The organism is uncultured Planococcus sp., assembly GCF_947501725.1.
Classification (GTDB): domain Bacteria; phylum Bacillota; class Bacilli; order Bacillales_A; family Planococcaceae; genus Planococcus; species Planococcus donghaensis_C.
In genome coordinates this window covers 115,344-173,014 of record NZ_CANMXD010000010.1, presented here as the reverse complement: position 1 = coordinate 173,014, position 57,671 = coordinate 115,344, and the positions used below count along the sequence as shown (strand labels likewise).

Annotated in this window: 53 protein-coding genes, 1 pseudogene and 1 riboswitch (2 of these 55 cut by a window edge); of the genes and pseudogenes, 43 read left to right on the top strand and 11 right to left on the bottom strand. The window is 45.2% G+C overall.

All coding sequences use genetic code 11. The features are described 5' to 3' along the window. The 6 genes from Q0785_RS15280 to Q0785_RS15255 all read left to right on the top strand — a co-directional run. Positions 1 to 594 carry the 3' portion of a ParB/RepB/Spo0J family partition protein gene (locus tag Q0785_RS15280; RefSeq protein ID WP_298831665.1) on the top strand. Its footprint begins 240 nt before the window's first position, so the window shows 594 of its 834 coding nt (coding positions 241–834); its start codon lies off the left edge, out of view; the stop codon is at positions 592 to 594. A gap of 161 nt (positions 595 to 755) precedes the next feature. Beyond that, positions 756 to 1,469: a DUF554 domain-containing protein gene (locus Q0785_RS15275; RefSeq protein WP_298831662.1), complete on the top strand. Its 714-nt coding sequence runs from the start codon at positions 756 to 758 to the stop codon at positions 1,467 to 1,469. A gap of 19 nt (positions 1,470 to 1,488) precedes the next feature. Next, positions 1,489 to 2,379, top strand: a complete 891-nt coding sequence (locus tag Q0785_RS15270) for a mechanosensitive ion channel family protein (RefSeq protein WP_298831659.1) — start codon at positions 1,489 to 1,491, stop codon at positions 2,377 to 2,379. Between the two features lie 21 nt (positions 2,380 to 2,400). After that, on the top strand, positions 2,401 to 2,601 hold the full coding sequence (locus tag Q0785_RS15265) for a DUF951 domain-containing protein (protein ID WP_146555360.1): 201 nt from the start codon (positions 2,401 to 2,403) through the stop codon (positions 2,599 to 2,601). Positions 2,602 to 2,689: 88 nt separating this feature from the next. Further along, complete coding sequence (gene ychF / locus Q0785_RS15260; protein WP_298831655.1) at positions 2,690 to 3,790, top strand: redox-regulated ATPase YchF; 1,101 nt, start codon at positions 2,690 to 2,692, stop codon at positions 3,788 to 3,790. A 399-nt stretch (positions 3,791 to 4,189) separates the two neighbouring features. Next, entirely contained in the window at positions 4,190 to 4,570 is a 381-nt protein-coding gene (locus tag Q0785_RS15255) for a gamma-glutamylcyclotransferase family protein (RefSeq protein WP_298831650.1), read from the top strand. Positions 4,571 to 4,582: 12 nt separating this feature from the next. On the opposite strand, the gene Q0785_RS15250 is transcribed toward Q0785_RS15255, so the two are convergent. Further along, positions 4,583 to 5,143 carry a DUF3267 domain-containing protein gene (locus Q0785_RS15250; RefSeq protein ID WP_298831647.1) on the bottom strand — a complete coding sequence of 187 codons (561 nt, stop codon included), beginning with the start codon at positions 5,141 to 5,143 and terminating at the stop codon, positions 4,583 to 4,585. A 178-nt stretch (positions 5,144 to 5,321) separates the two neighbouring features. Between Q0785_RS15250 and rpsF the strand changes: the two genes are divergently transcribed. From rpsF to deoD, 22 genes are all read left to right on the top strand, one after another. Beyond that, the gene (rpsF, locus tag Q0785_RS15245) at positions 5,322 to 5,609 is read left to right on the top strand and encodes a 30S ribosomal protein S6 (protein WP_106533339.1); all 288 of its coding nucleotides are present in this window, start codon (positions 5,322 to 5,324) and stop codon (positions 5,607 to 5,609) included. A gap of 50 nt (positions 5,610 to 5,659) precedes the next feature. Then, positions 5,660 to 6,133: a single-stranded DNA-binding protein gene (gene ssb / locus Q0785_RS15240; protein WP_008497641.1), complete on the top strand. Its 474-nt coding sequence runs from the start codon at positions 5,660 to 5,662 to the stop codon at positions 6,131 to 6,133. A gap of 49 nt (positions 6,134 to 6,182) precedes the next feature. After that, positions 6,183 to 6,419, top strand: coding sequence for a 30S ribosomal protein S18 (rpsR, locus tag Q0785_RS15235; protein ID WP_006830564.1), 237 nt, complete (start codon positions 6,183 to 6,185; stop codon positions 6,417 to 6,419). Positions 6,420 to 6,793: 374 nt separating this feature from the next. Beyond that, complete coding sequence (locus Q0785_RS15230) at positions 6,794 to 7,753, top strand: YybS family protein (RefSeq protein ID WP_298831597.1); 960 nt, start codon at positions 6,794 to 6,796, stop codon at positions 7,751 to 7,753. A gap of 14 nt (positions 7,754 to 7,767) precedes the next feature. Further along, on the top strand, positions 7,768 to 9,744 hold the full coding sequence (locus Q0785_RS15225) for a DHH family phosphoesterase (protein ID WP_298831594.1): 1,977 nt from the start codon (positions 7,768 to 7,770) through the stop codon (positions 9,742 to 9,744). After that, complete coding sequence (gene rplI, locus Q0785_RS15220; RefSeq protein ID WP_146555366.1) at positions 9,741 to 10,190, top strand: 50S ribosomal protein L9; 450 nt, start codon at positions 9,741 to 9,743, stop codon at positions 10,188 to 10,190. Before Q0785_RS15225 ends, rplI begins: the two co-directional genes overlap by 4 nt. A gap of 12 nt (positions 10,191 to 10,202) precedes the next feature. Continuing rightward, positions 10,203 to 11,558, top strand: coding sequence for a replicative DNA helicase (dnaB, locus tag Q0785_RS15215; RefSeq protein WP_223643353.1), 1,356 nt, complete (start codon positions 10,203 to 10,205; stop codon positions 11,556 to 11,558). Between the two features lie 131 nt (positions 11,559 to 11,689). After that, positions 11,690 to 12,976 carry an adenylosuccinate synthase gene (locus tag Q0785_RS15210; protein ID WP_298831588.1) on the top strand — a complete coding sequence of 429 codons (1,287 nt, stop codon included), beginning with the start codon at positions 11,690 to 11,692 and terminating at the stop codon, positions 12,974 to 12,976. 392 nt (positions 12,977 to 13,368) lie between these two features. Beyond that, complete coding sequence (locus Q0785_RS15205) at positions 13,369 to 14,646, top strand: M23 family metallopeptidase (RefSeq protein WP_298831585.1); 1,278 nt, start codon at positions 13,369 to 13,371, stop codon at positions 14,644 to 14,646. A gap of 178 nt (positions 14,647 to 14,824) precedes the next feature. Continuing rightward, on the top strand, positions 14,825 to 15,532 hold the full coding sequence (gene yycF, locus Q0785_RS15200; RefSeq protein ID WP_146555369.1) for a response regulator YycF: 708 nt from the start codon (positions 14,825 to 14,827) through the stop codon (positions 15,530 to 15,532). A gap of 4 nt (positions 15,533 to 15,536) precedes the next feature. Then, entirely contained in the window at positions 15,537 to 17,363 is a 1,827-nt protein-coding gene (gene walK / locus Q0785_RS15195) for a cell wall metabolism sensor histidine kinase WalK (RefSeq protein ID WP_298831579.1), read from the top strand. Then, positions 17,354 to 18,685, top strand: coding sequence for a two-component system activity regulator YycH (gene yycH, locus Q0785_RS15190; protein WP_298831575.1), 1,332 nt, complete (start codon positions 17,354 to 17,356; stop codon positions 18,683 to 18,685). The genes walK and yycH overlap by 10 nt, the downstream gene beginning before the upstream one ends. Next, positions 18,672 to 19,484 carry a two-component system regulatory protein YycI gene (gene yycI / locus Q0785_RS15185; RefSeq protein WP_298831572.1) on the top strand — a complete coding sequence of 271 codons (813 nt, stop codon included), beginning with the start codon at positions 18,672 to 18,674 and terminating at the stop codon, positions 19,482 to 19,484. The genes yycH and yycI overlap by 14 nt, the downstream gene beginning before the upstream one ends. Before the next feature lie 12 nt (positions 19,485 to 19,496). Next, a complete protein-coding gene (locus Q0785_RS15180) occupies positions 19,497 to 20,285 on the top strand; it encodes an MBL fold metallo-hydrolase (RefSeq protein ID WP_298831569.1) in 789 nt (262 codons plus the stop codon). Positions 20,286 to 20,539: 254 nt separating this feature from the next. Then, complete coding sequence (locus tag Q0785_RS15175) at positions 20,540 to 21,748, top strand: trypsin-like peptidase domain-containing protein (RefSeq protein ID WP_298831566.1); 1,209 nt, start codon at positions 20,540 to 20,542, stop codon at positions 21,746 to 21,748. A 380-nt stretch (positions 21,749 to 22,128) separates the two neighbouring features. Next, positions 22,129 to 22,293, top strand: a complete 165-nt coding sequence (locus tag Q0785_RS15170) for a CxxH/CxxC protein (protein ID WP_298831563.1) — start codon at positions 22,129 to 22,131, stop codon at positions 22,291 to 22,293. 89 nt (positions 22,294 to 22,382) lie between these two features. Continuing rightward, a complete protein-coding gene (rlmH, locus tag Q0785_RS15165; RefSeq protein WP_298831560.1) occupies positions 22,383 to 22,862 on the top strand; it encodes a 23S rRNA (pseudouridine(1915)-N(3))-methyltransferase RlmH in 480 nt (159 codons plus the stop codon). Between the two features lie 282 nt (positions 22,863 to 23,144). Further along, on the top strand, positions 23,145 to 24,653 hold the full coding sequence (locus Q0785_RS15160) for a DUF1846 domain-containing protein (protein WP_298831557.1): 1,509 nt from the start codon (positions 23,145 to 23,147) through the stop codon (positions 24,651 to 24,653). 675 nt (positions 24,654 to 25,328) lie between these two features. Beyond that, positions 25,329 to 25,757 carry a helix-turn-helix transcriptional regulator gene (locus tag Q0785_RS15155; protein WP_298831554.1) on the top strand — a complete coding sequence of 143 codons (429 nt, stop codon included), beginning with the start codon at positions 25,329 to 25,331 and terminating at the stop codon, positions 25,755 to 25,757. A 4-nt stretch (positions 25,758 to 25,761) separates the two neighbouring features. After that, positions 25,762 to 26,493, top strand: coding sequence for an ABC transporter A family member (locus tag Q0785_RS15150; protein ID WP_298831551.1), 732 nt, complete (start codon positions 25,762 to 25,764; stop codon positions 26,491 to 26,493). Next, a complete protein-coding gene (locus tag Q0785_RS15145) occupies positions 26,493 to 27,224 on the top strand; it encodes an ABC transporter permease (protein ID WP_298831548.1) in 732 nt (243 codons plus the stop codon). Before Q0785_RS15150 ends, Q0785_RS15145 begins: the two co-directional genes overlap by 1 nt. A gap of 257 nt (positions 27,225 to 27,481) precedes the next feature. Continuing rightward, positions 27,482 to 28,210 carry a purine-nucleoside phosphorylase gene (gene deoD, locus Q0785_RS15140; protein WP_036810933.1) on the top strand — a complete coding sequence of 243 codons (729 nt, stop codon included), beginning with the start codon at positions 27,482 to 27,484 and terminating at the stop codon, positions 28,208 to 28,210. A gap of 248 nt (positions 28,211 to 28,458) precedes the next feature. On the opposite strand, the gene Q0785_RS15135 is transcribed toward deoD, so the two are convergent. The 3 genes from Q0785_RS15135 to fdhA all read right to left on the bottom strand — a co-directional run bounded on the left by Q0785_RS15135 (position 28,459) and on the right by fdhA (position 31,139). Next, complete coding sequence (locus tag Q0785_RS15135) at positions 28,459 to 29,205, bottom strand: SDR family oxidoreductase (RefSeq protein WP_298831543.1); 747 nt, start codon at positions 29,203 to 29,205, stop codon at positions 28,459 to 28,461. A gap of 251 nt (positions 29,206 to 29,456) precedes the next feature. Beyond that, on the bottom strand, positions 29,457 to 29,876 hold the full coding sequence (locus Q0785_RS15130) for a heme-binding protein (protein ID WP_298831540.1): 420 nt from the start codon (positions 29,874 to 29,876) through the stop codon (positions 29,457 to 29,459). Positions 29,877 to 29,921: 45 nt separating this feature from the next. Beyond that, on the bottom strand, positions 29,922 to 31,139 hold the full coding sequence (gene fdhA, locus Q0785_RS15125; RefSeq protein ID WP_298831537.1) for a formaldehyde dehydrogenase, glutathione-independent: 1,218 nt from the start codon (positions 31,137 to 31,139) through the stop codon (positions 29,922 to 29,924). A 217-nt stretch (positions 31,140 to 31,356) separates the two neighbouring features. Between fdhA and Q0785_RS15120 the strand changes: the two genes are divergently transcribed. The 5 genes from Q0785_RS15120 to Q0785_RS15100 all read left to right on the top strand — a co-directional run bounded on the left by Q0785_RS15120 (position 31,357) and on the right by Q0785_RS15100 (position 35,538). After that, positions 31,357 to 31,728 carry a helix-turn-helix domain-containing protein gene (locus Q0785_RS15120; RefSeq protein ID WP_298831534.1) on the top strand — a complete coding sequence of 124 codons (372 nt, stop codon included), beginning with the start codon at positions 31,357 to 31,359 and terminating at the stop codon, positions 31,726 to 31,728. A gap of 178 nt (positions 31,729 to 31,906) precedes the next feature. Further along, positions 31,907 to 32,524 carry an NAD(P)-binding oxidoreductase gene (locus Q0785_RS15115; protein WP_298831531.1) on the top strand — a complete coding sequence of 206 codons (618 nt, stop codon included), beginning with the start codon at positions 31,907 to 31,909 and terminating at the stop codon, positions 32,522 to 32,524. 70 nt (positions 32,525 to 32,594) lie between these two features. Then, on the top strand, positions 32,595 to 33,077 hold the full coding sequence (locus tag Q0785_RS15110; RefSeq protein ID WP_298831528.1) for a nucleoside deaminase: 483 nt from the start codon (positions 32,595 to 32,597) through the stop codon (positions 33,075 to 33,077). Positions 33,078 to 33,230: 153 nt separating this feature from the next. Beyond that, positions 33,231 to 34,427: a DUF4317 domain-containing protein gene (locus Q0785_RS15105; protein ID WP_298831525.1), complete on the top strand. Its 1,197-nt coding sequence runs from the start codon at positions 33,231 to 33,233 to the stop codon at positions 34,425 to 34,427. Between the two features lie 343 nt (positions 34,428 to 34,770). Then, positions 34,771 to 35,538 (top strand): alpha/beta fold hydrolase, encoded by a 768-nt coding sequence (locus Q0785_RS15100; RefSeq protein ID WP_298831522.1) that lies wholly within the window; start codon positions 34,771 to 34,773, stop codon positions 35,536 to 35,538. 203 nt (positions 35,539 to 35,741) lie between these two features. Here the strand turns inward: Q0785_RS15100 and solA are convergent. After that, positions 35,742 to 36,917: pseudogene (gene solA / locus Q0785_RS15095) on the bottom strand (N-methyl-L-tryptophan oxidase). A 314-nt stretch (positions 36,918 to 37,231) separates the two neighbouring features. Beyond that, positions 37,232 to 37,336, top strand: a riboswitch (SAM riboswitch). Positions 37,337 to 37,604: 268 nt separating this feature from the next. Between solA and Q0785_RS15090 the strand changes: the two are divergent. From Q0785_RS15090 to mmuM, 4 genes are read left to right on the top strand one after another with little or no spacing between them, the layout of a single operon-like run. Continuing rightward, positions 37,605 to 38,420 (top strand): transporter substrate-binding domain-containing protein, encoded by an 816-nt coding sequence (locus Q0785_RS15090; protein ID WP_298831519.1) that lies wholly within the window; start codon positions 37,605 to 37,607, stop codon positions 38,418 to 38,420. Positions 38,421 to 38,441: 21 nt separating this feature from the next. Beyond that, positions 38,442 to 39,164: an amino acid ABC transporter permease gene (locus Q0785_RS15085; protein WP_298831516.1), complete on the top strand. Its 723-nt coding sequence runs from the start codon at positions 38,442 to 38,444 to the stop codon at positions 39,162 to 39,164. Continuing rightward, entirely contained in the window at positions 39,161 to 39,901 is a 741-nt protein-coding gene (locus tag Q0785_RS15080; RefSeq protein ID WP_298831513.1) for an amino acid ABC transporter ATP-binding protein, read from the top strand. The genes Q0785_RS15085 and Q0785_RS15080 overlap by 4 nt, the downstream gene beginning before the upstream one ends. A 42-nt stretch (positions 39,902 to 39,943) precedes the next feature. Continuing rightward, a complete protein-coding gene (gene mmuM / locus Q0785_RS15075; RefSeq protein WP_298831509.1) occupies positions 39,944 to 40,879 on the top strand; it encodes a homocysteine S-methyltransferase in 936 nt (311 codons plus the stop codon). A 340-nt stretch (positions 40,880 to 41,219) separates the two neighbouring features. Here the strand turns inward: mmuM and Q0785_RS15070 are convergent, their stop codons facing one another. Together Q0785_RS15070 and codA are read right to left on the bottom strand one after the other, a co-directional pair. Beyond that, positions 41,220 to 41,789: a YdeI/OmpD-associated family protein gene (locus Q0785_RS15070; protein ID WP_298831507.1), complete on the bottom strand. Its 570-nt coding sequence runs from the start codon at positions 41,787 to 41,789 to the stop codon at positions 41,220 to 41,222. Between the two features lie 219 nt (positions 41,790 to 42,008). Continuing rightward, a complete protein-coding gene (gene codA / locus Q0785_RS15065; RefSeq protein WP_298831504.1) occupies positions 42,009 to 43,268 on the bottom strand; it encodes a cytosine deaminase in 1,260 nt (419 codons plus the stop codon). A 296-nt stretch (positions 43,269 to 43,564) separates the two neighbouring features. Between codA and Q0785_RS15060 the strand changes: the two genes are divergently transcribed. The 6 genes from Q0785_RS15060 (at position 43,565) to Q0785_RS15035 (ending at position 52,944) form a co-directional block, all read left to right on the top strand. Then, positions 43,565 to 44,059 carry an LURP-one-related family protein gene (locus Q0785_RS15060; protein WP_298831501.1) on the top strand — a complete coding sequence of 165 codons (495 nt, stop codon included), beginning with the start codon at positions 43,565 to 43,567 and terminating at the stop codon, positions 44,057 to 44,059. 331 nt (positions 44,060 to 44,390) lie between these two features. Beyond that, positions 44,391 to 46,304: a PTS mannitol transporter subunit IICBA gene (locus tag Q0785_RS15055; protein ID WP_298831497.1), complete on the top strand. Its 1,914-nt coding sequence runs from the start codon at positions 44,391 to 44,393 to the stop codon at positions 46,302 to 46,304. A 397-nt stretch (positions 46,305 to 46,701) separates the two neighbouring features. Continuing rightward, positions 46,702 to 48,789: a PRD domain-containing protein gene (locus Q0785_RS15050; protein WP_298831495.1), complete on the top strand. Its 2,088-nt coding sequence runs from the start codon at positions 46,702 to 46,704 to the stop codon at positions 48,787 to 48,789. Positions 48,790 to 48,795: 6 nt separating this feature from the next. Further along, positions 48,796 to 49,938, top strand: a complete 1,143-nt coding sequence (locus Q0785_RS15045) for a mannitol-1-phosphate 5-dehydrogenase (RefSeq protein WP_298831492.1) — start codon at positions 48,796 to 48,798, stop codon at positions 49,936 to 49,938. Between the two features lie 293 nt (positions 49,939 to 50,231). After that, a complete protein-coding gene (locus Q0785_RS15040) occupies positions 50,232 to 51,731 on the top strand; it encodes a malate:quinone oxidoreductase (RefSeq protein WP_298831489.1) in 1,500 nt (499 codons plus the stop codon). 571 nt (positions 51,732 to 52,302) lie between these two features. Next, positions 52,303 to 52,944: an O-methyltransferase gene (locus tag Q0785_RS15035; RefSeq protein WP_298831486.1), complete on the top strand. Its 642-nt coding sequence runs from the start codon at positions 52,303 to 52,305 to the stop codon at positions 52,942 to 52,944. 57 nt (positions 52,945 to 53,001) lie between these two features. Here Q0785_RS15035 and Q0785_RS15030 read toward each other — a convergent pair whose 3' ends face one another. From Q0785_RS15030 to Q0785_RS15015, 4 genes are all read right to left on the bottom strand, one after another. Beyond that, positions 53,002 to 53,544 carry an ECF transporter S component gene (locus Q0785_RS15030; protein WP_298831483.1) on the bottom strand — a complete coding sequence of 181 codons (543 nt, stop codon included), beginning with the start codon at positions 53,542 to 53,544 and terminating at the stop codon, positions 53,002 to 53,004. A gap of 189 nt (positions 53,545 to 53,733) precedes the next feature. Next, a complete protein-coding gene (locus tag Q0785_RS15025) occupies positions 53,734 to 54,534 on the bottom strand; it encodes an endonuclease/exonuclease/phosphatase family protein (RefSeq protein WP_298831480.1) in 801 nt (266 codons plus the stop codon). Between the two features lie 97 nt (positions 54,535 to 54,631). Further along, positions 54,632 to 56,674, bottom strand: coding sequence for a glucose-specific PTS transporter subunit IIBC (gene ptsG / locus Q0785_RS15020; protein WP_298831477.1), 2,043 nt, complete (start codon positions 56,672 to 56,674; stop codon positions 54,632 to 54,634). Positions 56,675 to 56,837: 163 nt separating this feature from the next. Beyond that, on the bottom strand, positions 56,838 to 57,671 hold the 3' portion of the coding sequence (locus tag Q0785_RS15015) for a PRD domain-containing protein (RefSeq protein ID WP_298831474.1). It continues 9 nt past the right edge of the window; 834 of the gene's 843 nt are visible here — the last part of the coding sequence; its start codon lies beyond the right edge, outside the window; its stop codon occupies positions 56,838 to 56,840.

Sequence of the window (57,671 nt, the reverse complement as noted above, 5' to 3'; positions counted from 1 at the left end):
CGTTTCCGTGCTGCAAAATTGATTAAATTAAAAGAAGTTCCGGCCATCATTAAAGAACTGACAGACCAACAGATGATGGAACTTGCTATATTAGAAAACCTTCAACGGGAAGATTTAACCCCGATTGAAGAAGCGGAAGCTTACCAGAAACTAATGGAAGCCCTGAATTTGACGCAAGAGCAACTTGCTTTCCGTTTAGGGAAAAGCCGGCCTCATATCGCCAACCATGTACGTTTGTTGGCTTTGCCTGAAAATGTGCGCACACTCATTTCCGATAAACAGTTGTCTATGGGGCATGGGCGGACGCTATTAGGCTTAAGAAGCAAAAAACTTATTCCTGAAACAGCAGAAAAAGTAGTTAAAGAAAATTTGAATGTTCGCCAGCTGGAGAATTTGGTGCAGCGTTTAAATGAAGATGTTCCACGTGAAACAATCGAGAAAAAGAAAGATCTTTTTATAGAAGAAAAACAATCGGAACTTCGAGATCGTTTTGGCACGAAAGTTCAAATCAAGAAAAACAAGAACAAAGGGAAGATAGAAATCGAGTTTTTCTCAGAAGACGATTTGGAACGGATTTTAGAGTTGCTAAGCTGACGAGTGCCTATTTCCCGGAAAAGGGAAATAGGTTCTGTTTTTGAGAAGTGAAATGCCAAAGGATATAAAAAGCGCTCGAAGAAAACGTTGAACTCTCCTTCAAAAGAGGGAGAAGAGGGATTTTCCGTAAACGAAGTGCAATGTGAGAGAGGAGAAATGCAATGGTTCTCTTAGGGACATTGATAAATGCTATTTTGATTGTAGTGGGAACCATTCTTGGAAGAGCTCTCCGCAATATTCCTGAAAAAATGAAGGAGACCGTCATGTATGTGATTGGCCTGGCGGTGGTTGTGCTTGGTTTGCAGATGGGATTTGAAAGCCAGAACTTCGTAATTGTCATCATCAGTTTAGTGCTGGGAACAGTCATTGGAGAATGGATGGATCTAGAAGGCAAACTGAATGGAGTTGGCCACTCCATTGAACGTATGTTGGGAGCGAAAGAAAGTAAAGGCAGCCTTGCCCAAGGGTTTGTAACAGCCACTTTAATATTTGTCATTGGTGCGATGGGAATCATTGGTGCGATGGAAAGTGGACTGAGCAATGAGCATGGTGTCCTGATTTCCAAAGGGATCATTGATGGATTCACCTCTATTGTATTGGCTTCCACGCTTGGCATCGGTGTTTTGCTATCGGCAATTCCTGTATTTGTATACCAAGGATTGATTGCCTTGTTTGCAACTCAAATCAGTTTGGTGATTCCAGATGCGGCACTGGATATGTTCATTATGGAAATGAGCGCAACTGGCGGAGTCATGATTGTTGCCATTGGATTGAATATGATGGGCGTGACGAAAATCAGAGTCGCAAATCTATTGCCGGGAATATTGGTTGTTGGAATAGTGGTTACGATTATCTATAAATTTAATTTGATGTAAGTGCAGGGAAGGTGAAAGAGTGAACATTGAAAAAATGACACAACGAATTATGGGCGTACTCTCGGATGAGGCAATGTGGATGGACCTGATCATCATCTTTTTGAAAGTCGTCTTGATTACCATAGCCGCGGTGGTCCTAGTGAAAGTCTTGCGTGTTTTGATACGGAAAACTTTTTCCGTACGCATCAAAGGTCCGCTCCTTTATAACGAACGGAGACAGCAAACCTTATCAAAGTTATTGTCCAATGTAGTAGCGTATGTTGTTTATTTCATAGCGGCAGTTTCTATCCTGTCGACGTTTACCATCGATATTACCGGTTTGATCGCCGGCGCCGGGGTGCTGGGCTTGGCCGTTGGTTTCGGTGCACAGAACCTGGTGCGCGATGTAATCACCGGATTTTTCATTATTTTTGAAGACCAATTTTCGGTGGGGGACTATGTACGCGTCGGTGTCGCCGAAGGGACCGTGGAAGAGATCGGATTACGGACGACAAAAGTGAAGGCTTGGACGGGCGAATTGTTTATCTTTCCGAATGGCACGATCACGGACGTTGTAAACTTCTCGATTCACAATTCTATTGCGGTGGTCGATGTCAATATTTCCTATGAATCGGACATCACGCGTGTGGAAAGCTTGATTATGGAATTTCTGGACACCTTGCAGGATCGATACGAACAAATCATCAAACCTGCAGAATTGCTGGGGGTACAAAACCTGACAACGACTGAAATCGTCATGCGAATTACAGCAGAAACCTTGCCGATGCAGCACTTTGCTGTGGCTAGAGGAATGCGCCGCGATCTGAAGGACTTCCTGGATCAACGCGGCGTCGAAATCCCGTATCCGCGGATGGTTATGATGCAGCGGAATCCTGAAGAAGCTGCACCAGCCAAAAGTACGAAAACTTAATGGATAGAAGGAGGCCGACTCATGGAAATGAAGGAGTTTGGACTGAACGATATAGTTGAGATGAAAAAAGGCCATCCGTGTGGAGCCAATGCCTGGAAGATTATTCGTATGGGGGCTGACGTCCGGATTAAATGTGAGGGTTGCCAGCACAGCGTGATGCTGCCGCGTATGGAATTCAATAAGAAGATGAAAAAAGTTTTAGTTAAAGCCGAAGCGGAATGAAAAATGGACAATTCGGGTTTTCATTCCTATAATGGAATGGTTGTGTAAAAAATAATTCGTTTTATATAGAGGAAAGGTTGTGCATCCTATGGCATTAACTGCAGGGATTGTAGGATTACCAAACGTGGGGAAATCCACATTATTTAATGCAATAACAAAAGCGGGTGCCGAAGCGGCAAACTATCCGTTCTGTACAATAGATCCAAACGTTGGAATTGTCGAAGTTCCAGATGAGCGTCTTGATAAATTGACGGAATTGGTGGATCCGAAAAAAACCGTACCGACGGCTTTTGAATTCACCGATATTGCGGGAATTGTCGAAGGTGCCAGCAAAGGCGAAGGACTAGGGAACAAATTCCTGTCCCATATCCGTGAAGTTGATGCGATTTGCCAAGTTGTCCGTTGTTTTGCCGACGATAACATCACGCATGTTACGGGAAAAGTAGATCCGATCTCTGATATTGAAGTCATTAACCTGGAATTGATATTGGCGGATATGGAAAGCATCGAAAAACGCATTGCACGCGCAGCGAAGTTAGTGAAACAAAAAGACAAAGAGGCTGTTGCCGAAGAACCAGTTCTGATGAAATTGCGTGAAGCCTTTGAAAACGGCCAATTGGCGCGTTCAATTGAATTCACAGAAGATGAACTGCGCATTGCTAAAGGTTTGAACTTATTGACGATCAAACCGATGCTGTACGTGGCAAACGTTTCAGAAGATGAAATTGCAGATGCAGATGACAATGAATACGTTCAACAAGTCCGTGATTTCGCTGCGAAAGATAATGCAGACGTAATCGTAATCTGTGCGAAGATCGAAGAAGAAATGGCTGAACTGGAAGACGAAGAAAAAGAAATGTTTCTTGAAGAGCTGGGCATCAAAGAGTCTGGATTGGATCAATTGGTTAAAGCTTCTTACAGCTTGCTTGGATTAGCCACTTACTTTACAGCAGGCGTTCAGGAAGTTCGTGCATGGACATTTAAAAAAGGCATGAAAGCACCACAATGTGCCGGCGTCATCCACTCTGACTTCGAACGCGGATTTATCCGTGCCGAAACTGTGGCCTATGAGGACCTGGTTGAAATGGGTTCAATGGCAGCAGCAAAAGAAGCAGGGAAAGTGCGTCAAGAAGGTAAAGAATACATCGTCAAAGACGGCGACGTAATGCTGTTTAGATTTAACGTCTAAAAGCGGAGGCGCCTGTCCAGTACCGACAAGCGCTGGAGACCCTGCAGGTAATGGCGTACTTTGCCATTGCAGGCAGGGTCGAAGCGACTCGAGGGACTAGGCGCCGCAGCTGGATAAAGCTAAAAGCGGAAACGACCGTTATGCTCCGACAGGCGTAAGACGGTCTGGCGAAGCGGCGTGTTTTTGCCGCACAGCCAGAGTGGCTTACGACCCGAGGAGCAGGTCGTTGCAGCTGGATAAAACTAAAAGCGGAAACGACCGTTATGCTCCGACAGGAGTAAGACGGTCTGGCGCAGCGGCGTTTTCCAGCCGCGCCAAAAGTTCGGATTTTCAGTACCACAAAACTAAAAAACAACCGGGTGCCTTGCCGCATCCGGTTTTTGCATGGAGGAATAGGAAATGTTGTTATTTGCATACGGAACGCTGAAACAGGGCGGGAAGTATCATTGTTATTTGGAAGAAGCGGAATTGGTGGAAGAACAGGCGACAGCTAAAGGAATATTGTATGATACCGGGATGGGTTATCCGGCGATGGTTTTGTCGGACGGCGGACAGATTGAAGGGGAAGTTTACGAAATCCCTGATGTGTTGTGGCCTGCTTTGGATTTCTTAGAAGATTATTCGGGAAATCCGGAGACCGATATGTACGACAAGGTGACGGTTGAAGTGGAAGCGGGAAACAACTCCATGGAAACAATCGTATACATCGCAAAAAGTGAAAAGCTGTTGAAAGAACGGATTGAAACAGGGAAATGGGATATTACCCATTCTAAAGTATAGAAAAAAACGCCGCTAGTAGTCGGCGTTTTCTGTTTCAGGGTAATCATCATAAACATGCAGGCGCGGCAGTGAAGGATCATCAATGATCCAGGCCGCGCTTTTTTCTTTGCGCAATTCCCAGTACATGATAAAGTCGCCGAAAGCGCCAGCTGTCAGCATCGCTCCCAACAGAACCAGCACCTGGCTATCAATCCAAAATCCGAGAACGGTAGGTATGAAGGCGGTCGTCCAAAAAGGCAGCAATAATACTTTGCGCATCGCGTGGTTTTGAACAGGCCTGCGGGTAGTGGCATAGGCAATTCCCATTTTTAAGTTGATGCCATAATTCAATGAAGAAACAGGGACTTTTCCAAACAGCACAAACCCGACCAAGTGAAAGAGTTCATGCACGACAATCAATACAACATAGCCGACCCCAAAGAATAAAATGCCAGTTAAAGAAAAACCGAATGATAAAGGTTCATTGAAAATATGATAGGCCGCAGCGAAGGCTAGCAGTAAAATAACATTGAACCAAAGCGCTTTAGGAGCTAGTTCATCCATCTGCAAGTCTATGATATGGCTGGGTGTCATCGCTTCACATCCTTTGGAATCTATGGTGAAAAGTATAGAGTATTTTAAATGTAAAATCATGCTTGTGAACCTATCGGAATTATGATACAATACTGTGATGTGAGTAATATTTATGAATTGCTTGCTCCTTGCCCGCTGGATACAGCAGGGCCCAAGTCCATGAGGAGGTGACAACACGATGAGAGAATATGAATTAATGTATATCATTCAGCCTGCAATTGAAGAGGAAGCGAAAAAAGCTCTAGTTGAGCGTTTTAACGACATCCTTACTTCTAACGGAGCTGAAATCATCGAGTCGAAAGAGTGGGGTAAACGTCGTTTAGCTTATGAAATCAACGATTTGCGTGAAGGTTTCTACCAGATCGTAAAAGTAAACGCTGGTTCTGAAGCTATCAACGAATACACACGTCTTGCGAACATTAACGAAGACATTATTCGTCATATCGCTGTACGCAAAGACGCGTAAACAGGATACTGGCACTAAAATTTTTTTGACTTGAAGGAGGTTGAATTCTGATGATTAACCGAGTTGTTTTAGTCGGAAGACTGACAAAAGATCCAGATCTTCGCTACACACCAAGCGGCGCCGCAGTTGCTCGTTTTACACTTGCTGTAAACCGGACATTCTCGAACGCTCAAGGTGAACGCGAAACTGATTTCATTAATTGTACCGTTTGGCGCAAACAGGCTGAAAACACAGCGAATTTCCTGAAAAAAGGAAGCTTGGCTGGCGTCGAAGGCCGCATCCAAACTGGTAGCTACGAGGGACAAGACGGGAAACGCGTTTATACGACAGAAGTAGTGGCGGACAGTGTTCAATTCCTTGAACCGAAAAGCGCCAATACGGACCGTTCGCAAGGACAGCAGCCTTCCTATCAACAGAACCAATCACCGAGTCCAAGTCAGCAAAACCATACTCGTGTAGATGAAGATCCATTCTCAAGCGGCAGCGGTCCGATCGAAGTATCGGATGACGATTTACCGTTCTAAAATGGACTGAACCTGGCGAACAACTATTAAGTAAAGGAGGTAATTCGATATGGCACCACGTCGCGGAGGAAAAAAACGGAAAAAGGTTTGTTACTTCACTTCCAACAACATCACGCACATTGACTATAAAGATACTGACCTTTTGAAGAAATTCATTTCTGAAAGAGGAAAAATCTTGCCACGTCGTGTTACAGGCACTAGCGCTAAATGGCAACGTAAGTTGACAATCGCTATCAAACGCTCACGTATCATGGCACTTCTACCGTTTGTTGCGGAAGAAAGATAATTAAAGGAAAGCGAAAGCGCCCGGCAAGCCCGGGTGCTGGAGTCTGGACGATGATTTCAAAAAGACCGGGAAACCGGTCTTTTTTTTTGCGTTGAAATAAGAACAGTGAGGTCAGGGGGGAAGAAGCCGCTCGGGCGGACAGGGCATTGGCCGAAGTAATTTGAACGATGTTTTTACGTGGAGAGGAATTTCGAAATGCCAAGGGCAAACGCATTTAGTTCAACGCATCTTAAGGGAGGGGCTTATAATGTCGTCTCCTGTTTCAGCCTGTTTACGAATCCATGGAATGGACATCGCTCCTTTTGTTCAGGTTCTTGAATCATGGTACAATTACAAGGATGAAATCTGCCCGAAAGAAGGGGAAAAACAGTCATATGCAAAATCAACAAACGCGACAACTTACAAATGGGGCAATGATGGCGGCGGTTTTCACAGTACTGCTGGCAATCTCGGTATACGTTCCTGTTTTAAGTATAGTAAGTACGTTAATTTTGGCATTGCCGGTCGCCTGGTACAGTGCAAAATATCCATGGAAAGCCTCTGCGCTTTTTGCATCGGTCTGTCTGGTGTTGTCGTTTATCATCGGTGGCCTTTTGTCAGTGCCGCTGGCGTTGATCCATGTACCGCTGGGATTGGCAATCGGCATCTCGATTTATTATAAGAAGAGCAAATTATTCATGTTCATGAGTGCCAGCATTGTTCTGCTGATATCCTTAATGGTCCAATACGTGGCTTCCATTGTGCTGTTCGGCATCAATGTACTGGAAGAATTCACTGTTTTGTTCGATGAATCCTATGAACAGACAGGTTCGTTGATGGAGCGTTTCGGGGCTTCTGAAACCTCCCTCGAAGAATACAATGAACTTGTTGCGCAGTTGCAGTTTTCGTTTGAAACGATGTTGCCTGTGTTATTGGTACTGGGTGTGTTCATGTCGGTCTGGATGCTATTATTGATCCTGTTGCCGATTCTGAAGCGTCTCGGAATTGCGGCGCCTAAGTTTCCGCCTTTCCGGAACATGAAATTGCCGAAATCCGTTTTATGGTATTATTTAATCGTGTTGCTTGTCTCGTTGTTATCGGAGTTTGAACCCGGAACGATGGCATACATGATCTTCATTAATGCAACCGTGTTGCTTCAATTCTTGCTGTTCCTGCAAGGTGTTTCTTTTTATCATTTCTACATCCACCAGGAAGGCTGGCCGAAATGGGTGACAGTGCTGGTGACTATCTTAGCATTGCCATTGCAATCATTTACGAGTATTGTCGGAATCGTAGACCTTGGATTTGATATCCGGGGTTGGGTCAAGCGGGCACACGAGTTTAAAGGAAAATAAGGAGCTGAAGAATAATGTCGGCTTTTTTTAGAAAAAGAAAACTTCGATATCCGCTTATAGCGCTGCTTTCTCTTGGTATGGCCGCGGCGATTCTGATTTCGTTTTGGTCGGAATGGGCAGCTGGAATCTTTACACTGCTGTTTGTGCTTGCTTTTACAGCGGCATGGGTGACGGAAAAAAGAGTCTATGAAGCTACTGAAAAACATATTGAAACATTATCTTACCGTATGAAGAAGGTCGGAGAAGAAGCACTGCTCGAAATGCCGATTGGAATTTTACTGGTCAATGAAAAATACGAAATTGAATGGGCAAATCCCTACATGACTTCGACGCTCGAGTACGACACGCTGATCGGCGAGTCGCTTTATACATTGTCGGATGACTTCCATACGTTGGTGAAGTCCGAAGAAGCGAGAGAGCTGACGATCACATTGGGTGAGCGGAAATACCGCGTGTATTATAAAGCGGATGACCGCCTGTTCTATCTTTTTGATATTACCGAACAAGTGGAAATCGAGACGCTTTATTATGCGGATCGTTCCGTTATCGGTATTCTGTTCATCGATAATTACGATGAGTTGGCGCAGGGGATGGATGATCAGACACGCAGTAACCTGAACAGTCTGGTCACTTCACTCATCAACCAATGGGGGGCAGACCACGGGATCTTTGTGAAGCGTATTTCATCTGACCGCTTTATGGCTGTCTTCAACGAGTCGATTTTAAAAGAGTTGGAACTATCGAAATTCGCCATCCTGGATGATATCCGCGAAGTCACCGCCAAAGATAATCTGGCATTGACCTTGAGTATCGGGGTGGGTGCCGGTTCTGCATCGCTTGTCGAGCTTGGCAGCCTGGCGCAATCCGGACTGGATCTGGTGCTCGGCCGTGGTGGAGACCAGGTTGCAATCAAACATCCGAGTGGAAAAGTGAAGTTCTATGGTGGCAAGACCAATCCGGTTGAAAAACGGACACGGGTCAGGGCCCGGGTTATTTCACACGCCCTGCGTGACCTGATCCAGGAAAGTGACCAAGTGTTTATCATGGGCCATAAAATGCCTGATATGGATTCGATCGGCGCCGCAGTCGGTGTCGCCAAAATGGCCGCCATGAACAAAGTCAAAGGCAAGATCATCATTGATTTTGATGAATATGACCGCAGTGTCATGAGGCTGATGGAAGCGATTGAAGGCGAGCCCGAGCTGTTTGAGCAGTTCATCACGCCTGAAGAAGCGCTGGCGGATATGACCGAGCATTCCCTGCTCGTCGTTGTGGATACGCACAAGCCATCGATGGTCATCGATGAACGTGTACTGCAGCGGATGGAACGGGTCGTTTTGATCGACCACCACCGGAGAGGCGAGGAATTCATCACCAATACGATGCTGGTCTATATGGAGCCTTATGCTTCGTCAACAGCCGAGTTGGTGACCGAATTGATCGAATATCAGCCGAAACATGAAAAACTGTCCATGCTGGAAGCGACTGCTATGCTGGCTGGAATCATTGTCGATACGAAGAGCTTTACCTTACGGACAGGAGCCCGTACGTTTGAGGCAGCCTCCTATCTGCGTTCGAATGGAGCCGATACCGTGCTCGTTCAGCGCATCTTGAAAGAAGATCTGGAAACTTATATTGAACGCGCGAAAATCGTTCAGACAGTGGAATTTGTCGGGCAAGGCATCGCCATCGCAAAAGGCGAGCATGACCGCGTCTACAGTCCGGTATTGATCGCACAGACAGCAGATATCCTGCTAACCATGAAAGACGTCAACGCGTCCTTCGTAGTTGCGGAGCGCCCAGAAGGCGGCATCGGCATCAGTGCCCGGTCGCTTGGCGAAGTAAATGTCCAAATCATCATGGAAAATCTCGGCGGCGGCGGCCATTTGACCAACGCAGCCACCCAGATGCCGAATACAACAATAGAAGAAGCGGTAAATCAATTAAAAGCGGTAATTTTGGAAGACGATGAAGGAGGAGCAAACGAATGAAAGTGATATTTTTGAAAGACGTAAAGGGCAAAGGCAAAAAAGGTGAAATTAAAAATGTGGCAGATGGCTACGCGCATAACTTCCTGCTGAAAAACAATTTGGCGATTGAAGCGAATCAGGCGACCATCAGCAAATTGGATGGCCAAAAGAAAAAAGAACAGAAAGAAGCCGATCAGGAGCGCCAGGAAGCTGAACAGCTGAAAGAAAAGCTGGAAAGCCTGACAATTGAATTGACGGCTAAATCCGGAGAAGGCGGCCGCCTTTTCGGATCGATCACCACTAAACAAGTGGCGACAGCACTTGAGAAAAAACATGGCATCAAATTGGACAAGCGTAAAATGGATTTGGATGACGCGATCCGTGCGCTTGGCTACACCAATATTCCTGTAAAGCTGCATCATGATGTGACCGCTACGCTTCGAGTTCATGTTACTGAAGAAGCGTAAGGTGGGAGACCGATGAACGAAACGATCGATCGCGTCCCCCCGCATAACCATGAAGCCGAGCAATCGGTCATTGGCGCCATCTTTTTAGAACCACCATCCCTCATCACGGTTGCTGAAATTGTGATGGCGGAAGATTTTTACCGGATTGCCCATCAGAAGATTTTCCAGACCATGCTGAATTTATCGGATCAGGGAAAAGCGATTGATGTGGTGACCGTGACAGAAGAGCTTTCTGTCAAAAAAGAGCTGGAGGACGTTGGCGGCTTATCATATTTAACGGAAATCGCCAACGCTGTCCCTACGGCCGCAAACGTTGCGCATTACGCTCACATCGTCGAAGAGAAGGCGCTGCTGCGCCGCCTCATTCGGGTAGCGACAACGATTGTAGAAGATGGTTTTACACGCGAAGATGAAGTGGAAGCGCTGCTTTCCGAAGCGGAAAAGAAAATGATGGAAGTGTCGAGCCGAAAAAAGGCCGGTGACTTTACGCACATTAAAGATGTGCTGGTCAAGACCTATGACAATATCGAACTTTTGCATACACGCAAAGGGGACGTTACAGGCATTCCTACGGGCTTTCAGGACTTGGATAAGATAACTGCAGGGTTTCAGCGGAACGACCTGATCATCGTAGCTGCACGGCCTTCTGTCGGTAAGACGGCATTCGCTCTGAATGTCGCGCAGAATGTCGCGACGAAAACAGACGAGAACGTCGCCATCTTCAGTCTGGAGATGGGCGCTGAACAGCTGGTCATGCGTATGCTTTGTGCGGAAGGCAATATCGATGCACAGGTGCTGCGGACAGGAGCACTTCAAAATGAGGATTGGCGAAAACTGACGATGGCGATGGGCAGCTTGTCGAATGCCGGAATTTTCATCGATGATACACCGGGGATTCGGGTCAATGATATCCGCGCGAAATGCCGCCGCCTGAAACAGGAATATGGCCTTGGCATGATCATGATCGATTATCTTCAGCTAATTCAGGGACCCGGTAAATCCGGTGAAAACCGTCAACAGGAAGTATCGGATATTTCCCGTTCCCTGAAAGGCCTGGCGCGTGAACTGGAAGTCCCGGTCATCGCTTTGTCGCAGTTATCCCGTGGAGTGGAGCAGCGGCAGGACAAGCGGCCGATGATGTCCGATTTACGTGAATCCGGAAGTATTGAGCAGGATGCCGATATCGTATCTTTCCTGTACCGGGAAGATTATTACGACAAGGAAACCGAAGACCAGAACATGATTGAAATCATTATCGCCAAACAGCGTAACGGCCCGACCGGTACGGTGAAACTGGCTTTTGTGAAGGAATACAATAAATTCGTCACCATCGACTGGAGTCAGCATGAATCCGGCGGAAACTTTTAAACACGAACATTAAATGTGGTAACACATTTATATGTTCGTGTTTTCTTCTATTTCATATTGACGATACCGTCTTTCATTGGTACAATTAACACTGTTTGAGACAGGGCATATGCCTAACGGAGGTGCGGACGATGACATCAGTCGTAGTAGTAGGAACGCAATGGGGAGACGAAGGAAAAGGAAAGATCACAGATTTTCTATCTGAACATGCAGAAGTGATTGCACGTTACCAAGGCGGGAACAACGCTGGACATACCATTATTTTTGGTGGAGAAACGTACAAATTGCATTTGATTCCTTCAGGGATTTTCTATAAGGATAAAACATCCGTAATCGGAAACGGCATGGTCGTAGATCCGAAAGCGCTTGTAAAAGAATTGAAAGGTCTTCATGACCGTGGAGTGACAACCGAGAACCTGCGCATTTCCAACCGCGCACACGTCTTATTGCCATACCACATCAAGCAGGACGAAGTGGAAGAAGCGCGCCGCGGAGCAAATAAGATCGGAACAACGGGCAAAGGCATCGGACCTGCTTATATGGACAAAGCAGCACGTGTCGGAATTCGCATGGCGGATTTGTTGGACCATGTTGTGTTCGAGGAAAAACTGCGCATGAACTTAAAAGAGAAAAACCGTCTGTTCGAAAAGTTCTATGAAACAGAAGGATTCACTGTAGAAGAAATCATGGAAGAGTATTATGCATACGGCCAGGAAATCGCTAAATACGTAACGGACACATCAAAAGTATTGAACGATGCCATTGATGCAGGCCGCCGCGTATTGTTTGAAGGCGCTCAAGGCGTTATGCTCGATATCGACCAAGGGACTTACCCGTTCGTCACATCTTCCAACCCGGTAGCGGGCGGCGTGACAATCGGTGCAGGTGTTGGCCCGACAACGATTCAGCACGTCATCGGTGTCTGCAAAGCCTATACTTCACGTGTCGGCGACGGACCGTTCCCGACTGAATTATTCGATGAAGTGGGCCAACAGATCCGCGAAGTCGGCAAAGAATACGGAACAACCACTGGACGTCCGCGCCGCATCGGCTGGTTCGACAGCGTTGTTGTACGCCATGCAAGACGCGTCAGTGGGTTGACGGATTTGACGGTCAACTCGATCGACGTATTGGCAGGCCTTGATACGGTGAAGATTTGTACAGCTTACCGCTACCAGGGAGAATTGATCACGGAATACCCAGCGAACCTGCGTATGCTTGCTGAATGCGAACCAGTCTATGAAGAGCTGCCAGGCTGGCCGGAAGATGTAACCAACTGCAAATCACTGGATGAACTTCCTGCGAACGCGCGCCATTACTTGGAGCGTATTGCTCAATTGACAGGCGTTCAGATTTCGATTTTCTCTGTCGGTCCTGACCGCAACCAGACGAATATCGTTACGAGTGTTTGGAGATAATTTAAACTAAGAATCCATGAAAAATTCAGGAAGCAGTCGCCTTTGGGCGGCTGCTTTTTGTCGTTTTTTTGTCTTTTTCCCAGTTTCGTCACATGTGAAAAAGTGGAGGTGGAAGGTGCTGTGACAAATATGACAGATGATGGAGCGGTAAAGACAGAAAGAGTGAGGTTTTAGGCTCGATTTCCATGGAATTTTTCTCAGTTGATTTGATATAAAGCAAAATAAATCCAATTAATAACTATAAGTGGATTGAATGATACATTTACGTGACATAGGCTAATATTTTGCTGTTCTCCTGTTTGATTATGATAAAGTTGGGAAGGAAAAAAACCGGTATCTGCAGAATCGCTGCAGAAAAGGCGAGCAATCGTAATGAAGGAGTTAAGCAAAAAATGAAATTCACGTTAAAAGAAAATAAAGGGCTTCAATTGAAACTGGGGGCTGCAGCGGCGCTGTTGCTGTCAGTAATTGGAGCAAATACAATATTTGCGGAAAATCCAAAAGAAGAATTTGAAACGATTCATCATTTGTACAGCGAGGGTGAGTACCTTGGCGCGGTTTCACAGGAGGAGTCGATTGAAGAGCTGGTTGATGGCAAGCTGGCGGCAGCGGACCAAAAATTCAAAGAGTTGAAGCTGGAACCAAGCGAAGAGTTCAATGTGGTGACGGAGCATAGCTTTTCACCGAATGCGGCTGATGAGGAAGAGGCATTGGAGCGGCTGGATGATCAATTGGCGATCCAGGCATCTGCCTTTGCCCTCGCAGTCGACGATGAATTGACGGTTTATTTAAAGGACCGGACAGCGTATGAAGAAACCTTACGGCGCTTAAAGCTTGCGGCTGTGCCTGAACCGGAATTAAAAGCTTGGGAGGATCAACAGGCATCTGAAGAAAGCCTGCCTGAATTGAAAGCTGGAGAAACACGAATCACGGATGTGGCCATCGATCAAAAAATATGGGGTGTGACCAAGCAAGTCGATCCGGAAAGCGTCAAGACCCCGGAACAGGCAGCGGCTTTTCTATTGGATGAAGCCAAAGTGAAGGTCACTGTGAAGAAAGAACAAAAAGAAAAAGAAGCGATCGATTACAAAGTCGTTGAAAAAGATAACAAGAACCTGTTTATCGGAAAAACAAAAGTGGATCAAAAAGGGAAAAAAGGCGAGAAGACCGTGAGCTATATAATCACTGAAGAAAACGGCAAGCAGCTGGAGCGCGTTGAAGATGAGGAAGTAATAACCAAAAAGCCTGTAGAAGAAATTAAGTTGAACGGCATTAAAGAACTTCCTGCAGTAGGAACAGGAAGATTTGCATGGCCGGCTGAAGGCGGCTATATCTCGAGTGAGCGCGGGCAGCGCTGGGGCAGGATGCATAACGGCATCGATATTGCCCAGCCGGATGGCCTTGCCATCAAATCTGCAGACCATGGAGTTGTGAAGGCTGCAGGAGCTGCAGGGACATTCGGCAATCGTGTAGTGGTCGATCATCAAAATGGCTACGAGACGATCTATGCTCATCTGTCAGCGATTGATGTAAAGGTAGGGGATACAGTTCCAAAAGGCACCAAGCTAGGGGAAATGGGGAATACGGGACGCTCGACAGGTCTCCACCTGCATTTGGAAATCTCATTGAATGGTGTTACCCAAAATCCACTAAATTATATCTCATCTTGATGTTCAGAACCGCGCCATGGCAATGGGCGGTTTTTCTTTGTGTCTAATGGGGCTGGACAGGGGCTTAGCCGCTGATAGGTGCGAAATGGCCTAAACAATGATAAAGTATAGGGTAGTAAAGAATGTGCAACGAAAAGAAAAAAGGGTGTAAGCGGGAAGAAAAAGGGGAGAATTAATGATGAGCAAAACCATTCTGGTTGTAGACGATGAGAAACCGATTGCAGACATTCTGCAGTTCAACTTAAAAAAAGAAGGCTTTAATGTAGTGTGTGCTTATGACGGAGATGAAGCGATCAAGATAGCGGGAGAAATCCAACCGGACTTGATGTTGTTGGATATTATGCTGCCGAATCGTGATGGCATGGAAGTATGCCGTGAAATCCGGAAAAAATTCGACTTTCCAATCATTATGCTGACGGCAAAAGACTCGGAGATCGATAAAGTTCTCGGCTTGGAATTGGGTGCGGATGATTATGTCACCAAACCTTTCTCGACCCGTGAATTGATTGCACGCGTGAAAGCGAATTTGCGCCGCCAAAATATTGCGCCGGCTGAAGAAGAAGGCCAAAACTCAAACGATATCCAAGTCGGCTCACTAACGATTCAGCCCGATGCCTATCTTGTCTTGAAGCGTGAAGAAACCATTGAATTGACGCACCGTGAATTCGAATTGCTGCATTACCTCGGCAAGCATATCGGCCAGGTGATGACGCGCGAGCATTTGCTGCAGACGGTATGGGGATATGATTATTTCGGCGATGTTCGGACAGTGGATGTCACGATTCGCCGATTGCGTGAAAAAATCGAAGACAACCCGAGCCATCCAGCATGGATCGTAACACGCCGCGGTGTCGGGTATTATTTGCGAAATCCTGAACAGGAGTAACTGAATGTCAAAAGTAAACTTTTTAAAATCGATACATGTAAAATTTGTTTTGATCTATATTCTGCTGATTCTTTTAGCCATGCAGATCATCGGACTTTATTTTGCCCAGCAGCTTGAAGAAACCCTGAAAGGGAATTTTGAAAGCTCTATTGAAGACCGGATGGAAATCATCGAATTCAGTGTGCGGGAAGAAATGATCAAGGAACGTACAGAGGAAGATTTGACGCTTGAGCAGACGCTGCGGACAGTGTTATATGGTTTCCAATCGGATGATATCAATGAAATCCGCGTCGTCAATACGCGCTACAGCATTTTGGCATCTTCGGACATCGAAAACCAGTCGCTGGTCGGCCAACGATCGACAACCGACCTGGTGCGGCAAACTATTATCGGAGAAACCGAAATGGAACAGACCTACGTCGACCCAGACAGCGAAGAGCGGGTTTGGGTGCGAACCCAGCCGATTATTGCGGCAGGTGGCGAGGTTCTTGGTACCTTATACGTTGTAGCGGAAATTGAAAATGTCTATGACCAAATGGACGATATCAACTCCATACTTGCGGGAGGCACCGCCATTTCCCTGGTCATCACGGCAATTTTAGGAATCCTGGTCGCCCAGACGATTTCACGGCCGATTGCGGATATGCGCAAGCAGGCACAGGCTATGGCAAAAGGGAATTTCTCGCGCAAAGTACGGGTGTACAGCGATGATGAAATCGGCCAGCTTGCCCGCGCCTTCAACCATTTGACGAACAGGCTGCAGGAATCCCAGCAGTCGACCGAAAGTGAACGCCGCAAACTGGCGTCAGTCCTTTCCAATATGACGGATGGCGTGCTGTCGACAGATAGAAGAGGCCGAATCATCCTGATCAATGACCCTGCGCTCCAATTGCTTAATGTTTCACGTGAAACGGTGATTAATCGCCCGGTAACGAGCATATTGGGGTTGGAAGAAGAATATACGTTTGAAGACTTGATCGATATGAAAGAGGCAGTAACGCTTGATTTCGGTTCACACGAACAAAGTACCTTATTGCGAACGACATTTTCGGTCATTCAAAAAGAGACCGGCTTTGTCAACGGGTTGATTGCGGTACTGCATGACAATACCGAGCAGGAAAAAATCGATATGGAACGCCGTGAATTCGTGGCCAATGTATCGCATGAATTGCGGACGCCTTTGACCACTATGCGCAGTTACCTGGAAGCATTGGCTGACGGCGCGTGGCAGGATCCGAATCTGGCTCCGAACTTCCTGAATGTCACGCAGACAGAAACAGAGCGGATGATCCGGCTCGTCAATGATTTGCTGAAGTTATCCAAAATGGATTCAAGCGAAACCGAAATGAGCAAGGAAATGGTCGAGTTCAATGTCTTTTTCAACCGAATCATCGACCGTTTTGAAATGTCGAAATCACAAAAAGTACGTTTTGACCGGCATTTGCCAAAAGAACAGTATTTTGTGGAAATCGATCCTGATAAACTGACGCAGGTAATTGATAATATTATTTCCAATGCGTTGAAATATTCCCCGGAAGGCGGAAAAATCCGCTTTGGCATGACTGTGGAAGAAGGATTTTTATTGATCCAAATCAGTGATGAAGGAATGGGGATTCCGAAAGAAAATGTAGATCGTATTTTTGATCGTTTTTACCGTGTCGATCGCGCAAGATCCCGCGAAATGGGCGGTACTGGCTTAGGGTTGGCCATTTCAAAAGAAATGATCAATGCACATGGAGGCGTCATCTGGGCAGAGAGCAAGTATGGAAAAGGAACGACTATTTTCTTTACACTGCCTTTCGAGATGGACGATGGGAGTGAGTGGGATTGAAATATGTAGAGCAAATTAAATCGTTTGCGTTACTTTTGCTGATCCTGCTCAGTCTGGCTTTGACCTTCACCATCTGGACTTTCACTCCTACACACGAAACCATCGAGCCGTCGACTACAGTGGATGAGCCGATCGCCCAAACCAAAAATCCAGAGGAAGTTGTCAGGCCTGTAAAATTACTGTTTCATACTGAGGATACGGTCAGAGGAACTACTGAACAAAGCAATATCAATCTGCTGATCGACTCTTTAAAGCTATGGGAGATCCAGGATATAAGAGTGGTACAGGAAGATGCGACTCCTGCGACGCTGGAATCCTATATGCATAGCGCGAACCGTGCAGTTATCTACTACCCGGGTGTGGTTCCTTTTCCGGTATTCGATTCGATCGCCAATATTGTCGATACGGCGATTCCTGAATCTTCATTTGACCGGATCGTAATTGAATGGGAAGCTCCGGCTAACGATCGCCCGGCTTTGTATTTCATCAATAGCCTATCGGGGAGAATTTATAAAGCCGCTGTTCCGGCAGAAGACCTGCGACAATTCCAAGCTGAAATTTTACCGGAAACGGCTGACTACGAACCCTATATTACTGATGAAAAGATTGGGACCTTGCCGATTTATGTACAGGAAGATGAAGTCGAGAAATCCAGCATCTATTATGTACTGGAAGAAATACCAACTGCAAAATTTGCTGAAGCTTTGCTCGACAGCCCGGGGCTGGCATTGTCAGCCGATCTAATGACACAGGAATACAAAGATGATTCCGGTGCGCTGATGAGGGAGAATTCGGCCAACAAAAGCATCAGCTATATTCAGCCGAAAGCTGAAACTTCCGATCCGGCGATTCCTTCCGACTTGTTATTCGATTCCTTCGGTTATATCAATGAACATGGCGGCTGGACGGATGATTATTTCTACGCCGGAATGAATTCGGTGAGCCAACAAATCAAGTATCAATTGTATGTAGAAGATTTACCGGTTTTCAGTACAAGCACTATAACCAGCTTGGATATCATATGGGGGATAGACGCTGGCGAGGAGCAGGTTTACAGCTATCTTCGTCCGACCTACCAGCTGGATTCTGAAGCTGAGAAAAGAGTGGCCATCCTGGCTTCCGGAGAAGCGGTTCTAAAAGCCATCACAGAAATGGACGATCAGGATTTATCCGATGTAACAGCGATTGCCCCTGCCTATAAGTTGACGAGAAGTGAAGAGCGTTTAATCACTTTTGAGCCGGCATGGTATTTCGAAGTGAATGGTGTATGGACCGAACTGACGAGCGAATTGACAGGAGGGCGTAAACTTGGATTGGAATAAAACCAAGACGATCTTTATCATTGTCTTTTCTATTTTGAACGTCTTTTTGTATTCCTTGTATTTGGACCGTTATACAGAATCCAAAAACACGGAAGTCCTATCGGAATCTTCAGTGGAGGAAAAAATGAAAGGTGACGAAATCACCTATTCGAACCTGCCGGAAATTACCGAGAGCATGCCGTATATTCGCGGGGAAACGAAACTGCTCACTGCTAAAGAAGCACCACAAGAAAATGTTCAGGTCAATATCCAAGAAGGTAAACAGCTGCAGGTTGCCTATGAAGCGCCTGTTCCCCTGACAGGGGGAGAAGAAAGCGCTGAAGCCTTGACGATGTTCGTTGAAGAAAATGTTCATGAAGGTGCTTCCTACGAATTATGGGAAATCGATGAAGAACAAAACAAAGCTGTCTTTTTCCAAAGCTTTGAAGGGGATATGCTATACCTTAGCAAAGACGGAAAATTGACCGTTTACTGGGATAATGCAGGGAATATTGTCCGTTACGAACAAACGATGTTCACGGATATTATTGAAAACGAAGAACCGAAAGAATTAGTGTCCGCCATCAGAGCGATTCACACGCTTTACCAAAAAAATATGCTGGAACGTGAATTGGTGATTACGAAAGCCGAGTTGGGCTATTCCGTTCATGTGCAGGTATCGGAAAATCGCCATATGTTTGTACCAACCTGGCATATTCAAGCGGAGCTTTCCGATGGCAGCCGTCAGGACTTTTTCGTGAATGCCGTAAAAGATGGCGTCATCGAGTTGAACAAACAACAAGAGGAAGAAGTAGAGTAAGGAGATTTTGCTATGCAATTCAGTGTATTAGCCAGCGGCTCAAGCGGCAATGCCACTTATATAGAAAACGGGGAACATTCCTTCCTGGTCGATGCAGGACTCAGCGGCCGCAAGATGGAAGAGCTGTTTGCGGCAATCGGCAAGAAAATGAGCGATTTGGATGGAATCCTGGTCACGCATGAACATAGTGATCACATCAAAGGGCTCGGCATCGTCGCGCGCAAACACAAAGTGCCCATTTATGCCAATGCCAAAACCTGGACAGCAATGGACGGACTGATCGGAGCGGTTCCGATCGATCAGCGCTTCCATTTTGATATGGATACCGTGAAGACCTTCGGTTCGCTGGATATCGAATCCTTTGCCGTATCGCATGACGCAGCAGACCCGATGTTCTATGTTTTCCATGCGGATGGCCGGAAACTGTCGCTGATCACCGATACCGGCTATGTCAGCGACCGGATGAAAGGCGTTATCCAAGCGTCCGATTCCTATGTGTTCGAAAGCAATCATGATGTCGGCATGCTCCAGATGGGCCGCTATCCATGGTCTGTCAAACGCCGGATCCTCAGCGATGTCGGCCACGTCTCCAATGAAGATGCAGCAGTCGCCATGAGCGAAGTGCTTGCTGAAAAACCGACCCGCATTTACCTGTCGCATTTGAGCAAAGACAATAACATGAAGGACCTGGCACGCATGAGCGTCGAACAGACCCTGCAGACAAAAGGCATCATCGTTGGCGAGTATGTCGACCTTCTCGACACGGATGCCAATATCCCAACTAAATTAATCGTTGTGTAACCAACAGCCGGAAGCGGATCAGCTTCCGGCTGTTTTTGTTTGGAGGGAGATAGACTAATTGGCGAAGTGGTTTCTAAAAAGATGAATATATAAGTTGAATTAAAGAAACCAGCTTTTACCCAACGCTTCGGACGCGCCGGCGCTAAGAGATTTAGGGAATTCAAAGAAAGCCTGCGACTCTTCCAGCTTGCTTTGTCTGTTTCAACTTTCTAAACTAAGGTTAAAGAGATAGAAGAAGAGAAAGGATGAAGGCAATGGGCTATTACAATCAGACACCGAATGGCAGGCAGAAGCCAAGCCGTTTGGGCGCATTTGCTGCAGGGTTGGCGGGAGTGGCGGCCGGTGCTTTATTGGTATGGTTATTGTTTTATACGATGCCAGAGCTGAGACCCGACACGGGCAGTGAAACGCAAATCGTCCAACAGGAATCCGAGGGGCAATCCGAGTCGGTTTCAGTTGAAATTACGACGGATGTGACAGAGGCGGTTGAAATTGCAGCGGATTCTGTAGTGGGGGTTACAAATCTGCAAGCGGCCGGCGATTTCTGGTCCCAATCACCTCAGCCTCAACAGGAGCAGGAAGTTGGAACCGGCTCAGGCGTCATTTATAAAAATGAAGATGGAACAGCTTATGTCGTCACCAACCATCATGTGATCGACGGTGCCAGTGGCATAGAAGTGACGCTTTCAGATGGTTCTAAAGTGGAAGCGACTTTGGTCGGGAGCGACATCTGGACCGACCTTGCTGTTTTGGAGATGGATGGAGCTAATGTACAGGCTGTTGCCCAATTCGGTGATTCGGATGCCTTAAAACAAGGAGAGACCGTCATCGCCATCGGCAATCCGCTGGGCCTTGATTTCTCGGGCTCGGTGACAACAGGCGTCGTTTCCGGAACAGATCGTGCAGTTCCGGTGGATTTGGATGGAGATGGACAAGAGGACTGGCAGGCAGAAGTGCTGCAGACGGATGCTGCAATCAATCCCGGCAACAGTGGAGGTGCGCTAGTCAATCTGGCAGGCCAACTGATCGGCATCAATTCCATGAAGATCGCCACCTCAGCAGTGGAAGGCATCGGCTTTTCGATTCCGATCAATTCCGCTATGCCGGTTATCCGTTCACTTGAAGAAAACGGTGAAATGATTCGCCCGGCAATGGGGATTACATTGATGGATCTTGCTCAAGTGCCTCAAATGCATCGCGAGGACACTTTAAACCTGCCTGAAGACGTCACGAAAGGTGTTGTCGTCAATTCAGTAGTAGATGGATCAGCGGCAGATGAGGCCGGTATGGAGCGGTATGATGTCATTGTGGAGATGGATGGTGTAGCGATAACGGATATCATCGAATTGCGCCAGCATCTGTACAATGAAAAAGAAATTGGCGATACGATGACCGTAAGTGCTTACCGCGATGGCGAATTGATGGAGTTTGAATTGGAGCTTGTTGATAATTCAACTTTATAAAATAGAGAGCCCGTGTAGAATTTCGATTCTATGCGGGTTTTTTGTTGTGGTTAAGAAATCACTTCAGGCAGACAAGGCAGCGCCTTCCGTTGTTTCTTCAAAGGGAGTTAAAATATAAACTATTGTTTTGCTGATAAGCTTTGGTGTAATACTATTCGAAATTGCAAATGCGGTAGATTAATCACAGCATGTATTGTTCGCGAATGGAAAAAGAGCGTGTGGATAACTTTTTTACTGTAAATTTTTTATTAACAATCCACAGAGGAAGAAAAGCTTCGCTATCCGTAGCTCTTTTCTTCTGTTAAAATGGGTTGTGGATAAAAGGTGATAAAATGTGTATAACTGTGTGGAATATTCGGAAATCGAAAGAGGTGTAAAAAATGGAGATAAAATGCTGTAAAACCCATGTAGAGCATGCATTGGACATGTTCGTAGCAGAGACGAAAAGCTATCCGATACTTACAGAATTATCAGAAACAGAAAAGTTATCCACAGGCTGCGACTACTGTGAAGAGGCTGCAACGTATCTTGTGGCAAACGAGTGATCGGGCACAAGATGTAGAAAAACCTGTGGATATGTGTATAACATTTGTGCATAACTTGTTTGTAAATTTATTGTGAAGGGGGATAACATGTGAATATCTCAATTATAAGTGTGGGAAAGCTGAAGGAAAAATACTTGAAGTCGGGTATTGAAGAGTATACAAAGCGGCTGGGAAGCTATACAAAGATAAATGAAATCGAGGTAGCAGACGAAAAAGCGCCGGAACAACTGAGCGAAGCGGATATGGAAATCGTCAAAAAGAAGGAAGCAGAGCGGATTCTGGCGAAAATTTCCCCGGATGCATATGTTATTGCATTAGCAATCGACGGTAAAATGAAAACATCCGAGCAGCTGGCAAAAGACATCGAATCGCTGATGACCTACGGCCGCAGCAAAATCGTCTTTGTCATCGGCGGATCTTTGGGGCTGCATGATGAAGTATTGAAGAGGGCGGATGAAAAATTGTCATTTTCGAAGATGACTTTTCCGCATCAATTAATGAGATTGATTTTGGTGGAGCAGATTTATCGGGCTTTTAGGATAATGAAGGGTGAACCGTATCATAAGTGAATGAGGTTTATATTATTAAACAAATATCTAACTGATCCGTTTTTTATTCAAACGCTAAAAACGGGTCTAAATTTCGTTATTTTAATTGAATACATTCATGATAAGGTCATGGCGCTTAGGAGAATCACTCAATCATCGAACCGACCAGGTTGATTTTCCTTTTTCTTTTTTTAAAAACCTATATGATGATAAAAGATGAATTCAGCTGAGATTTTCTTTTAAAGCGTTTTTATTGAGTAGATTAAGAGAAAGCTTGAAACATAGAAGGCGGGACTGAAATTAATGAAAAAAATTGGATTTGATTCGGAGAAATATTTGCAGGAACAATCAGCCTACATCCTAGAACGGGTGGAGCAGTACGATAAACTTTACTTGGAATTTGGCGGAAAATTGATAGGCGACAAACATGCCAAGCGTGTCTTGCCTGGATTTGATGAAGATGCCAAAATCAAACTATTGCATACACTGAAAGAAAATGCGGAAATCATTATCTGTGTGTACGCTGGAGACATCGAACGAAACAAAGTCCGTGAAGATTATGGCATCACTTATGACCAAGATGTCTTGCGCTTAATTGACGAATACCGGGCATATGGCATTTCTGTCAACAGTGTCTTGATCACTCGTTATCAAGGGCAACCAACAGTCAAAGTATTTATGGCAAAGCTTGAGAGAAGCGGAATTAGCGTCTGTATTCACCGCGAAATCGAAGGTTATCCGACAAACGTGGACGCGGTCCTTGGGGAAGAAGGATTTGCGACGAATCCTTATATTAAAACCACAAAGCCAATCGTGGTAGTAACGGCCCCTGGCCCGGGCAGCGGAAAGCTAGCTACCTGCCTTAACCAAATGTACCATGAGAACAAACTGGGAAATGAAGTCGGCTATGCCAAGTTTGAGACTTTTCCAGTTTGGAACTTACCGTTAAAGCACCCGGTAAACATCGCTTATGAAGCGGCTACCGTCGATTTAAAAGACGTAAATATGATTGATAATTATCACTATGAAGCATACGGGAAAGTAGCGATCAATTACAATCGTGATATTGAGACGTTTCCTGTCATCAAACGGATTATTGAAAGAATTACCGGCAAAGACTCTGTTTACAGCTCACCGACTGATATGGGGGTTAATCGCCTGAAATCGGGCATCACTGACGATAGCGTTGTCCAGGAAGCTGCCAAGCAGGAAATCATTCGGCGCAGTTTCATCGTAGAGAACGACTATAAAAAAGGGCTTGCCAATGAAGACAGTGTACGCCACATGCAAGTGATTCTGGAAGAGACCGGTTTAAAGAAAGAGGACCGGGCACCTGTATTGCCGGCCCGTAAGTATGCGAAAGCAATCCAAGCGCAAATGGATAGCACGAATTTACAAGCCGTAATTGCGTTAGAACTGCCGAATGGCGAGATGATCACCGGTCGAACGACCACTTTGATGGATGCTTCGGCAGCCGCGATTCTGAATGGGTTGAAGAAATTGACCAATATTTCCGATGAAATTGATTTGTTGTCGCCGATGATTCTGCAGACGATTCAACGTTTGAAAACCGATGACTTGAATAGCCGCGTCCCAACATTAAGCGCCAATGAAGTGCTCATTGCACTGGCAATCAGTGCGGTCACCAATCCTACTTCTGAGCTGGCTTATAAGCAATTGCCAAATTTAAAAGACACCCAAGCTCATTCCACGGTCATATTGAATAGAGAAAACGAACAAACCTTTAAGAAGCTTGGAATCGACATCACCAATGACCCGGTATATCCAACTGAGAACCTGTATTACAATTAGACTTTAGAAAGCATCTGCCTTTTTCTTCTTACATAGAAGTCTGAGGCAGATTTTTTTTCATTTATAGAGTTTACTAGAAAGGTTCATTCTTCTTTTAATGAGAAGACTGCACTTATACTCATTACGGAGAATCATATTATAAGTAAGTGCAGGTTTATAAGAAAGCCATCAAAGCATTCAAAAATGAATGTTTTGGTGGCTTTTTTCTTCAAAAATTTCCACCTCTCAAAAGTAGAAAAATCCCCCTTCGCAAAGTAGAAACTTCGAAGGCAATACATGGATGATTAACGAAACAAAGCTTGTGCTTGTAGGAATCACTGTGTGCAGTAGAACGATGCGAGAACATTTAGAGTGCATTCATTAGTGGGATGCGATTTCTTATGTTGAAGACGTCATGCATAAAGAGGAGCCTTTTCAGAAGGACACATAAAAAATTTGCATCGACACGGATTAAATGAAGTTGAGGATCGTTATGCAGGCGTTTATCACGATCAGCAAGTGTTTATTTAAAAAGCTATCTACACACCGCCCCACCTTTTCAAATTCACTGATGGCAACGGCCGCTAGCGCTTTTCATTTCACCTTACGCTACGAATAATAACATTCATGTTACGCTCCGTTGGTAGAAGTGCTATTAAAATAGCGTTTATAATTAAATAGGAGAGGATGAAAAGTATGATTAATATGAATTTGTGCTCGTTGAGAAAACGTCGTAACCTGACTCAGGAGCAATTAGCCCAAGAATTAAATGTTTCCCGTCAAGTAATTGCTAAATGGGAAAAAGGCGAATCGACACCAGATTTACATCATAGTATGAATATCGCCAATTTCTTCGGCGTAACTTTAGATGCGTTAGTAAACCATAACTCAGAAGAAACGGGTGTAGATATTCCACCGAAAGGCCAGCATTTTTTTGGGACAGCAACAGTAGGGGAACGCGGCCAAATTGTCATCCCGAAAAAAGCCCGTGAAATTTTTAAAATTAACCCAGGTGATTCAATCGTTATTATAGGGGATGAGGATCGTGGGTTGGCGTTAGCACCTGAAAAAATGATTAAACAGTTTTTAAATATGGCGAAAAATCATCAAAAAGAGGAGGAATAAATGAGTGAGTGCTGCAATTGAACTTCAAGGTTTATCAAAACGCTTTAAAGAAAAAGTTGCCGTTTCTCCAATGACACTTACGATTAACCAAGGTGAACTATTCGGACTCCTTGGAGTAAATGGTGCTGGTAAAACGACAGTTATCAATATGCTAAGCGGCCTTGCAAAACCGTCTGCAAGAGATGCGCTTGTACTTGGGCATTCGCTTAGTAAAGAGTTGCCAAGTATTCGGGGATTGCTCGCTGTCTCACCTCAGGAAACGTCGATTGCACTAAATTTATCTGTGCGCGAAAATTTATTATTAATGACACGCATTCACGGCTTTTCGAAGGATGAGTCCATTGAAAAAACGGAGGGTTTAATTAGCCAGTTTTCACTACAGCCTTACGAACATCAACGCGGGAAAAAGTTATCCGGTGGTTGGCAGCGAAAGTTAAGTATTGCCATGGCTCTCATTGCAGATCCTCAAATTTTATTTTTAGATGAACCTACGTTAGGGTTGGATATCATTAGCCGTCGTGAGCTCTGGGCAATGATTAGTAAACTGAGAGAGACGACGACAATTGTACTTACGACGCACTATTTAGAAGAAGCAGAAAGCTTGTGTGATCGCATCTGTATTATGAAAGATGGCGAAATACAGGCCCTGGGTACAGTAGACGAGCTCCTTACAACAGCAAGTAAAGAAAACTTTGAGGATGCCTTTGTGCATTTCGTAACAGGAGGCGAATTATAATGAGGGCATTCGCATTTGCTGGACGTTGTACGAAAGAAATTGTGCGCGACCCGATTTCATTATTTTTTGGTATAGTCTTTCCAATCATTTTACTTATGATTTTAACTGCGATTAATCGCAATGTTCCAGAAGCACTTTTTAATATTGAACAATTGACACCTGGCATCGCAGTATTTAGCCTTTCTTTTATTGCTTTATTTGCAGCACAAACCTTAGGAAAAGACCGTTCTACTTCTTATTTGATAAGATTGCTGACTACTCCTATGAAAGCAAGTGATTTTATTATTGGATATACGTTTCCTTTAGGGATATTTGCTGTGCTTCAAGGCCTTACTTGTTTTATAGCCGCTTACTTTTTAGGTTTAGAGCTATCTTTCAACCATGTATTTGCATTTATTGCCTTACTCATTACATCGACTATTTTCATAGGAATCGGGCTGTTATGCGGCTCCTTATTTAATGAAAAGGCAGCAGTAGGCTTATGCGGAGCTTTATTAACGAACTTAACAGCATTTTTATCTGGCGCATGGCTCGATTTATCGTTAATTGGAGGAGCTTTTGAAAAAGTCGCTTATGCCCTGCCATTCGTCCACGCTGTTGAGTTAGTTCGAGCAATTGTGGCAGAAGACTTTAGCGCAATGTTTACCCATTTATATGTTGTGGTAGTTTATGCAGCGGTCCTTTTTAGTCTTTCAATTTTTATTTTCAAATATAAAATTCAGCAAAATTAATCGTTGATCAAACTTACGTTACTTACTTGCCGGACATTGTATTTTCAATATCCGGTTTGATGGTGCATTATTAGATTAGGAACGGAGCAAACTTGGTATACACCAGTATAGTGGAACAGGCTTCAAGCGATAATCTAGATTCTTGCCATAGGATTTCAATATGATCGATTCGCATTAAGAATTAAATGAATGATAGAATTTTTTAAAGGCACTGAACCACTGTATGGAATACTTCAAGATATTGAGGAGGCAATCAAATGAACAGCAAGGAAGTAAAAGAAACACCGCACATCAAGCCAAACGGAGTAGAAATAGCAGAAACGATACTTTTGCCAGGAGATCCCTATCGTGCCAAGTTTATTGCGGAGACCTTTTTAGAAAACCCTGTTCTGTTTAATGATGTTAGAGGAATGCTCGGATACACAGGCGAGTATAAAGGAAAGAAAGTTTCGGTTATGGGTACTGGGATGGGTTCGCCAAGCATGGCCATCTATTCCTGGGAATTAATTAATGTTTTTGGAGTGAAAAATTTAATTCGCATCGGTTCGTGCGGAGCGATGCAAAAGGATATTAAATTATATGATCTTATCTTTGCTATGGGAGCAGCAACGAATTCAAATTATGCGCACCAATGGAATCTTCCGGGCCAATTTCCGCTGACAGCCTCCTTTGAGTTATTGGAGAAGGCTAAAAAGGTGGCGGATGAAAAGAACTATAAAGTCCATATCGGTAATGTCCTATCAAGTGATGTTTTCTATAATGCTGATGAAACAGCAACAGAAAAGTGGGCGAATATGGGGATATTAGCGGAAGAAATGGAAACAACAAGTTTATACATGAATGCTGCCAGTGCAGGGGTCAAAGCCTTAACCATTTTGACAGTGAGTGATCATATGATTACGCACGAACAGACAACGCAGGAAGAAAGACAGACTGCTTTCACACAAATGGTTGAAATCGCTTTGGATATGGTGGGAAGAAGCTGAAGATTACTGTAAAGAAATATAAAAGAAACCTCATTTAGACAGAGTACGGTGAGCCTTATCATAAATAAAGGTAAACTATTAAGGGACTCTAGCAGCTTTCTTTTATATTTATTAGGTGAAATAGAGCTTATTGATCAAATATTTAGCTGCAGTCTGAGCGCTATCCATAAGTCTGGATCAATCATAGTAGCATAAACAAGGGGACAGGGACTTTGTCTTAAGACAAAGTCCCTGTCCCCTAAATTCACTTATTTTAACGAGTAGCCGCCATCTACAACTATTTCTGCACCGTTTATATAGGATGCTTTTTCTGAAGCTAGGAACAGCACGACTTCTGCAATCTCACTTGGTTTCCCGTAACTTCCTCTAGGGTGTCCCTTTGACTGTTTTTCATAATTCTCTATTCCGCCATATGCATTAATGGCCAGGTCGGTTTCTGTAGGGCCAGGGGATATGCAATTTACTCGGATTCCTTGGTTCGCAAAGCGAAGTGCCGTGCTTTGGGTCATCGCGACAACTGCTGCTTTTGTCCCGCTATAAGCTGGCAGCATAGGATTCACCTTATCGTTTCCAAGGATGGCTGCATTATTAATAATGCAGCCATTTTTTTGTTTACTCATCACGAGTAAAGAATATTTCATGTAGAGGAAGATCGCCGTTTGATTGACAGCAATCAACTGATTCCAGTCATCTAGCTTTAAGCGAGACAATGGCCCCATTCCTATAGACAGAATACCGGCATTGTTGAATAAAATATCAACATCATGTCCATCATTTTCAAGTGCTTTAAAAAAGCTTTCGATTTCTTCCACATTTTCGTTATGGACTTGGTAAAAATGAGCCTTCCCGTTGCATTCACTCTCTACCTGAGAGCCTTTGGTACGATCTCTTCCAGTAAAATGAACGGCAGCCCCTTCTTTGCAAAAGAAACGAACCACTTCTTTGCCAATTCCATCCGTTCCACCATTCACAATCACTACTTTGTTTTCGAACATCATGAGATCCCTCCAAACATCATATTAAAGTCTGTTTATTCAGTATATAGCATTCGTATCAGCGTAGGAAATCTGAGTATTCACCACCCGATGGGACATGGGTGGTGTCTTATATGAAGGATTCGACGCACACTTTTCCCTTCATTATGTGGAGCCGTTCATGTTTAGTTCGCTTAACGGTTACTTCCCATCCCACCAAAATAAAAGAAGCGCCAGGATCATCCTCCTGGCGCTTCTTTATATTGAAACTTTCACGACGTTGACTGCTCATTAAATACCTTCACACCAGCTTCCGCAACTTGCACATCATGCGGCACGGCACTTCCACTGACGCCTATTGCCCCCACTACTTTGTCATCGACAACAAGCGGGATTCCGCCACCAAAAACGACAAGGCGTCCGTTGTTGGTTGTATTCAATCCATAAAGTTCAGCTGCAGGAACGGTCGCATCCGCTAGGTTTCCTGTCGGCATTTTTAGGGCTACGGATGTCCATGCTTTGTTTTGGGCAATGTCGATACTCGCCAACCACGCATCATCCATCCGGTGAACGGCGACTAGGTTGCCGCCATCATCCACGACAGAAATAACCATGGCAATGCCGAGTTTAGTGGCTTCTTCTTCAGCACCGGCAATCACTTTCTTAGCCAATTCCAACGTAATTTTGTTCATGGGAAAGAACCTCCTTGTTTTTCTACAAGCATCCGGGAAAATAGCTTACTTACTAAGGTTTCCATGAGGATCAATGACAAACTTTTTGGAAGCTCCTTGGTCAAATTCAGCGTATGCTGACGGTGCTTGGTCTAAAGAAATGACCGTTGCATTTACCGCTTTGGCAATTTGTGCTCTTCCGCTTAAGATCGACATCATCAAGTCACGATGGTATCTCATAACTGGAGTCTGGCCCGTTACAAAAGTATGTGCTTTTGCCCAACCAAGTCCTAAGCGCACCTTCAAGGTTCCAATTTTTGCATCCTCATCAGAAGCGCCTGGATCACCGGTTACATAGAGTCCAGGTATACCAAGACGTCCACCTGCACGAGTAACTTCCATAATGGAATTTAATACGATAGCTGGTGCTTCACCGGCTCCCTCGCCATGTCCAGTAGCTTCAAAGCCGACGCAGTCAATGGCGCAATCAACCTCTGGGACACCCAGGATTTGAGCGATTTGTTCACCGAGATCTGAATGTTCCCGAAGGTTTACGGTTTCACAGCCGAAACTATGGGCCTGTGCAAGGCGCTCCTTGTTCAAATCACCCACGATGACAACAGATGCACCCAGCAGTTGGGCAGAGTGGGCAGCAGCTAAACCTACAGGGCCAGCCCCGGCAACATAAACAGTAGACCCTGGTTTTACACCAGCACTCACGGCGCCATGATAGCCCGTCGGGAAAATATCGGAAAGCATCGTTAGATCCAGTATTTTTTCCATGGCCTGATCTTTATCCGGAAACTTCAGCAACTGGAAATCTGCGTAAGGGACCATAACATATTCCGATTGGCCACCGACCCATCCCCCCATGTCGACATAGCCATAAGCAGAACCTGGGCGATCCGGATTTACGTTCTCGCAAATATGGGTATCTTGCTCTTTGCAGCTGCGGCAGCGGCCGCAAGCAATATTAAATGGTACAGACACCAAGTCGCCTTTTTTTATGAATTCAACATCACGGCCCACTTCAATGACTTCTCCTGTAATTTCATGGCCAAGGACAAGCCCTTCAGGAGCAGTCGTCCGACCACGAACCATGTGCTGATCACTTCCGCAAATATTCGTTGTAACGATTTTTACAACCACTCCATGTTCACATTTACGCCCTACGTTTAAGGGATTTACCCCGGGGCCGTCTCTAATAATCAATTCAGGGTAGCTAATATCTTCAACAGCTACACTTCCAGCACCTCTGTATACGACCGCTCTGTTTCCTGCCATTTCTGTCATCTCCTATCCAATTTTTCACATATGAGCTTTACTCTTTGAATCAGGGCCAGCGTCGGAGAAGGGACGAAACTGCAATATTTCATGGTAAATATTCTCTATCTTCAGTTTATTCTAAATTATAATTCTTTTTATTGGAAGAACGCACTTTTTTGTGAGAAGGTTACCAAAAGGATACTTTCAGGAAGATATGGGAGAAAGGGGCAGTCTCATGGATGATTTGCGGTCAGACATAAAAAGGGAAATTGAGAGTGGTGAATTTAATTGTGAAAAAGAACTGACCTTATCGATTATTAGCGGCAAATGGAAAATAATCATCATTTACTATCTGGAAACAGAAGGTGTTTTGCGGTTCAGTGAGATTAAACGGTTGCTTCCAAAAATTACACATAAAGTACTGACTACTCAAATCAGAGAATTAGAAGAAGATGGGATTGTTCATCGGAACGTATTTCCTGAAGTTCCGTCAAAGGTGGAATATTCGTTGACAATTTTGGGGCAAAGCCTAATTCCAATCGTTTTGATGATGGATGAATGGGGAAAGAAAAACATCAAACACTTTCCTATTGCAAAGAATGTGTGAGGATCTCTTCGCGGGATCCTCTTTCATTTCCAAAAAGAACTGCTGGTCTCCGATTGATATGGACTTTCGTTTAGATAGGCTGCGGTCTGCATATTCTATAAGTAACTCAGATTTATTGTTATACTTTTAGTTGAAGAAGAGAATACCGAATAACGATGAGAAAGAAAGGTGAACTGCTGTGAAAATTATTATTTTCGGCGCAACTGGCGGTGTAGGGAAAGCAGTCGTGAAGCAGGCATTGGAGAATGGTTTTGACGTCACAGCGTTTGTACGGACACCCTCGAAACTTGAACTTACACATGAGAAGTTAAGTGTAGTCCAAGGGGATGCCTTCAATCCGGCGGAAGTGGCAGCGGCAATAGCGGGCCATGATGCGGTCGTATCCTGTTTGGGCTCGAGCCAGGGAATGAAGAAATCGACAGAGCTCCAAGAGATGGTGAAAAATATCGTGGCAGGTATGCAGGAACATGATGTGAAACGGATCGTCTACACGGCCTCTGCAGGAATTTACAACGAACTGCCGGGCATAAGCGGGAAGCTGATGATGGGCATCCTTAAGAATGCACTGAAGGATCACAGGGCCGCGACTGATTACATTGAAGCCCATGGACTGCATTACACAATTGTTCGGCCGATGGGGTTAACGAATGGTCCGTTTTCAGGCAAGTACAGAGAAGCGGCGGAGGGTGTACCGGAAAAATCGAAGTCCATCTCACGTGCGGACGTTGCCCATTTCATCCTAAAAGCCCTGAATGACAAGAAGTATGAAACCACCTCGATTGGAATTGCAAATTAAATTAGTGTAAACTACTGCGGAATTCAACAAAATCCGTAATAAAGCACAGCACACGAAGGAGGAGTCGACAATGATCAGCGAAACAGATTTAAAGCATTTGCGGCGATGTGTGGAGTTGGCGGAAACTGCATTAGGGAAAGGTGATCAGCCGTTCGGTTCCGTACTTGTTTCGGCTGCGGGAGACGTTCTGTTTGAAGACCATAACCATGTGGCAGGGGGCGACCATACCCAGCATCCGGAGTTTGCGATCGCGAGGTGGGCGGCCAATAATTTGTCTCCTGAAGAAAGAAGCAAAGCGACAGTTTATACGTCAGGGGAACATTGCCCGATGTGTGCAGCGGCTCACGGGTTGGTCGGCTTGGGAAGAATCGTGTATGCAAGCTCATCTGAACAATTGGCTGGTTGGCGAAGCGAAATGGGCGCCGCGCCATCGCGTGTGCGGAATCTGCCTATACAAGAAGTGATCAAGGATGCAGCGGTAGACGGGCCGGTTCCTGAACTGGCAGAGCGGGTCCATCAACTTCACCGGCGGTTACAGGAAGAGAGCCGTTAAACGGATTGTGACATTAACTTGAGTAGTAGCTCTATTTCTTTCTTTGCCTTAAATATTGTTATAATAACAGAGTGTCAAAAGCTGACCAGAGCTTTGGATGCTCTTTTTTTGTGCATCACACGGATTTTATTAGCCAGGGAGTTGGAATTGAAAATGAACAAAAAAGATATAGCAGATATCCGCAAACGATTTAAACTGGATACCGACTTATTGAAGATCGCTGAGATCTACAACATCTACATCCAACAGGAAAGTACAGAGATCTATCACGAGGAGAGCCGCTCGTTTGCCATGTTGGACCGCGAGCAGCAGGAATTGTTTTTCGATAACTTTAAAAAGGTATTGGGCGGAAAGCTGGATGCCAAGATGTTCGAAGTGAAATTCCAGCCGCAAGAAGAGGGACAGGCGGACCACACGCAGAAGCTGCTGTATGAAGGGCTTCAGGCAGCAGAAGTTGCTGAGTGGAAAGAGAATATGCAGCGCATCGCCTTGAAGATGGTGGAGGAACGCCCCTATGAAAAGGACATGGTGGTCACGTTCATCCGCGGAAATTACTCTAAGACGACGAGACGCCAGCCCGACGAAACGGAAATCGACATGCGGGATGAAGTCTATACGACTTCGTTTATCCTTTGCAGTATGAACCAAACCGAATTGCCGAAAAGTTCGCTGGTCTTTGATTTTGTCGAAAAGGAGTATAAGGCAAATGTGCTGGTCGACCCCGTCATTAAACTAAGCTCGCCGATCGGTGGGTTTCTGTTCCCGAGTTTTACGGATAACGCCGCAGACATCCATCACATCCTGTACGCGGCGGGCAAAGCCAATAAACCGGACTTCCAGTTTATCGAGAATGTCTTGAATGGTGATGAAATTGTTACGGCCGAGGAAGAGAAAGCGGTATTCGAAGAAATTGTCAAAGCCGTTATTGGCGGCGATGAAGTGAATTCAAGAACGCTCGCCGGTGTATACGACGAAATCAACCAGATGCTGGTTGTGGCACAAGAAAGTGAAGACGACGAAGAAAGTGCGCCGATTTTGAACACGACTGAGATTACACGTGTGTTGAAGGCAAGCGGCGTAAAAGATGTCAGTGCGGAAAAAGTGGAGCGGGCATTCCAACAAGTGGTGGAAGACAAGACCTATGAGATGAAAGCAAGCCATATCGTGCCGAGCTATGCGTCCAAATCCATTAAAATCAGCACGAAAGTCGCGAATATTGCGATCAGTCCCCAAGACTTACGATACGTCAAAGAAGTCAATTACAACGGCAAACGCTGTATCTTGATTGAAGTGGAAGAAGACACGATGATTGAAGGGTTCAAGCTGCTTGCGGAAGAAGAGTTGGAATAGAGGATAATGGATCCTCTCTTTGTTCTTATCCAGTGCATGGATCATGAGGATCAGAAAGGATATTGATTTTGATATTCTTGAAAGATTTGTTATGGCTGAAAAGAGTCTTTCCTTCATCAATTAGGAAGAGACTCTTTTTTTTAATGTTCTGGACATAATGGTCATTTGATGGAAGACTCATCTATTCAGCGAAAGTCCGACAAATATGTGGCCTCAAAAGTAGGTGGTTTTAAAACCTAGTTGACAAGTAGGTTTTAAATATAGTCTAATGTGAATAAGCTTTTTTGCATGAGCACCACACCACAATAGCGCATAGATTTAGAGCAGGCAGAGGAGGATTCAAATGGTTCATGAATATCCGGTCAACCCACAAGCTGAATCATTTTTTCTGAGAGGAAATAGCACGGGAGTTTTATTGTGCCACGGCTTTTTAGGCACGCCGCAAAGTGTAAAGGAGTTGGGTGAGGCAATTGCTGCCCATGACTATACAGTCTCTTGTCCACGGCTTCCTGGCCACGGTACGCATTTCAAAGACCTCGAACAGTTTGTCTGCGGCGATTGGTTTGCGCGGATAGAAGAGGCTTATAACGAGCTGAAACAGACATGTTCCAGCGTTATCGTCATCGGTCAATCGATGGGCGGGACCTTGAGCTTGGATTTGGCCAGCCGCCATCCTGACATTCAAGGAATTGTCCTGATCAATCCGGCGATTGATATCCCTGCATTTGAAACATTCCGCGACCAGCCGTCCTCCGCTTATGTCACCGAAGGGCAGCCGGACATCAAAAAAGAGGATGCAGTAGAAATCACTTATGAGCAGGCACCAGTCAAAGCGTATCACCAATTATTGAAGTATATGGACGCCGTCGATGCTAAGCTTGCAGATGTGCGCTGTCCGATCGTCTGTTTCCAATCGCTTGAAGATCATGTTGTACCACCGGGCAATACGGATTATATTCTCAGTAGGGTCCAATCAGAGAGTATGCAAAAATACGAATTGCACAATTCCTATCACATTGCTTCCATGGATCATGAACTGGATTTTATTGTCGGAAAAGCCATTCAGTTTGTCGAAGAAACACTCCCCTTACTAGTGGGTGAAAAGCTTTAGAGCTTAGTCGGGGTGAACTTAAGAACTTTCATATTGTAACCTGCTGCTGTCGCTCAGTTAATTGTTTAATAGAAAGCGAGCCAAATGATTGAGACATTGTATAAAAAGGATTCTTTCGGGCCATTCGGGCCTGTAAGGATCCCTTTTTACTTTCTGGCAAAGAATATAAGCGCATTTCTGATAATAAAAGAGGAAAGGGGGAACTACAATAATTTGGTTGGGTTGGGTGTTTTGGATCCTAATCCAAATCTATTGAGAGCAAATATAGAGATATCCAACTCGCTCTCTCCCGCTAAAGCCATTTGGCTCAATACTTCCCCCATCACACTACCAAACTTAAAGCCGTGTCCCGAGAAGCCGCAGGCGAAAATGACACGATGATCTTCGGGATGGAAATCGACGATAAAATCATTGTCACTTGAAAGTGTATACAAGCAAGTTTTGCTCTGCTTCAGTTTCCCGTTAGCACGGGGCAGATAGAGTTCAAGACCTTGTCTCAAATCACCTTCATCTGAATCGTATAATCCGAAATTCTGTTTCAGGAGATTGGGGTCTATGGCATGTCCTCCATCTGATCTTCCGATTTTAATCCCGGAACCATCCAAGCTTGGGAATCCATAAAATTTCTTCCCATTGTCCTCAGCATAAAAGGAAGGAAAGTCAGCAGCGTCATACAGGTCAGAAGGTGCTTCAAACCAACCGACTACTTTACGGGTGGGCTGGACAGGGAGGTTTAAATCAGGCAGCAGTTTTGCTGCCCATGCACCTGCAGTGACGATTATTTTCCTGGCATAATATGTCGTATGCTCGGTAGAGATTTTTATCCCGTTCTCATCATTGGGATCAATGTGATGGACAGGTGTATTTGTTACAAGCTGGGCGCCGTGCTCAATGGCTTTTTCTTTATACGCCCGAATGGCATTTTCACTGTAGATGATTCCCGATTCTTTTTCAAAGCAGCCGACAAAATGATCCGGCACAGAAAACCCGGGCCATCTTTCGTTAATTTCAATGCCGCTCATTAGCTCTAACGGAAGGTTATGCTTCTGTGCAGCAGAAATTGTTTCCTGAAGAAAAGGGGACTCTTTGGGGCCAAAACCGATGACACCGGTTTTTTCGAAAACTTTGTAGCCGGTTTGCTGCTCCAGCTCTTCTCACAATTGCTGTGCGCGTTTCACTAATGTAACGTATTGTCTCCCTTCGCCGTAAGCATGGCGGATCAAGCGGGTATCGCCGTGATGGCTGCCATAGATATGCGGAGGATCAAAGGCATCGATCAAAACAATTTTCACATTTTGCTGTGCCAAAAAAGCGCCGGCAGCCATTCCCATTGTTCCAGCACCAATTATTGCGACATCATAAATAGTTTCTTTGTTCATTTTTTCACTCCGATCTTCCTCGATAGTAAGGTGGTTTTAAAATGCCGGTTCGTGTAAAAAATAAGGGTGAATTATTACTAGATGGTATGGAAGACGTGAGTGATTGTCAATCGTCCATTATGCGCTTCACTCGTTAAATTATTTCAACGGGAATTCAGAAACTGGGAGACAATCTGCAATGGAGCTCCATTCGTTGGGTATAAACGCCCGTTTTGTGCAAAAAAATTTTGAGTAAATTCGAAATAGAATAAAAATGTATTTGACATGAGAGCCAATGTCAAATACTATCGTTAATATGAAAAAAAAAATTAAATAACTTATCAAGAGAGACTGAGGGACAGGCCCTGTGAAGTCCAGCAACCATCATTTTTATGAGAGGTGCTAATTCCTGCAGAGTGTTTTATTCTGAGAGATAAGAATTTGGCTGAAACCTCTTTCCTATTGGAAGAGGTTTTTTTGTTTCCAAAGGGCGATTGCAAAAATGATTTTCTTGAAAAGTAGAAAAAGGAGGTTTTCGGTGACTTGGAAATATGCAAAAGAAAAAGGATGACCCCATGTATGGATAAGCAACTAGTCCTTTGCCGGCAGTAATGTCTTTACATTCAGCTTACATAGCAAGAAAAATTGGCTTTTGCCTTTCCCCATCAAATTGACTTACGGCTTGTTGCCTAAAAAAGGAGCATGAAAATGAAAAGAAAACATTATGTATTGAGTTCACTGTTTTTATCACTGGGTGTAATCGGGGCATTAAGCGGATGCTCGTCGGAAGAAGCGACAAGTTCTACGGGCGATCAAGTGGTTGTGGTAGGAACGCAAAATGATTATCCGCCTTTCGCTTTTGCGGATGACACCAATGAACTGACAGGGTATGACGTTGAAATGGTAAAAGCAATCGATGAAAAATTGGATGGTTATACATTCGAATTTGTCGCCGTTCCGTGGGATAGCATGTTTCTTGCACTCGAATCCAATAAGGTTCAGGCAATCGCAGACCAAGTAGCGAAAACACCTGAACGCCAGGAAAAGTACTTGTTCACCGATGAATCCTATTTTGCAGCGGAAACAGTCATTGCGGTGAAAACCGGAAGAGAAGACATCCAGACTGTAGAGGATTTAGAAGGAAAGGCGGTTGGCGCTTTAGCGGGGGATTCCTATACGCTGTTGCTGGAGGAATACAACGAAACAGCAGATACGCCCATTGAGTTGAAATACAGCGAAAGTGGAAACCCTTCGGAAATTTTGCAGGACGTGCAAAATGGCCGTGTCGATGCCTACGTGAATGATCCGATTATGATGAATGCGGTATTGGAAAAAAACGATTTAGGGGTAGAAATTGTAGGGCAGCCTTTGGTGAATGATGACATGGGAATTGTGTTGAAGAATGGGGAAGAAGGCGAAAAATTAAAATCCTTAATCGATCCCATCCTGAAAGAACTGAAAGAAGATGGCACCTTAGCGGATCTGTCGATCAAATGGACTGGCGGAGAATATATCCCTGAATAGGTTTGTGGAAGGAAAGAGACAATGGAAAATCTACTGGATATACAATTTTTAATCGAAAGTTTTCCTGCTATTATTTCACGGCTACCGATTACCATCGGGATAGCTGTCGGCTCATTGGTTTTGAGTTTATTCATCGGGGTTTTTACCGCATTGATCAAAATATACAAGGTTCCGGTATTAAGTGTGGTTTCATCGATATACATCTCTTTTGTCAGAGGAACTCCTTTACTGGTCCAAATCTATTTGGTGTTTTATGGAATACCGAAGATCATCTACTATCTACAGATTGAATACGGCTGGCTTCAGTCCGCCGACGTCAACAGTATACCGCCCGAAGTATATGCGCTACTGGCATTTTCCATTAATCTGGGTGCTTATTTGTCCGAGACGATCCGGTCAGCGATCGAATCGGTTGATCGGGGACAATTTGAAGCTGCAAAAGCAATCGGGATGAAGCCTACACAAATGATGCTTCAAATCATTTTCCCGCAGGCGCTGGCAGTCGCAATCCCGAACCTGGGAAATATGTTCATCAGCACGATCAAAGACACGTCGCTTGTTTTCATCATTGGCGTCGTGGACATTATGGGGCAAGCCAAAATTCTTGGGTCCCGCGGTTTGGCATTTTTTGAAGTATACATTGCGGTATCCATCGTCTACTGGATCCTTTGCATAATAGTAGAGCGATTGCTGGTGAAAATCGAGAAGCGGGCACGCAGATATGAAAGAGGGATTGCCTCATGATTAAATTGGAAAATATACATAAATATTACGACAGCCACCATGTGCTAAAGGGAATCAATATAAGTGTCAATAAAGGCGAGGTTGTTTCTATTTTGGGACCAAGCGGATCAGGCAAGTCAACACTGTTGCGCTGCATCAATTTCCTGGAAAAGCCGACGAGCGGAATAGTGGAAATCGGCGGCAACCGAGTGGACGTTGAATCAGCCAGCAAGTCGGATGTCTTTGCTTTGAGAACGTCGACCGGGATGGTCTTTCAGCAATACAATCTGTTTAAAAATTTGACCGTGCTGCAAAATGTGATGATCGGATTAACCAGCGTCAAGCAACTGAAGAAAGACGAAGCGAAAAAGAAGAGCTTGGAAATTCTCGAAAAGGTGGGCTTGTCGAATAAGCTAAGCCATTACCCGGTGCAACTATCGGGTGGCCAGCAGCAACGGGTGGGCATTGCTCGGGCACTTGCGCTTAATCCGGAAGTTTTATTGTTTGATGAACCGACTTCTTCTCTGGACCCAGAGCTGGTTGATGAAGTTTTGGCGACAATCAGAAGTGTGGCAGACACAGGAAAAACGATGTTTATCGTTACCCATGAGCTGAACTTTGCGCGTGAAATCTCGGATCGTGTCATTTTCATGGAAGACGGTGTCATCATCGAAGAAGGCACTGCGGATCAGCTTTTTAATGATGCAAAAATGGAAAGAACAAAGCAATTTTTAGGCAAAGCCACCCGGAACAATTAATAAATCACGAAAAGAGCTTGGATTTGGAAAGGATGTTTTAGCGTGAACCCGATCGAACAAATTTTGAACCGCTTCCCACTGGTCATTCTTGACGGCGCGATGGCCACCGAGCTTGAGAATTACGGATGCAATTTAAATGACCGCTTATGGTCGGCAAAAGTCTTGATGGAAAACCCGGAATTGATCAAGAAAGTTCACTTGGATTATTTCCAGGCAGGTGCAGATTGCGCAATTACCGCCAGCTACCAGGCGACTATCGAAGGATACAAAGAAAGAGGGTTGACCGGGGAAGAGGCAATCGACTTGATCTCTAAGTCTGTTGCACTTGCAGCAGAAGCCCGTGATGAATTTTGGGCAGATTTGCAGGATCAATCGAACAGGCCGAAACCGTTCGTTGCCGCTTCTGTCGGGCCATATGGTGCGTTCCTATCGGATGGTTCTGAATACCGGGGCGATTACTCGGTGAGCGAAGAGGAATTGATTGCCTTCCATAAAGAACGGATCCGGGTGTTGGTTGGAGCGGGCGCAGATATTCTAGCGTGTGAAACCATCCCGTGTCTGGCGGAAGCCAAAGCGATCGTCAAGGTATTGAAGGAATTTCCGGATGTCTATGCGTGGTTCAGTTTCAGCGCAAAAGACGAACACCACATAAGCGACGGAGAGAAAATCGCCAAATGTGCGGAGTGGTTGGATGGCCAACAGCAAGCAGCGGCAATCGGCATCAATTGTTCAGCGCCCCATATAATTGAATCGTTGATCAACGAGGTGAAGAGCCAGACCAGCAAACCGGTCATCGTGTATCCGAATTCAGGCGAAGAATACAATCCGGCAAGCAAGACATGGGGGAAAGGTTCTTCAGCAGATCAGTTTACCTCAAACACACGGCGCTGGCACGAAGCAGGCGCCCAGATAATCGGAGGGTGTTGCAGAACTGCTCCTGAGGACATCTCAGGTATTGCTGCATGGGCCCGTAAATAGATGTTCAGTTGCTTGAAGAGGCCTCAGAGAGCCATATGGAGCGCCTGTTTATAAGTAGTTTCTTGATGGGAGCAATTATATATAAGCCGGTAACATTGCATTGCAGACTTTAGGTTAAATAGATAAGATAATAAAAGAGTCTAGAAGCGGGAAGATGCGAAACTTCGAAAGAAGGTTCTCTTCCCGTTTTTTTGTTTTTCAGGATTTCTTGATTCTAGTATATGAGTTCAGGCACCCCAAAGTAGAGCCGCCTCAATTCGCTTTCATTTGGTACATACAATCCAAAGTTCTGTCTAAGCCTATTTATGATGTTTATATAAATGAGCGATTGGCAGTGATTTCAATGATCAAGTAAGCGGCCATTGTCATGCCACTGGCCGTACATTTTATTTTCCCTTGTATTTTCGATGAATTTCTCCAATCTTTTATTGAAAAGTTCAAGGTTGTTTTTATGACTTTGGATGGTATCGATTCGGATTCTCCTATAGAGTTCGGGAAAGTTCAGGAAGTTTCGATAAACTTGATCGTCTTCTTTTAAGCAGGCTTCAATCTCCTCATCGATGAGAAAGGACTCAGGGCGCATATCGGGTAAGACCCGCCGGCCTCTTTCTGTCATCAACCCTAATTTCTCCAATCTTCTTATTCTCTCTTTATTCAACTCAGTAAAATGGCTGTTTTTCTTTCTTGGAGATAGCCGTTGAGCCGTTTCCGTTTCGGACAGCTTCTTTTTGGTGCTGTCGATCCAGCCGAAACATAAGGCTTCTTCCACTAAATCTAAATACTGGATGACTCCAGGTTGTTCTTTTGTGCTGACGACCACCCAACAGAAATTTTCTGCCGCAGAATTTTTCTCGAACCACTCCCTCAATTCCTGCCGAGTCTTCACGTTGATCAGATTCTCGATTTCCATTTTGGCCAAACCTCTCTTTAAGGAATATTTGCTCTTAGTATAACGGGTAAATGAATCATTGGAAATGTATGGACGTTCTTTGCAGGGTGTATTCAAAACAGCCAAGTTCAAGGGAAATGAAATTAGTCTTGTAGGAGATGAAAAAGCAAAGAGGAGCCGGGAAATCGGCCCCTCTTTGTCTATTCATAATGGATTTCCTACTCTTTCAAGCTTGGGTGCTCAAGAAAGAAGAGGAATATTCATCGTCGTTTCAGCAGGTTTGGTTTCAACGATGATTTTTCCGTTGCGGATCGAGTAAAGAACGGAGGCCTGCGTCCGGATTGCTTCGTATTCAGACTCGGAATCGATGACGATCAGGTTGGCTTGATGGCCTTCTTTGATGCCATAGCCTTCTTCGATCGCCAGTGTTTTGGCGCCATTGATGGTGATCAGGTCAAGCGCTTTTACGATATGGGCGTAATCCGTCATATGGCAGGCATGCAGACCGGTATCGACGACACTCATCAAGTTGCCGTCACCGAGCGGATACCATGGATCCATGATCGAATCGAGGCCGAAACAGACATTGATGTCATCTGCCAGCAGTTCCTTCACGCGGGTGATGCCGCGGCGCGCCGGATGGCCATCGAAGCGTCCCTGCAAATGAAGATTGGCTTTTGGCAGCGAGACAAAGTTGATCTTGGCTTTTCTCAAGGCCTGGAATAATTTATACGTATAGGCATTGCTGTAGGAAGCCATGGCCGTCGTGTGGCTGGCTGTTATACGATGTCCGATGCCCAGTTTCAATGCCTCTCCTGCAAGCACTTCAAGGTATCTGGATTGGTCATCATCGATCTCATCACAATGGATATCGACCAATTTATCGTATTTCACAGCCAGTTCAAGCGCCTTAAACACTGAGCGGATCCCATCTTCCCGTGTCAATTCATAATGTGGAATGCCGCCGACGACATCAGCGCCCATCTCCAATGCTTTGATCAGCAGTTCTTCCCCATCGGGTTTGGTGTACAAGCCTTCTTGAGGAAGTGCTACAATCTGCAGGTCCATCCACGGTTTGATTTCTTCTTTTACTTCCAATAAGGCTTTCAATCCTTTTAACGTAGGATCGCTGACATCGACGTGCGTCCGTACGTGCTGAATGCCGTGTTTCAGCTGCATCTTGATCGCTGTCAACGCTCTTTTTTTAATATCGTCTTTTGTTTCCGTTACGAGTTGTTTTCGTTCTGACCAAATTTCTATCCCTTCAAAGACGGACCCTGATTGGTTCCATCGCGGCGTCCCCGCTGTCAGCACGTAGTCCAGGTGGATATGGGGCTCTACGTAAGGCGGCAGCACGATTTTTCCTTTTAAGTCGATGGTTTGCTCATCAGTTGCTTCAGCCGAGCTTGCTGCTTGTTTGATGGAGTTGATTTGATCTGCTTGAATTGAGATATCCCATTTTCCTTCTTGTCCGTAAAGCTTTGCGTTTTTTAATAACATGCAGCTCTCTTCCTTTCGAGAAATTAGATTCGTCTGGCTTTTTTTGAAAACTTCAGCGAGGCCAATGGTTCTCGCCCTTAAATAATGTTCACCTCACTGGCATCTTATCAAAACCCGGGGAAATATGCCGAGTCGACCTCTTATCCATGTGGTGTTTATCCGCCCTTAAATCTTCCTCGGTACTTCCGTGCTTCTTCCAAGACTTTCCTTCATAATGAAGAAAATGTAAAATGGGAGCGGAAAAGCTTGATATATCCTGTATAAATTCCAATCTGATAAAAAAGGAGACGATTACGATGAACGAACTCTACATCAAACAAAAGGTATTCAGTTTAAGCGGCAAGTTTACCGTGAAGGATAAGGGACAGCAGGATGTCTATTATGTGGAAGGCAGCTTTATGCAGATTCCTAAAACCTTCTCCATACTGAATATGGCAAGGGATGAAGTCGCACTCATCACCAAAAAGACCTTCAGCTTTCTGCCGAAGTTCTTTGTTGAAGTGAACGGACAGGAGCGGTTAACGATCAAAAAGGAGTTTTCCTTGTTTAAAGCCCGCTATACAATTGATGGAACTGGACTTGAAATCCGTGGGAACTGGTGGGATATGGATTTTCAACTGCTGCAGAACGGAGAAGTGATCGGCCAGGTGAACAAAGAGTGGTTCAGCTGGGGAGACAGCTATAAAGTTCAAATCTTGAATGACGAGATGGAGGAAGTCGTCATCGCCATTGTCGTGGCGATCGACTGCGTCAAAGCCGACCAGGCTGCCGCAGCTTCCGGAGGTGCGTAGTCATCGTACCCATTCTGCTCGGTGTTTTAGGGTTCTTTGCAGCCACTCTAGTGGTGGGCAGAGGTAGAAAAAGACTTTTAAGAAAAGTTGAAGAGGCTGTCCTGACGTCATCCATATGGCGAAAGGACAGCCTCTTTTTCATGCAACAACAGCCTTGTCACGACAAGCCCGACAAAGTTGACTTTCCTTGTTATTGAATGCGCTTCCATCCGAAGGCTATGATAAAGGCACATCATAGAGAGATAAATTTGGATTTAAGTTTTTCAGCAGATCGCATTTCATAAAAACTTTCGTAGAGCATAACAAAATACATTTCAAAGGAGAGGTTCACATGAACGAATCAACAATGAAGGTTCGGATACAAAAGTTCGGCAATTTCCTGAGCTCCATGGTTTTACCGAATATCGGTGCATTTATTGCTTGGGGATTGATCACAGCCCTATTCATCCCAACAGGATTCATTCCTAATGAAAACCTTGCTTCACTAGTAGGGCCGATGGTTACCTATATGCTGCCGCTTCTGATCGGTTATACAGGAGGCCGGCTGATTTACGATCAGCGTGGTGGAGTGGTCGGAACCATCGCAACAATGGGGGTCATTGTCGGAGCTCCGGATACCCCAATGTTCCTGGGTGCCATGATCATGGGTCCGCTCGGCGCATATGTCATCAAGAAATTTGACCAATTGATCGAAGGGAAAGTCCGGACCGGCTTTGAAATGCTGGTCAATAACTTCTCTGCCGGTATTCTCGGCGGTGCACTTGCCATTTTTGCATTTCTCAGCATCGGACCGGCTGTAAGTGCTTTTACTTCGGTTCTTGTTTCTGGAGTGGACTGGTTATTGGCAGCGGGATTATTGCCGTTGACGAGCATTTTGATCGAACCGGCAAAAATTCTGTTCCTGAACAACGCCATCAACCATGGTGTGTTGACACCGATCGGCTTGGAACAGGTTCAACAGACAGGCAAATCGATCCTGTTCCTGCTGGAAGCGAATCCAGGACCGGGACTTGGCGTACTGCTTGGTTTTATGCTGTTTGGAAAAGGCATCGCCAAGCAATCAGCTCCAGGGGCGGCCATCATCCATTTCTTCGGGGGGATTCATGAAATTTATTTCCCTTACGTACTGATGAAGCCGATGTTGTTATTGGCTGTTATTTTCGGTGGTATGAGCGGAGTCTTTACGCTCGTGTTGATGGGTGGCGGATTGGTTGCTCCTGCATCACCGGGAAGCATTTTGGCCATTGCCGCGGTTACCCCGCCTGAAGGAATGGCTTACCTGGCCAACTTTGCTGCGGTCTTTGTCGCAACTGCCGTGTCTTTTGCCATCTCAGCAGTTGTCTTAAAATCGAGCAAACAAACAGATGAAGATATGGAAGAAGCAACGAAGAAAATGGAACAGATGAAAGGCAAAAAGAGTTCTATTTCCCGGGAAATAACGCAGCCTGCTGGAAATGTCAGTGGAGTATTCCCGTCAAATGTCCAAAAAATCGTTTTTGCCTGCGATGCCGGAATGGGATCGAGTGCAATGGGTGCTTCTCTTCTGCGCAAGAAAGTAAAAGAAGCGGGTCTGGACGTAACGGTGACGAATACGGCAATCAGTACAATTCCGTCTGATTCCCAGATCGTCATTACGCAGGAGAAACTGACGCCGCGTGCAGAAAACAAGGTACCGGATGCTTATCATATTTCAGTCGATAACTTCCTATCAAGCCCTGAATACGATCAACTGATCGACCGTCTGCAAACCGGCGTGACAGGTGAGCAGCATGAACTTGTCGAAGAAAGTGAAGCAGCTGTTCCGCATAACACGGAAGACGATCAGCTGCTGCTAGAGAAAAACGTTTTTATGAATCAAAAATTCCGCACAAAAGAAGAAGCGATCCGATTCGCAGGGCAAGCATTGGTCCGGGGCGGATATGTTGAAGAATCCTATGTGGATGAGATGATGAAACGCGAGGAAATTACGACGACCTACATGGGCAACAACGTCGCCATCCCCCACGGCACCGAAGACGCTAAAAAATCTGTCCTGAAGTCAGGCTTTACTGTTGTTCAGGTTCCAAATGGAGTAGACTTTAATGGAGAAAGCGCAAAAATGATTTTCGGCATCGCCGGAAAGGATGGCACACATTTGGAAATCCTTTCAGGAATCGCCGTCATTTGTGCAGAACAATTTAATGTGGACAAGCTGGTCAATGCGAAGTCCGCTAAGGAATTAATCGCCATCATCAACAGCAATTAAATAGCAGCAACAGAAAGGCGGGGGATTCCTGCCTTTTTGTTCTATTCTCTATAAGTTGAACCAATGATTGTTGCTTGCTGAACTTTCGCAAAACAGTGCCGCTTTTGGGCCGAGTGTATTTCTCTGAGATCGCTGCATTGCTCCATATATTTTAAAAGTACAGTGGAAAAAATAAGTCTCCTTTGAATTCACCAAATCTCTTAGCGCCGGCGCGTCCACGGGCTGAGCGAAGCAAGAAGCCAGGCGTCTTTTGCCTGGCTTCTTGCGGGAGCTATGCCCAGAGCGACCGAAGCGGTGTATAGTGTATAAAAATCCTGATTTTTAAGTTCAGCTTCTATATCTATATCTATATTTTTTGTTCTAAAAAAGGCACTTAAAAGTGAAGTGAGTGAGGCCGATGTTTATTACATTTAGGGAAAAGTCCATTATCGAGCTGATCGTCCGAACTTCTGGAAAGCATACCGTGCATTCGTTGTCTTCCTATCTGGATGTCAGTGCCCGGACGATTCAGCGGGATTTGAAATCAGTAGGGAAGATGCTGAAACAATTTGATTTGACCGTGGAACGCACAGGCGATGAAGGGCTTTTTGTTGCAGGTCCGAATGAGCAGGTCTATAGGCTGATACAGAATTTGATCACCGTCAGTCCAGCGGATGAAACGCCGGAAGAGAGAAAGTTGAAGCTGCTGGTTATCTTGCTGCATGAAGGGCCGTTTTTCAAAATGCAGGTGCTGGCTGGCCAATTAGGGATCAGCACGGCCACATTGACAGCTTATTTGGATGATGTAACTGACTGGCTGCGGAAGTTTTCAATCGAATTGTCCAGGACAAGAGGCGTCGGCGTAGAAGTGAATGGCGGAGAAGCCAATAAGCGCCATGCATTGGGTGGCTACATCCTTGCTTATTTTTATGAAGAGATGGTTGAGAGTTTGTATTTTCTCCAACAGGGAAAAAACCAGGAAGAGGAAATTCTTGGATACTTCTCGCCGCAATACCTCGTTGTCGTAGATCAATTGGTGGATCAAAAAATCAATAAGGAACAAACAAGATTAGCGGACAGTGATTATATTGGATTGGTGGTCTATAGCTGCCTGGCTCTTCAGCGGACGGAAGCGGGCTTTCTGCTTGAGCCGAAGAACAAAAAAGAAGTTAGTTCAGACAACGAATACCGCTTGATGGAAAATGTTTGTACAGAGTTAAGCGGACGGTTTTCTATCGGGCTGACTGCAGCCGATGCCCATTTTTTAGCGGTGATCTTGAAAGGTTCGAAAGTGCAGGCGGCTGACTTGGCTTATTATGACAGTGTGTTGCTCGGGCGGATGATTAAAAATTTAATCCGCGATGTTTCAGCGCAGCTGCATGTCAATCTGATCGATGATTTTTCGCTGTACCAGGGGTTGCTCGCGCATATGGGGCCTTCGATTTTCCGCTTAAACCAAAAGCTGGAGTCCTTCAATCCATTGACTGACGAAATCAGGCGTAAATATCCGGTGTTATTCATGGCGGTCAAGCAGGGTCTGGAAAATGAATTCACAGATTTGGATTTTTCACCTGACGAGACGGCGTTCATTGTCCTGCATTTCGGCTCCGCTTTGCTGATGAATGAAGAAAAGGTCCGAATTGATGTGGTCGTCATCTGTCCGACAGGCATCGGGACTTCCAAAATGCTGGCAAGCCGGATTCAAAAAGAATTGCCCGAAATCAATTCAGTGGAAGTCTTATCCATCAATGATTTTCAATCCGCTCATTTCCAGGATTACGATTTGGTGATTTCAACAATCCGTCTGCCTGTCACGGAAGTGGATTATATAATGGTGAGCCCCTTATTGAGCGATAGGGATATCGGCTATATCGAAAGTTACCTGCAGAATAATGTCGGGAAAATCACCGGCAAAAAGCAATACCTTCATGCCGGAAATCCCGGCGAAACGATGCTTGCGAACAGTCGGCCTGATGTACAGACGGTCCTGCGGGAAATAAAAGAAGTGCAGGGCAGTATGGATGCAATCCTGGCCAACTTTAAAGTCCTCAACAAACATCCTGCAACGGATCATTGGGAAGTTTTGGAGGAAGTCATCGAGTCAGCGACAGTGGATGGACTCATTACGGACACGGCTTCTGCCCTGAACGAATTGAAAGAGCGTGAGAAAAAGGGCGGATTGGGGATTCCGGATACCAATATGGCACTTTTCCATTGCCGGGATGATTCTATTCAAAAACTCGTATTTCAAATAATCCATTTGGATGATCCGCTTCTCGTCAAAGGGATGGATGGGGAAGATATGCAGATGAAAAACCTGTTACTGATGTTGGCGCCAACGATGCTGACTGGAAGGGAACAGGAAATACTTAGCTTGATCAGTACGAGTTTAATCGAAAGTGATATATCCATGATGATTTTTTCGTCATCCAACGAGAAAGTGATCCGGCAGAAATTAGAAGATATCTTCTTGGATTATCTACAAAATAAGTTGATAAAGGAATGATGATCAATGAAACAAGCCGTTCATTTTGGAGCAGGAAACATCGGCAGAGGGTTTATCGGGGCTTTATTTTCCGAATCGGGTTACCACGTGACATTTGTGGATGTTGCGGAACAGGTCATCAATAAGCTGAATGAAGAAAAAGGCTACCAGGTAAAGCTGGCTCAGCCACAGGAAGAATCCATCACCATCGAAAACGTTTCAGGCATCAATAATATGACGCATGACAACGACGTAATTGAGGCGATTCAACAAGCGGACTATTTGACCACAGCAATCGGCCCGAATATTTTGCCGAGAATCGCACCGCTGATTGCCCGCGGTCTAACGAAACGGGTGACGGCAACAGATGATAAGCTTTATATCATCGCCTGCGAAAACCAGATTGGTGCAACGGATATCCTGAAGCAACATATCCTGGACAACCTCGACGAAGATACGAAGAACCAGCTGGAAGGAAAGGTTTATTTCTTCAACTCTGCTGTTGACCGTATCGTGCCGATCCAGGACCAAAGTTCACTGGATGTCCTGGTTGAGCCTTATTACGAATGGGTCGTGGAAACGAGTGAAGAGATCCCGCCGGTAACCGGCATGACAATGGTCAAGGACCTTGCGCCGTTCATTGAACGGAAGCTGTTCACAGTGAACACAGGCCATGCTGTTATCGCTTATCTGGGCTATCTGGCAGGTAAATCGACGATTGATGAAACCTTGGCTGATGAGAAAATCGTCGAGCAGGTCAGAGAGACGTTGAAGGAGACAGGTGCCTACCTGGTGAAGGAATATGGATTGGATGAAGAAGAGCATCTCACCTACATCAACAAGAACATCGAACGCTTTAAAAATGCGTACTTGAATGACGGAGTTACACGAGTTGGACGTGCCCCTATCCGCAAGCTGGGTCCTGAAGACCGGCTGATTCGACCAGCAACCCAGGCCCAAAAGGCAGGGTTGCCTTACACCAACCTGGCGAAGGCCATTGCAGCTGCGTTGGCATTTGACTATCCGGAAGATGAGGAAGCGATGGAAATTCAGGAGATGATCCGTGAAAATGGGCCGGCAGCTGTTTTGAAAACAGTGAGCGGTTTGCCTGAAGACAGTGAAATCACAAAAGAAGCGGTGCGTCATTATGAGGCTTTTCGGAGCCGGTAATAAGTATAAGATAGATCGAAATATAACTAAGCCCAAATGCTGACATTCTGGACAATGTCAGCATTTGGGCTTTTCAGACTCGATTCTTCTTAAAACAGGCATCTTTCTTTTTTAGCTGTTCCACTTAGGGTATAATTGACAGGCAAAAGCAGATAGGTAGATAAGATAAATATGATATAATTACACAATTGAGGCAGAAAAGGTGCGTTTTTCGGTTGAGCCTGGCTTTTTGTATTATTTGATCAGGAGCAAGCTGCACCTATTTGCAAATATACGGGATAAGGAAGGTTATAATGGACAACCAACAGAAAAAAAGAAACGTCATCTTAATCGGTGCTGGTGTCATGAGCGCGACTTTAGGATCAATGCTTAAAGAGCTGGCACCGGATTGGAACATAAAAGTGTTTGAAAAACTTGAAAAAGCGGGATCTGAAAGTTCCAACGAATGGAATAACGCAGGAACCGGACACGCTGCACTTTGCGAGCTTAACTATACACCGGAACAGCCTGATGGCTCTGTTGATATCAAAAAAGCGATCAGCATCAACGAACAGTTCCAGCTTTCCAGACAGTTCTGGTCTTTTCTAGTAAACAATAAACGCATCGCGAATCCTCAGGACTTCATCATGTCGATTCCTCACATGAGTTTAGTGCAGGGAGAAGACAATGTCCGATTCTTAAATAAACGTTTTGAAGCATTATCAGCCAGCCCGTTGTTCAAGGGCATGGAATATTCAGCTGATCCTGCAAAATTGAAGGAATGGGTTCCGCTTATTATGGAAGGCCGTACTTCAAATGAAGCAATGGCGGCTACAAAAATCGATTCCGGGACGGACGTCAACTTTGGCGCGTTAACCGAAATGCTGTTTGACCACTTGAAAGAGCAGCAGGTCGAGATGAATTACAAACATGCAGTCAAAGATATTAAACGCAGCAGCGACGGCACTTGGGAAGTAAAAGTGCAGGATCTTGAAAACGATAAAATCGAATACCATAACGCTGACTTCGTCTTTATCGGCGGCGGCGGCGGAAGCTTGCCTTTGCTTCAGAAGACAGGCATTCCGGAATCCAAGCATATCGGCGGATTCCCGGTAAGCGGAATGTTCCTGGTCTGCAACGACCCTGAAATCGTCGAGCAGCACCATGCAAAAGTATACGGAAAAGCAAAAGTCGGAGCTCCTCCGATGTCAGTACCGCATTTGGACACGCGCTTCATCGATAACAAGAAATCCTTGTTGTTCGGACCATTTGCCGGCTTCTCACCGAAGTTCCTGAAAACAGGATCGAATATGGACTTGATCGGATCTGTAAAACCGAACAACGTCTTTACGATGCTGGCTGCAGGCGCAAAAGAGATGTCATTGACAAAATATCTGATCCAGCAGGTCATGCTGTCGAATGAAAAACGCGTGGAAGAATTGCGTGATTTCATTCCGACTGCCAAGCTTGAGGATTGGGATGTCGTCGTAGCGGGACAACGTGTACAAGTCATCAAAGATACGGATAAAGGCAAAGGAACCCTGCAGTTCGGTACAGAAATCGTCACTGCTGCCGATGGTTCAGTTGCTGCATTGCTGGGAGCTTCTCCAGGTGCATCCACGGCCGTTCATGCAATGCTTGAAATTTTCCAAAGATGCTTCCCGGACCAGGTAGGCGAATGGGAGCCGAAAATCAAAGAAATGATTCCGTCTTATGGCGTATCATTGTCTGACCATCCGGAACTTCTTCAGGAAATCCATATTTCAACAGCAAAAGCACTTCAGCTGGATGAAAAAAGCCCTGTAGGAATCTAAAATTTATAAAATGCTTATGAACCTCTTTCATCAACCAGGATGAAAGAGGTTTTTTTATTGATAAGTACGTATCCAGTTGTATACAATTTTAGTTAACGTACACGGCTGGATCCAACTCGAAATGAGTGCTGGATAAGTTGAACTAATGATCTTCGCCTGCTGATATTCCGCAAATCAGCTCCGCTTTCCTACGGGCTTGCGCCGAACTAACTCGGGCTAAACGCCCGAGTGGATTTCGGCACGTCGCTATCCCGCGGGAGTCTCCGCTGATTTGCTCTATATCTTTTATAAATACAGTAGAAATACAGAAGTTCACTTTGAATTCACTACATCTCTTAGCGCCGGCGCGCCCAGGGGTTAGGCAAGGAAATAAACCAAAGGAAGTTTGGGTTATTTCCTTTGCTTCGAAGCTAGCGAAGCGATGCAGAAGCAGGAGTTTTCCAACTCTTACTTTAAGAGCTCTACCCAAAGCGACCGAAGCGGTGTAAGAGAATATAATTCTTAAGCTCATCTTATATAAATATGAAGCCAGAAGAATCAGCCGGCAAAGAAAAAGAAGGAGCTGTTGAACTTGAAGAAAACCAATCAATACATCGACACCCTATTCACCAAACAGGATTCGCTTTTGGAGGAAGTTGTTACATCCATCGAAGAAAAAGGTATGCCCTCGATTTCAGTTTCCCCATCTTCCGGCAAACTGTTGACGATGTTGGTCTCGATCTCAGGCGCTAAAAACGTGCTGGAAATTGGAGCACTTGGAGGCTATAGCGGCATTTGCCTGGCGAGAGGGTTCGCAGGGAAAGAAGGAAAGTTAACTTCGCTTGAGCTTGAGGAACAGTATGCAGAACTGGCACACAGCAATTTAACGAAAGCCGGATTCGGTGAGCAGGTTTCCTACATGACAGGAGCGGCGTTGGAAAGTCTCGAAAGACTGGTGGAAGAAAATCGTAAATTCGACTTTTTCTTTATCGATGCAGACAAAGGGAACTACGAGAATTATTTGGATTACTGCCTGAAACTATCAACGCCTGGCGCTTTGATCGTGGCGGATAATGTACTCGCAAGAGGAACAGTAGCGGATGATGCAGCTGAAGTCAGCCGCCATACAGAAGTGATGAAGGCGTTCAATCTCGTTGTGGCCAATCACCCTCAACTGGAATCCTTACTGATTCCGATAGGTGACGGCCTGACTGTATCGAAAGTGAAAAACTGAAAAAAAGAGCGTGTCTGGACTTCAGACACGCTCTTTTTTGGTGAACAGATGGAGAACTTATTTAAAAAATGGCGTTTTCTTCAAGGCAACTGCTACTGGAATCGCGATGATCAAGCCAACCGTATTTTGGACAAGGTTTCCGGGAATCGAAGCGGCCGGGATGATCCAACTGCTGAAGATGATGGCTTCGCCGAGGTAGTAGATGGCGACCATGAACGGAATTGACACAATGGCAGCGAAAATATTGAATTTCGTGCTGCCGCCTTTTCTGCCGCCGGACCAGGCGATTTTTCCGACCAGGTAACCTTGCAGGCCACGTGCCACTATAGTGATCGGCGCCCATAAGGTCCAGCCGGAAACCAAATCAAACAGACCCATACCGATCGCACCGGCAATCAGCCCTTTCTTAGGACCAAATAGGATGGCGATAATGAAGAGCATCGCGGTGCCGAGGTGGACAAGCCCGCCGTTTGCCGCAATCGGCAGGCGAATGTTCAGTAACAAAGTGGCGACAAAGACAAGTGCAATGGCCATAGAGCTTAAAATCAAATCAAATGTGCGGGAATTGGCTGCAGGTGAATAGCTTGTTGTTTTTTGCATCGTTGGTTACCTTCCTATCTTTTCTTTTTCAGATAAGATTAGCAGAGGACTGAACCAGTTAAAAGTGCCAATTCCGAACAAAACTTAGGGGTCAGTTTTAAACCTTATATTTGAATCGGTGAAGCAGAGTTGTTTTTAAGTTTCCAGGAAGAAGAAGACAGCTATGTAAATAAGCTTTCCCCGCTTGCGCTATTTTCCTGAAATACTCAGATTGACTTCTACCCCGAAATGGTCGGAGATGATGGATTTATTGCGGTTATTGAAAATGACGTTGGAAGACAGCACTTGGAAAGGGCGATTCGTTAAGACCAGATCGATGCGTAGATCGTGTTTATTGTCATGCCATCCGGTGATTTTCCCTTCGACGGTCGTGCCTTGATCTTTTTGTTCGGCTAACTCGTACGTATCGTGAAGGTCTTGGCTGATCAAGTAGTCATAGCCTTCTCCTGAAAGGGAAGCGCTGTTATTGAAATCGCCCATTAGAAAGAACGGCACCTCTTTTTTGGCTTGTTGCAGAAGGCTGTCTGCCTGCAGTTTGAAGGGTTCTTCTTCATCGGTCCACCATCCCATATGGCAAGAGTAGAAGGACAAAGGGGCGCCCTGATAGTCAATTTGAATACCGACGATTTTCCGCGTTTTCCAATAATTGATGTCTGTGCTTTGACTGACGACAAAAGAGTCTTCTGCTAAAATCGGGTGTTTTGTCAGAAGCGCGACGCCTTCTTCATAGATGCCATAGACCAAATGTGAAAAGCTCCAGACGAAAGAGTAGTCTGTCATACCGAGTTTTTCAAGTTCCTCTAACAGGACGATGCCGTAGTTATCTTTTTTGATGTCACGATAGTTAAGCGCTGCGCTGATCGATTGATTGACTTCCTGAAGAGCGATGACGTCATAATTCTTCTCTTTGATGGTCTCGGCTAAATACCGTATTTTTTCAGTTTGGTTTTCTTCGTGCCAGGCGTGGCAGTTCAAGGTCAATAACTTCATGAAGACGAACCTCCCATATTAATCGAATAGGTAAGAAAGCCTGGCTGCCTGCGGAAAATCTCCGAATGCAGCCGGGCTTTTAGTTGATGTTTCTAAATCAGACGACAGGCTCTCCGTGGACAATTTCCATGATGTTCTGGTCCTTGGCTGCGATTGAGCCGGATTTGCTGAGTTTGATCGATTGGCCTTCTTCAAGGTTCGTGAAGACAACTGGCGTAATGATGGATGCCGCGTTTTCAGCGATGTAATCCAAGTCCATTTCCATCAGAAGCTGTCCTTGTTCAACCAAATCACCTTGTTCAATATGTGAAGTAAAGCCTTCACCTTTCAGATGGACCGTATCAATCCCGATGTGGATCAGTATTTCCGTTCCGTTGTCCGCCGCGATGCCGATGGCGTGCTTGGTAGGGAAGACCGTGACGACTTTGCCGTTCACCGGAGAGAATACTTTTCCTTCTGTCGGCTTGATCGCAAATCCGTCACCAACCATTTTGCCGGAGAATACCTGATCCGGAACTTCTGAAATCGGAAGCAATTCACCGGTAATCGGGCTGTTGAATTCCAATGGTGTAGCTGAAGCGGCGGCAGTTGAATCTCCAGTTGGAACCGCCGTTTTTTCGGATGGTCGAGGCGCTTTGCCATTGATGATGTCCTGCATTTGTCCCCGCAGGCTATCTGAGACAGGTCCGAAAATGGCCTGGATGTTGTTTCCAACTTCCATGACGCCGGATGCGCCAAGTTTTTTCAATCTGTTTTTATCGACATTGCCTTTATCGGCAACGCTGACACGTAAGCGGGTGATACAAGCGTCAAGGTGGGTGATGTTTTCCTGGCCGCCCATAGCTGCAAGAATTTCATATGGCAAGTCGCCAACTTCACCTGTTTCCTCATCGCCTTCTTCATCAGCTTCGCGCCCAGGTGTCATCAAATTGAATTTTTTGATAGCAAAACGGAACCCGAAATAGTAGATGACCGAGAACACGAGACCGACAACAATGACCCAGAACCATTCTGTTCTTCCAGGCATTACCCCGAACAGCAGGAAGTCAATCAGTCCGCCGGAGAATGTCATCCCGATCTTAACGTTAAGCAAGTGCATGGTCATGAACGACAGACCTGCAAAAATTGCATGGATACCGAACAGTACAGGTGCAACAAACAAGAACGAGAACTCAAGAGGTTCGGTGATTCCTGTAAGGAACGACGTCAAAGCACCTGAAAGCATGATACCGCCGACAATTTTCTTTTTCTCCGGACGTGCACAATGGTAGATGGCAAGTGCCGCAGCCGGAAGGCCGAACATCATGAATGGGAATTTACCGGTCATGAATGTACCGGCAGTAAAGTCCACACCATCCTGCAGTTGAGCAAAGAAGATGCGCTGGTCGCCGCGGATGATTTCACCGGCAGCATTGGTATACTGGCCAAATTCAAACCAGAATGGCGAGTAGAAAATATGGTGCAAACCGAATGGTATCAATGAACGTTCAATGGTTCCGAATACGAACGCAGCAAGCGTACGGTTCGTTTCAAGCATGAAGTGGGAAAGCGTATTCAAACCGGTTTGGGCAAATGGCCAAACCATGAACATCACAATTCCAAGAAAAACAGCAGAGAAAGCAGTGATAATTGGAACAAAGCGCTTTCCAGCGAAGAAACCTAAAAACTGAGGCAATTGGATATTGAAGAATTTATTGTACATAAAGGCAGCAAGGACACCGACGATAATACCGCCGAATACGCCTGTTTGCAGCGTCGGAATTCCCAATACATTGGCGTATGCCGGGTCAGTGGTCATTTCCAGGGTAATTCCACCAAATGCTTTCATCGTGACGTTCATAATCAGATAACCGATGATGGCAGCAAGTCCTGCTACTCCATCACCACCGGCAAGGCCGATTGCGACACCTACAGCAAACAGTAAGGGCAGGTTATCGAAAATGACACCGCCGGCTTCCGCCATCACGAATAATAAGGACTGGATCCAGTCAGCTCCCATAAAAGGAACCGCTTCCAAAAATGATTCTTGTGCAAAGCTTGTACCGAAAGCCAATAGGATACCGGCGGCAGGTAAGAGTGCAACCGGCAGCATAAGGGCTTTACCGACTTTTTGCAGGGTACCGAATAAATTGAATGACATGCAATTTCCTCCTCGATGGTTCAAATTATGAAGCAGATCAATTGAAGACACAAAAAAGGCATGAGAAGAAAAGGGAAAAGCCGAGAAAAGGACAGTTTTGTCCTAATGGTCAACTTTTGCATCTTTTCATACTCATGCCTGATCGAATCAGTAACACGTATGGTCAGAATTTATGTGTCAAGCGCTGCAGATGAATCGTCAAATACATGACTTCCGCTTCATCTACAGGCTTATTCAATTGGTTTTGCATTACTTTAATGAGCTTCCAAGCAAGATTATAGCATACGGGATATTCACTTTTCAACATAGCGGCCAATTTATTTTCTTCCCCCAGAGGAGCTCCTTTATCGGCACGGTCGATGGCGCGGTGGAGGTGCTGAATAAGGCGGTGGTAATCGATATTGTCTTTTTCCAACTGGATATCCAGGCTGTCTTCGATGATTTTCACCATTTTTGAGAGCAAAGCATGATAGCGATTGATATCGCGCAGGGACTTGTCTGTAACGGCACTGTGGACATGGAGTGCGATAAAGCCGACTTCCCCTTCCGGAAACGAAACGCCTGTCCGCGCTTCCACTTTTTTGACCACATCCTGGGCCACAATGTATTCTTTTGGATACAGTGATTCGATTTCAAATAAGAACGGATTGGAGAATTGGATTCCTTTTTTTGCTCGGTTAATGGCAAATGCGATATGGTCTGTCAGGGCCACGTGGATATGTTCGTTGAGCTCCTTGCCCATTTTTTCCTCGATGAACAAGAGCAGTTCGTGGATGAAGGCAATGAGCTGCTCCTCGATATAAGGAAGCAGATTGACGTATTGCTCCATTTCTTTTTCGTCCTGCAGCAAAAAAGTTTTATCTGCTTGGTCGAAAGGGACGGTATCTCCCTTTTTTCGATTAAAGCCAAGGCCATTGCCGATCAGGACAGCTTCTTTATACGTATCGTTGCTGGCGATGACGACATTATTATTCAATATTTTTTGTATGGTCAAGAT

Excerpts from the sequence above, each read along its gene's own strand:
- Q0785_RS15050 (WP_298831495.1), top strand. The coding sequence starts at position 46,702 with ATGTTTATTACATTTAGGGAAAAGTCCATTATCGAGCTGATCGTCCGA.
- Q0785_RS15210 (WP_298831588.1), top strand. The coding sequence starts at position 11,690 with ATGACATCAGTCGTAGTAGTAGGAACGCAATGGGGAGACGAAGGAAAA.
- deoD (WP_036810933.1), top strand. The coding sequence starts at position 27,482 with ATGAACAGCAAGGAAGTAAAAGAAACACCGCACATCAAGCCAAACGGA.
- Q0785_RS15080 (WP_298831513.1), top strand. The coding sequence starts at position 39,161 with ATGATTAAATTGGAAAATATACATAAATATTACGACAGCCACCATGTG.
- walK (WP_298831579.1), top strand. The coding sequence starts at position 15,537 with ATGTCAAAAGTAAACTTTTTAAAATCGATACATGTAAAATTTGTTTTG.
- Q0785_RS15110 (WP_298831528.1), top strand. The coding sequence starts at position 32,595 with ATGATCAGCGAAACAGATTTAAAGCATTTGCGGCGATGTGTGGAGTTG.
- Q0785_RS15230 (WP_298831597.1), top strand. The coding sequence starts at position 6,794 with ATGCAAAATCAACAAACGCGACAACTTACAAATGGGGCAATGATGGCG.
- ssb (WP_008497641.1), top strand. The coding sequence starts at position 5,660 with ATGATTAACCGAGTTGTTTTAGTCGGAAGACTGACAAAAGATCCAGAT.
- dnaB (WP_223643353.1), top strand. The coding sequence starts at position 10,203 with ATGAACGAAACGATCGATCGCGTCCCCCCGCATAACCATGAAGCCGAG.
- Q0785_RS15135 (WP_298831543.1), bottom strand. The coding sequence starts at position 29,205 with ATGTTCGAAAACAAAGTAGTGATTGTGAATGGTGGAACGGATGGAATT.
- Q0785_RS15170 (WP_298831563.1), top strand. The coding sequence starts at position 22,129 with ATGGAGATAAAATGCTGTAAAACCCATGTAGAGCATGCATTGGACATG.
- fdhA (WP_298831537.1), bottom strand. The coding sequence starts at position 31,139 with ATGGCAGGAAACAGAGCGGTCGTATACAGAGGTGCTGGAAGTGTAGCT.
- Q0785_RS15205 (WP_298831585.1), top strand. The coding sequence starts at position 13,369 with ATGAAATTCACGTTAAAAGAAAATAAAGGGCTTCAATTGAAACTGGGG.
- Q0785_RS15160 (WP_298831557.1), top strand. The coding sequence starts at position 23,145 with ATGAAAAAAATTGGATTTGATTCGGAGAAATATTTGCAGGAACAATCA.
- Q0785_RS15090 (WP_298831519.1), top strand. The coding sequence starts at position 37,605 with ATGAAAAGAAAACATTATGTATTGAGTTCACTGTTTTTATCACTGGGT.
- Q0785_RS15045 (WP_298831492.1), top strand. The coding sequence starts at position 48,796 with ATGAAACAAGCCGTTCATTTTGGAGCAGGAAACATCGGCAGAGGGTTT.
- Q0785_RS15275 (WP_298831662.1), top strand. The coding sequence starts at position 756 with ATGGTTCTCTTAGGGACATTGATAAATGCTATTTTGATTGTAGTGGGA.
- ptsG (WP_298831477.1), bottom strand. The coding sequence starts at position 56,674 with ATGTCATTCAATTTATTCGGTACCCTGCAAAAAGTCGGTAAAGCCCTT.
- rpsR (WP_006830564.1), top strand. The coding sequence starts at position 6,183 with ATGGCACCACGTCGCGGAGGAAAAAAACGGAAAAAGGTTTGTTACTTC.
- codA (WP_298831504.1), bottom strand. The coding sequence starts at position 43,268 with ATGTTATTAAAAAACGCAAAGCTTTACGGACAAGAAGGAAAATGGGAT.
- rplI (WP_146555366.1), top strand. The coding sequence starts at position 9,741 with ATGAAAGTGATATTTTTGAAAGACGTAAAGGGCAAAGGCAAAAAAGGT.
- Q0785_RS15055 (WP_298831497.1), top strand. The coding sequence starts at position 44,391 with ATGAACGAATCAACAATGAAGGTTCGGATACAAAAGTTCGGCAATTTC.
- Q0785_RS15265 (WP_146555360.1), top strand. The coding sequence starts at position 2,401 with ATGGAAATGAAGGAGTTTGGACTGAACGATATAGTTGAGATGAAAAAA.
- Q0785_RS15225 (WP_298831594.1), top strand. The coding sequence starts at position 7,768 with ATGTCGGCTTTTTTTAGAAAAAGAAAACTTCGATATCCGCTTATAGCG.
- Q0785_RS15130 (WP_298831540.1), bottom strand. The coding sequence starts at position 29,876 with ATGAACAAAATTACGTTGGAATTGGCTAAGAAAGTGATTGCCGGTGCT.
- Q0785_RS15250 (WP_298831647.1), bottom strand. The coding sequence starts at position 5,143 with ATGACACCCAGCCATATCATAGACTTGCAGATGGATGAACTAGCTCCT.
- Q0785_RS15030 (WP_298831483.1), bottom strand. The coding sequence starts at position 53,544 with ATGCAAAAAACAACAAGCTATTCACCTGCAGCCAATTCCCGCACATTT.
- ychF (WP_298831655.1), top strand. The coding sequence starts at position 2,690 with ATGGCATTAACTGCAGGGATTGTAGGATTACCAAACGTGGGGAAATCC.
- Q0785_RS15025 (WP_298831480.1), bottom strand. The coding sequence starts at position 54,534 with ATGAAGTTATTGACCTTGAACTGCCACGCCTGGCACGAAGAAAACCAA.
- Q0785_RS15180 (WP_298831569.1), top strand. The coding sequence starts at position 19,497 with ATGCAATTCAGTGTATTAGCCAGCGGCTCAAGCGGCAATGCCACTTAT.
- Q0785_RS15060 (WP_298831501.1), top strand. The coding sequence starts at position 43,565 with ATGAACGAACTCTACATCAAACAAAAGGTATTCAGTTTAAGCGGCAAG.
- Q0785_RS15155 (WP_298831554.1), top strand. The coding sequence starts at position 25,329 with ATGATTAATATGAATTTGTGCTCGTTGAGAAAACGTCGTAACCTGACT.
- Q0785_RS15145 (WP_298831548.1), top strand. The coding sequence starts at position 26,493 with ATGAGGGCATTCGCATTTGCTGGACGTTGTACGAAAGAAATTGTGCGC.
- Q0785_RS15255 (WP_298831650.1), top strand. The coding sequence starts at position 4,190 with ATGTTGTTATTTGCATACGGAACGCTGAAACAGGGCGGGAAGTATCAT.
- Q0785_RS15120 (WP_298831534.1), top strand. The coding sequence starts at position 31,357 with ATGGATGATTTGCGGTCAGACATAAAAAGGGAAATTGAGAGTGGTGAA.
- Q0785_RS15040 (WP_298831489.1), top strand. The coding sequence starts at position 50,232 with ATGGACAACCAACAGAAAAAAAGAAACGTCATCTTAATCGGTGCTGGT.
- yycF (WP_146555369.1), top strand. The coding sequence starts at position 14,825 with ATGAGCAAAACCATTCTGGTTGTAGACGATGAGAAACCGATTGCAGAC.
- Q0785_RS15070 (WP_298831507.1), bottom strand. The coding sequence starts at position 41,789 with ATGGAAATCGAGAATCTGATCAACGTGAAGACTCGGCAGGAATTGAGG.
- Q0785_RS15100 (WP_298831522.1), top strand. The coding sequence starts at position 34,771 with ATGGTTCATGAATATCCGGTCAACCCACAAGCTGAATCATTTTTTCTG.
- rpsF (WP_106533339.1), top strand. The coding sequence starts at position 5,322 with ATGAGAGAATATGAATTAATGTATATCATTCAGCCTGCAATTGAAGAG.
- Q0785_RS15085 (WP_298831516.1), top strand. The coding sequence starts at position 38,442 with ATGGAAAATCTACTGGATATACAATTTTTAATCGAAAGTTTTCCTGCT.
- Q0785_RS15105 (WP_298831525.1), top strand. The coding sequence starts at position 33,231 with ATGAACAAAAAAGATATAGCAGATATCCGCAAACGATTTAAACTGGAT.
- Q0785_RS15175 (WP_298831566.1), top strand. The coding sequence starts at position 20,540 with ATGGGCTATTACAATCAGACACCGAATGGCAGGCAGAAGCCAAGCCGT.